Genomic DNA, 57671 nt, shown 5'->3' on the forward strand with positions numbered 1-57671 from the left:
CAGCCAAAGCGAACCAGTTAAAACCATATGAATATTTAAAATATCTGCTGACAGAGATTCCAAAACACATGGAAGATAGAAATCTAGATTTTTTAGAAGAACTATTACCATGGTCAGAACACCTGCCAACAGAATGTAAAAAATAAGATCATTGGATAAAAATCCAGTGATCAAAAATTTATCGGTAACACTGATTTACCGTTTACGAAAAAACTTGCATTTTTTGATTCAATGTTGTATATTATAAATATTGATTGAGGTGTATGTTTTCGGACTGCACTGGGGGAGTCACTCAGTGGCTCTCTTTTTTGTTGTCTAGAATTCCTTTTCAATTTATTATTTTAAATAAAAAGACAGGTCCGAATCCCTTGATTTTCAAGGCTTTTCGTCCTGTCATTAATATAACATGTGCTCCTGTACTTGATAATAGTAAAGCTTTTTCTATTCCTTCTGCTCTCATCTTCATAAGGTTATTGATAAAAGCTAACTGCATCTTATTTGGTTTTAATTTATAGCTTGCAAAATCAACAAGTTGCTCTCTTGCTGCTTGTCTTTGTTGTTTTTTGATAATTTGATTTTGTAAATATTGCTCTTTGTAATCTTCATAATATTGACTATTTGGTGATATCCATAAGTTTTTGAATTCATTTAAAATTTCTTGTGCAACTTCGCCTTGTTCTGTAGAAATAATCTTCGTGTTCCATTCTCTATTTTTTGTAATTGCACTTGATGTCATATTAGAACTTCCGATAATGATTCGATATAATTCATCTTCACGGAATATATAGCCTTTTGTATGAAATCCTCCAACTTCAGAATTCGTTCGAAACATTTTTAATTCAATGTTTTTCAGTTGAGCTAACCGATCTAATGCTTTTGGCTGACTAAATGTTAAATAGTCTGTCGTAAGAATTTTCCCTGGAACTCCTTTTTGTTCTAGTTCTTTTAAAATCATAGATAGAGATTCAAATCCACTATCAGTGATAAATGCTACACTGATAAAGAATTCATCACATCGTTTTAATTCTTGTTCCAAAGACACAAGAACTTTCTTTCCTTGTTTATAATCGTTATATATAAATTCTGGCCGGTACACCAAATTTGAGTTATTGGATCCATCTATAAATGCAGTGGTTAAACCCATTACTAATTCTTCAGATTTTATATCTCCCATATTTTATCCTTTTAAATTTTTTACTCCTACAATTTCTCCAATATATTATATCATATTCCATATATACATTCTATAATTCGATCTCTTATCATGTATTTCACTCACTAAGATATCAAATTTGTTATTTATTCTACTTATCAATCTTGCTATCTAAAATGCAAAATTCTTCATTAATTTTATTAATCACAATTAACATTACTATTAATAATTTCATATAATCTTGTCTTTGTACATCTTCATCTCTTGAATATGTACTATGCATATATTTATTTCTTAAATCTAACCCATTACTGTATTCAGATTTATTTAAAACATAATTCATATATTTAATTTCTGGCTTACAAAAAAGACTATCATATACTACCAATTGATTTAACTTAACCATTGTTGCTATATCTTCTTTTAAATCTTCCAAATATTGTAAGCACAATGCTTCTTTATCATATAATTGTTTCAATAAATAAACCTTTGGTTGATACAATTTTATGATACTATCATTTTCGATTAAAACACATTTATTTTTTTCTAACCATTCAATTTCACCTTTATGACACTCATTAAAATCTTCAATACTCATATTTTCATGAATTAATAGTTGAACTAATGTTTTATATTTACTCTTAGTTTTCTCTGTATACCCTAGACCAGATTGATCTGAGAATAATAAATACATCATATTTTCAACTTCTTTATTTTTTGCATATCCATACTTATTTTTAATCAAACTTGGAATATCTGAAATTATCATATGTTCTGATGACATTTCATACAAGTCACGGTCAATATACTTATCTTTAACATACATTCGAAACTGCTTTAATATGCCTTCCATTTCTGAGGCTAAATTTCTACATTTTTCTACATAAGTCGAATCTTTCGAAGAAAGATTAAATAAAAAATCTTTCACACCAAATTCATCTTTTATATATGATTCAAAAAACCATTTAAAAATATCTTCCAAAAATATATTTTTACTTTTCAAAAAATCATAATACATAGACATTTGAGCAAGTGAAAGCATTTCTGATGTTTGAAATGCTACTCCTGTTTCATAAAATTTACGACCTTTGATCGAAAAAGCTCTTTCTAATGCACTTATCTGCGATTTTATTGAAACTAAAGTACTTCTACCATTAGCATCAAACATTTCAAAAAGATATGTAAAATTATTAAGAATTGTCGCATAGTCTAAATTTTCTTCTAACCATTTTTTATCGTAACTAATTTTAAATTTCATTCCTTCTCTTTTTACATCTTTTATTTTTTCTTGGTCTTTAAAATATATTTCAACCGCTTGCTCTAATGATACTCCAGTATTCATCTTCCAAAAATCATTATATACTTTTTGTGCACGTAATTTTAATTTGTCACTAATTGGACATTCTTTAGAACTTTGTGCCTGAAATATTAATTGTAAAATATTAATATTTGCATTATCAGAATCTATATATCGTTGGAAAATAGTTTCATATTCTTCTTTTTCCAATGATTTAGGCAAATAATAATTTTCTTTATTTTTTTCTAAAAATTTTCTAGCTAAAATTGGTGTTGTCTGTTCCGAAACTCTTAATATCTTACCCATAATATCATCATAATACTGAACAATTTCTTTATGTTTAATTATATAAGATAAAATTGTATTTTCATCACATAAAAACACATAAAATACTTCATTTGATATTTTTTTATATATTTTGTATTTACAAAATAATATCCAAAAATCATCATAATACATATTACTTACTTGCTTTTCAACTATAAAAAAATTATCATCACATATTTTATTAAAAAACTTTCCAATAATCGTTTTTATTTTTTTCTCTTTTATATAAAATTGGATTTTTTCTTTATATTCATCATTTAAAAATCTTAACACTAATTGTATATTATATAATTCAATTATCTCATTAATATCATCAAACTTCTTATCAAGATCTAATTCCTTTAATTTAGAAATTGCAAGATCTAAATTTCCTCCAAAACTAAGATCATTCGTGCTATAAAATTTCACACCATCAAAATATTCTGGTCGCATAATTCACCTCAATTATATTTTATAAATCAAAAAGGCACACACCACAAAAGTGATATGTGCCATAAATAAAATTCTAAAATCTTATTTTAACTGAGCAGCAACCTCAGCCGCAAAGTCTTCTTCTTTCTTTTCGATTCCTTCACCAGTTTCGAAACGAACGAATCCTTTGATTGTTACGTTAGCATTGTTTGCTTTTGCAACCTGCTCTACGTATTTACCAACTGCCTGTTTTCCATCTTCTGCTTTTACATAAGCCTGATCTAACAGACATACTTCTTTTAATTCTTTGTTCAGACGTCCAACGATCATCTTTTCGATGATGTTTTCTGGTTTGTCTGGGTTTTCGTTCATAGCCTGAACTTTTAAGATTTCTGTTTCATGTTCGATGTAATCTTTAGAAACTTCATCTCTGCTTGTGTATTTTGGAGAAATAGCTGCAACCTGCATTGCTACGTTTTTCGCCATTTCTTTGATTTCGTCGTTTACTACGTCTGTAGCAACTTCTACTAATACACCAATTTTTCCTCCAGCATGGATGTAAGATGCTACAAATCCATCTGCTGCGGATACTTTCTGGAATCTACGGATGTTTAAGTTTTCACCGATCACAGCGATTTTTCCGTCTAATGCTTCTTTTACAGTTTTTCCAGCTTCTGCTTTAGATTCTTCTGCTAAGAAAGCATCGATGTCTGTTGCTGTTGTTGTAAGAGCCTGGTCAGCTACTTCTGCAACATATGCTTTGAATGTATCGTTTTTAGCAACGAAGTCTGTTTCAGAGTTTACTTCAACGATTGCTGCTTCTTTTGCATCATCAGATAATGCTACTGCAACAAGTCCTTCTGCTGCGATACGTCCAGCTTTTTTTGCTGCCTTTGCAAGACCGTTTTCTCTTAAAAATTCTACCGCTGCGTCCATATCTCCGTCTGTATTTGTAAGAGCTTTCTTACAATCCATCATACCGGCACCGGTCATTTCTCTTAATTCTTTTACCATTGCTGCTGTGATAGCCATGATTTTTTCCTCCTAAAAAATAGATGTTAAATACGGATTATTCTTCTTCAGCTTCTTCTGCTTCAGCAGCGTCTGCGTCGATTCCCTGGTTTGCTTCGATAACAGCATCAGCCATTGCAGATGTGATCAGTTTTACGGCACGGATCGCATCATCGTTTCCTGGGATAATATAGTCTAATTCTTCTGGATCGCTGTTTGTATCTGCGATTCCAACAAGAGGAATTCCTAATGTGTGTGCTTCCTGTACACAGATGCTTTCTTTCTTAGGATCTACAACGAAGATCATGTCTGGAAGTCCACCCATTTCTTCGATTCCACCTAAGTTCTTCTGTAATTTGTCTTTTTCTTTGTTTAATTCTAAGACTTCTTTCTTTGGAAGTACATCAAAAGTTCCGTCTTCTTCCATTTCTTTGATTTTTTTCAGTCTTGCGATTCTGGATTCGATTGTCTTGAAGTTTGTCATCATTCCACCTAACCATCTCTGGTTTACGTAGAACATTCCACAACGTTCTGCTTCAGCCTGAATAGAATCCTGAGCCTGTTTTTTTGTTCCTACGAACAGGATCTTTCCGCCGTGTGCTACACAGTCTTTTACTGCATTGTATGCATCGTCAACCATTCCTACAGATTTCTGTAAGTCGATGATATGGATACCATTACGTTCTGTGTAGATGTATGGTGCCATTTTAGGGTTCCATCTTCTTGTCTGATGTCCGAAATGAACACCGGCTTCAAGTAACTGTTTCATTGAAATTACGCTCATTGTTAAATCTCCTTTAGTTTTTGCTTCCGCTATTTTCAACGTTCCGGCAAACCTTACGGCACTTACCAGAATTCCAATAGCGTGTTTATTTTTACCTATGACAGTATACCAAACCTTGTTTCTAATTGCAAGAAATTTTTACCTTTGATTTGTAATTTCATCAAAAATAAAATCGTTGGTTACTTTAATATAAGTTCCTTTCATTCCAGAGGATCTTGTTTCGATGACACCAGCGCTTTCTAATTTGCGAAGGGCATTGACAACAACCGATCTTGTGATTCCGAAACGATCTGCAATCTTACTTGCTACAAGAACTCCTTCATTTCCTTCTAATTCTTCTAAAATATGAATGACCGCTTTGTGCTCGGTAAAGGAAAGAGTTCCGATGGCCGAATCAACGACATGTTTTTTCCGGCGTTCCATTTCCATTTCTTCACTTACGGAACGAAGCATTTCAAGTCCAACAACGGTTGTTCCGTATTCCGCAAGAATAATATCATCAATAGAATACGGTTGTTTTTGACGATACATAAATAAGGTTCCAAAACGTTCTCCGGCAATATCAATTGGTGCAATAATCGCTGAATAATCATCCGCAACAGAATCAAAACCAAGAGTGGATAAGCTGACATTTTCATTTGTGGACAGAATGCTTAACAGTCTTTCATTCAGATAATGATCGACATAGTCTTTGACATTTCCGGAAACTAACTGATGAAGGACCGGAATATGCTCGGTTTCATTCTTTCCAAGAATTTTTCCTTTTTTGCTGACAACAATAACATTGGAATCCATTACTTCTGTTAATACTTTGCAGATATCGTTAAAAACAACTTTCTGTGAATTGTTATTGTGCAGCAGTTTATTGATTTTTCTTGTTTTATCTAATAACTGTATACTACTCATTTGACTTTATTCTCCCTTAGTCTGGGTCTCCTCCTGATCTAATTCTTCTGGACGACTGCATACATAACCACATTTCTTATTAGAACATACTAATTTTTTACCCTTTTCGATCATGTAACTTCCGCAGCGCTTGCATTTGATAGTGGACGGCTTCTGCCATGAAATAAATTCACATTCCGGATTATTTTCGCATCCGTAATATTTTCGTCCTTTTTTGGTTTTCTTAAGTACTACTTCTCCTCCGCACAGAGGGCATGGTACACCGACCTTTTCAAAGTGTGGTTTGGTGTTTCTGCATTCTGGGAATCCAGGGCATGCTAAGAATTTACCATATGGTCCATATTTGACTACCATGTTTCTTCCACACTGATCGCAGACGACATCGGTGACTTCGTCTTCAATTTTTACTTTTTCTAATTCTTTTTCTGCATTCTTAACTGCAATTTCAAAATCTGGATAGAAATTTTCAATGACAGATTTCCAATGAACTTTTCCTTCTTCTACCATATCAAGCAGTGCTTCCATCATTGCTGTGAAATTAACATCAACAATGGTTGCGAATGCCTTTTTCATCATGTTATTAACAGCTTCTCCAAGTTCTGTGACATAGAGATTTTTCTTTTCTTTTACAACATATCTTCTTGCCACAATGGTTGAAATCGTCGGCGCATACGTACTTGGACGGCCAATTCCTAATTCTTCCAGTGTTTTTACGAGAGAAGCTTCCGTATAATGTGCTGGTGGCTGTGTGAAATGCTGTTTACTTTCAAATTCATTGAGAGAGAGTTCCGTATCTTCATCAATGGATTTGATCATTACATTTCCTTCTGATTTTTCGTTATTGATGTTATACACAGATAAAAATCCATCAAATGCAATCTTTGATGCAGCTGCTGTGAAGCGATAGTCTCCTGCAATGATTTTTACGGATGTATTTTCATATCTGGCTGCTGCCATACGGCTGGCTATAAAACGATTCCAAATCAGCTGGTATAAACGGAACTGGTCTCTTGACAGCTGATCCTTAATGCTTGCCGGTGAATTTTCCATATACGTTGGACGGATTGCTTCATGAGCATCTTGCACTTTTTTATCACTCTTCTTTGCCGGTGTACTGGAAACTCCAACATATTCTTCTCCATAATGCTCGGCAATATATTCTTTCGCACTTGTATCTGCTTCTTCTGAAATACGTGTAGAATCCGTACGAAGATAAGTAATTAAACCAACGGTTCCTTTTCCTTTAATATCTACACCTTCATATAACTGCTGAGCGATTCTCATCGTCTTTTGTGTTGGGAAGTTTAACTTGCTAGATGCATCCTGCTGCAACGTACTCGTTGTAAACGGAAGCGGACACTTTTTCGTACGTTCACTTACTTTCACTCCCTCAACTTTAAACTCTTTTCCTTCCAGTTCTTTTAAAATCTGATCCATTTCTTCCTTATTATGAATCTCGACTTTTTCTTTTTTATCCTTATGTCCCACAAATTTCGCTTCTAGTGGTTTTTTACTTTCCTTTACATTTAAAAGGGCGGTTAATGACCAGTATTCTTTCGGAATAAAAAGATTAATTTCTTCTTCTCGGTCACAAATCAAACGCAATGCAACGGATTGTACACGTCCCGCACTTAACCCACGTTTGATTTTTGCCCATAAGATCGGGCTAATCTGATATCCTACGATTCGGTCAAGAACTCGTCTTGCCTGCTGAGCATCGACCAGATTCATATCAATTTCTCTGGCATGTTTGATCGAATCCTTTACCGCATTTTTTGTAATCTCATTAAATGTAATACGACTGCATTTTTTGTTTTCCAGCTTTAATGCGTGGTATAAATGCCATGAAATGGCTTCTCCCTCACGGTCCGGGTCAGTTGCAAGATATACTTTGTCTGCTTTCTTCACTGCCTTTCGAAGGGCCGCAAGTACTTCTCCTTTCCCTCGTATCGTAATATACTTTGGTTCGAAATCATTTTCGATATCAATCCCAAGTGTACTCTTTGGAAGGTCTCTTACATGACCATTTGATGCGATTACTTCATAATTCTTACCAAGAAATTTTTTAATTGTCTTTGCTTTCGCCGGTGATTCGACGATTACTAAATATTTTGGCATAATGAATAACTACCTCTTGTGAATATTTTTAATATATGTGTTATGACTTATCTGCTTTATGTATCCTTTTGCTTCTAAATGAAACAAAGCTTCTACAGTCTGCTGGAAGTTCAAACCAGTCTTTGTCATAATTTCATTTATATGCCTCGGATACAAATCTAAATTAGCATACACCTTTTTTTCCGGATTCGCAAGACATTTTTCGGATAATTGACTGATATTTTCTGAACTTTTCATGAAATTTGGAAATTCTGACAAAATATCATCTACAGATTCGACCAGTTTCGCGCCTTGTCGAATCAGCGCATGACACCCTGCGTGCTTACTGTTCCAAACCGGTCCTGGAACTGCAAAAATTTCCTTATTTTGGTCTAATCCACAATCTGCTGTAATGAGCGATCCACTTCTTTTTTCTGCCTGAACAATGACAATTCCATCACTCCATCCGCTGATTAAACGGTTGCGCTCTGGAAAACGCCATGCATCCGGACGCACATTCATAGGATATTCTGAGAAAACACTCTGTTTATCATACATTTCATAAAAAAGCTGATGATTATCTCTTGGATAAATTTGATCGATTCCACACCCAAGTATACCGGCAGTGCTTCCTTCCATTTTCAATGCTCCCCAATGGGCAGCCGCATCGATTCCTTTGGCCATTCCGCTGACAACGCCGATCCCTCTTTGTGCAAGATCTTGCGCAAAATTTCTAGCAATCTCCAATCCATAACGGTCTGGATGCCTGGAACCTACGATTGCGATAACCAAATCTTTCTCCTGCCATGGCTGTCCTTTTTGAAAGATTCCATAAGGATAATCATATATTTCCTTTAATTTCTGCGGATAGGCTGCCTCCTTTGATAAAAGAAATTCAATTTCCTCCTTTTTCATCTGATCATATTGTTTTTGGATCTTTGTCTCATCCTTACTTTCGATCCATCGTTTGCAAATGGTCTTTGAAAAAGTTGTTTCCATCACGGAAAAAGACAAGTTCCACAATTCTTTCGGATGCTGAAAAAGATTTAAAATTTCGTGTTGTTTTCTTGCATTCATTCCAAGCATCGTACAAAACCAATACCAATAAAGCTTATCTTCCATCGCCGCTAACCTCACTTATGAAACCGGTATTACGAAAAGAGAGCGCTTCCATTAAATGATGTTCTTGTATTTTTGTTTCTCCTTCCATCAATGCAATGGTCATCGCAAGTTTCTTTAGTTTCCATATTCCGCGTTTTGTTACCTTTTTCATACGATAGGCCATCTTTAAAACTTCGATACATTTTTTAGATAACGGACATAGATTTTCCATATCAGCCGGTCTTATTTCACTAAAAAAATGATAATCGGTTCCAGATAAAAGTTGGTGTTCTTTTTCCACATTTTGTATCACTCTTTCACGAATCATTTTTGAACTTTCCTCTAAAAGATTTGATGGCTCTTCTTCATTAACTACGGTAAGAATCATATCAAATCGATCCAGAATTGCTCCAGAAAGCTTTTTTAAATATTGTTTTTTCTGATGGTAGGTACAGCGGCATTTCCCGTCTTCGAGTGCATACCCGCATGGGCATGGATTCATCGCTGCAATCATTTGAAAATCTGATGGGAAAATCATAGGATGCCCTGCTCTATAAATGGAAATTTTCCGTTCTTCCAATGGTTGTCGTAAAGATTCCAGACACTCCGGCCGATATTCCATTAACTCATCCAATACAAGGATTCCATGATGTGCCAGCGTAATTTCTCCTGCTTTTGGAAGATGCCCTCCGCCGAGAAATGCCGCTTTTGAAATAGAAGTATGTGGTGTGCGAAAAGGCTGTCGATCATCCAATAGATTTCTTACAATGCCAGCAGCATCGTAAATGCTTTGTACCTCCATTCGTTCCTGCTTTGTTAGCGGATATAAAATAGAAGGAACTCGTTTAATTGCCATTGTTTTTCCGGATCCTGGAGATCCGACCAGAAGAATATGATGCCTTCCGGTAATTGCAATTTCTATGGCTCGTTTTAGATGTTGCTGTCCCTTCATATCCAAAAAGTCCTCTTCCATCGGCTTTTTCTTCCATTTTTTATTTTTTCTTCCTGATTTTTCCATCATTCCGTCAAAATAGTGAAAGATATCCGACAAACGACGCATAAAAATGATCTCGACATCTTCCATTTCTTCTACAGAATCAGAGTCTTCTTCTGCAATAAAAAATCGGTGAATTCCTTGTTTTTTTGCTTCCATTACGATCGGCAGGCAATACCCCACGCCATGAATCGTTCCATTCAAGCCAAGTTCTCCAAGAATACAAGTGCGGTTTAACTCTTTTGATGGAATTTTTCCAAGGCATGCCAAAAAAGCGACAGCGATTGGAAAATCAAAAGCTGTGCCGTTTTTTCGAATATTTGCTGGGGATAAATTGACAGTAATCTTCATCGCGGGAAGCGGATGCCCGACAGAACGCAGGGCAGATGCTACCCTTTCTTTTGCTTCCGTAGATTCTTTTGACAAATATCCTACCATAGTAAAATATGGCAATCCATTTCTCATCTCTACTTCTACTCGAATCAACTGACCAGTCACGCCATAAATGATCCCGCTAATTACTTCCTGATATAACATGATAAACTCCTTCATCTCGTGAAGGCCTCAAAATGATAGCTTCATCATATCATATTTGTAATTTTTTTACAATTATTTTAACAATTTCTTTAATTCACTCATAAAGGTGTTTACATCTTTAAATTCGCGGTAAATTGCTGCAAACCGAACATAGGCAACTTCATCCAAATCTTTTAATTTATCCATAACGATCTCGCCGATCACAGAACTTTCTACTTCTCGAAGACCAAGACTAAAAATCCTTGTCTCGATCTCATCGACTGCTTTATCAATTTGATTCATAGAAATCGGAAGCTTGTGACAGGACTGCACGATTCCATGACGGATCTTATTGCGATCATACATCTGTCTTGCCTTATCCTTTTTGATCACAGTCAGGGACTCTGTTTCTATTTTCTCGTAAGTTGTAAATCTTTTTCCGCAGTCATCACATTCTCTTCTTCGACGAATTGCATTGTTTTCCGCCGGTCTGGAATCAATGACTCTGGAACCTTCATTTCCACAGTATGGACATTTCATCTTTCGCTTCCTCCAATCTCTCTAAATACAGTGATTTGTTCGTAGTATAACATTTTTTTTTCATTACTTCAAACATTCTTTTTCATTTATATCTACAAGTATTGTATCTCTTCCTATCCGTACAATGCAGCGATACGGAATACGGTAAACTTGATTTTTTCCTAAACAGTTTACGATTTTTCTTGCTTTTGGAACAATTAAGAAATGAATCTGTCCGGTTTTAGGATCAAATTCTAAATCTAGTACAAATCCAATTCTTTCTCCTGTATTACAATTGATCACATCTTTTTGCCTCAGTTCCAGAAAATTCACAGAAATCTTTCCTTTTTTCTTATTGTATGAAAAAAATGCAGAAAACATTTTCGTTTTCTGCATTTTTGTGTTTCTTCTATTATATATAGATTCTTTTTAAGCTTCCTTTTTTTCTGGAGCTTTTGCAGGTGCTTTTTTAGGAGCTGGTTTTTTAGGGACCAGTTTCTTTCCTGTAATAATTCCTTTCGGACATTTACCGGCACATAATCCACAACCAACACACTTATCATAATCAATATGTGCAATATTGTTTTCTACTTTGATTGCTTCCAGACGACATACTTTTTCACATGCACGACATCCGATACATCCTGCCTTACATACAGACATTACGTTCTTTCCGAATTCTTTCGATGCACACTGTACTCTCGTCTTTTTGTTTTCTGGTACTAATTCAATCAGTCCTTTTGGACAGATATCTGCACATTTACCACATGCTACGCATAATTCTTCATCGACATGTGCGATTCCATTTATGATAGAGATGGCATTTTCAGGACATACGTTTGCACAGCTTCCAAATCCCATACATCCGTATTCACATCCTTTTGGTCCTCCTCCAGGAACATTAGCTGCATCAACACAGCTCTGAATTCCACTATACTGGAATTTATCAGATGCTTTTTCACATGTTCCGGCACATTTTACAAATGCGACTTTCTTTACGAATTCTCCTGCTTCTACTCCCATGATTGCACTGATTTTTTCAGCAGCAGGTGCTCCACCAACTGGGCAAGCATTGACTGGCGCTTCTCCGTTTGCAATTGCTTTTGCAAGAGAATCACAACCTGCATATCCACAACCACCACAGTTGTTTCCTGGAAGTTCTGCACGAATTGCTACTTCTTTTTCGTCTACAGGAACTTTAAATTTTTCTGAGGCAATTCCCAGTAAAACTGCAATGAGCAGACCGGTTCCTCCGACGACAACCATTGCAAGTAAAATTGCTGATATATTCATCTTCCTTACCTCCTATATAAGTCCTGAGAATCCAAAGAAGGCGATGGCCATTAATCCTGCTGTTACAAGAGTAATTGGCATTCCCTGGAAAGATTTTGGTATGTTGTTATGTTCCATTCTCTCACGAATACCAGCCAGGATAACGATAGCGATGGTGAAACCAACAGAGATACCGATACCATTGATAACGCTGGCTGCAAAGCCATAGCTGTTCTGTACATTTGTAAGAGCTGTACCTAAAACGGCACAGTTTGTTGTGATCAGTGGAAGATAAACTCCCAATGATTCATATAATGCTGGCATAGATTTCTTTAATACCATTTCTACGAACTGTACTAAAGCTGCAATAACCAGGATAAATACGATTGTATTTAAGTAAGTTAAGTTCGTTGGCACTAAAAGGAATGTATAAATTAAGTTTGTGACTGCTGACGCGATGGTAATAACGAAGATTACGGCTGCGCCCATTCCTCCGGCTGTCTCTACCTTCTTTGAAACTCCAAGGAAAGGACATAAACCAAGGAACTGGCTTAATACGACGTTATTTACCAGGGCAGAGCCGATGGCAATTAACAATAAACTTTTCATAATAATCCTCCTTATTTATCATCCACAGTTGTATCAAAAAAGCTTCTGGAACCGCATGCACTGTTTCCACAATGTGCACAGTCTCCACATCCACCGCTTGTCTGTGGCTGTCCTGGTTTCTTAGGCTTTTTGCTTCTTACTTTATTCTGAATTGCTACCAGACAAGAAAGCACGAAGAATGCTCCTGGTGCCAGAATAAAGATTGTGATTGGTTCATAAGAAGATGGCATTACCTGCATTCCAAAGATCTGTCCTGCTCCAAGAAGTTCACGGAATGCACCTAAAATTGTTAACGCGATCGTAAATCCAAGTCCCATACCAAGACCATCAAAGAATGAATTGACTGGTCCATTTTTTGCTGCGAAAGATTCCGCACGTCCAAGGATAATACAGTTAACAACGATCAAAGGAATATATAATCCCAATGCATCATTAAGTGCTGGTACATATCCCTGTAAAAGGAACTGTACGATCGTAACCAGAGATGCGATAACTACGATATATCCCGGAATACGAACTCTGTCAGGAATGACATTTCGAAGTGCGGAAATAATCATATTGGAAAACATTAATACAACAGTTGTTGAAAGTCCCATTCCTGCACCGTTGATTGCGGATGTTGTAACCGCCAGTGTAGGACACATACCTAACATTAAGACGAAGGTAGGATTTTCTTTTACGATACCATTAATCAATCGTTCCATTGGATTTGGTTTCATGTTTAATTACCTCCCTTCAGGCTCTTTGAATATGCAACACAGCTGTTAACTGCACTTGTGACAGCACGGCTTGTAATAGTTGCACCACTGATGGCATCAACTTTAGAATCATCATTCTTTCCAGATCCATCTTTTACTACTTCAAATTTGTCTGCTTTTTTATTTTTAAAGTTGCTCTTAAATTTGTCTTCTTTTGCTTTCATACCAAGACCAGCTGTCTCGCTGATGGATAATGTTTCATATCCATTGACTGTTCCGTCATCTCTGATACCAACAGATAATGTGATATCTCCACCATATCCATCAGGGTTTGTTACAGAAAATACAAATCCAAGTTCTTTTCCGCTGTTATCAACTGCTTTTACAGCTTCAGAAATGGTGTTCTGTCCAAGATCATTTTTCTTTAAGACAGCACTTACTTCTTTCTGATTTAATTTTATTTCTTCAAATTTTGCTGCATTTGTAAATACTGCTTTGTAAGCTTCCTGTTTTGTTTTTTCTTCCTGCGCTGCAATTGGCGCTTTTGTTACGTTATAAACAATACCTAAAAGGAGACCTGCAATTAAAGTGATGACGCATAATTTTATGCAATCCATAACCAAATTTTTATTCATTGCTCTTACCTCCTTTTTTCTTTACAATTCCAAATGGAGTTGGAACAGTAACTCTTTCAATCAATGGAACTAATAAGTTCGCGATAATGATAGAGTAAGATACACCTTCTGCCATTGGTCCAAATAAACGAATAACTCCTGTTAAGATACCAAGGACAATCGCATAAATAACTTTTCCACTTGTTGTGATTGGAGATGTTACATAGTCTGTTGCCATAAAGATAGCACCTAACATTAAACCTCCACTAAAGATCTGTGCTGCCATATAAGATAGATCAAATCCGTGGCCGCCAAAGATCAGTACAAAGATTGCAACAACTGCAACATAAATACAAGGGATCAGAGGAGAAATTACTTTTTTAATAACAAGATAAACTCCACCGATAATCAGTAACAGAGCGGATGTTTCACCAATAGTTCCTGGAATAAATCCAAGGAAAGATTTCATAACATCAACAGATTTTCCCTGTTCCATAACAGCCAGTGGTGTTGCTGTTGTCACACCATCGTATGTAAAGCTTGTCATTCTTGCTGCAAATGAAATCATTAAGAAACATCTTGCTGCAAGCGCTGGGTTCATAAAGTTTTGTCCAAGTCCTCCAAAAAGCTGTTTTACAACGATGATTGCAAAAATTCCTCCAAGGATTGGCATCCAGAATGGGACTCCAGATGGAAGGTTTAATGCAAGTAACAGTCCGGTCAGTGCCGCACTCAAATCATTGACTGTAATTGGTTGTTTCATAAGTTTCTGGTAAATATATTCAACTACAACGCATGTAATAACAGAAATTGCGATTGTTATTGCCGCAGATGCACCAAAGATATAGATACCAAAGATTGTAGCGGGTAATAATGCGATTATGACGTCTAACATAATCTTCTGTGTGGAGCCATTATCTCTTACATGAGGGTTGGCTGACACATGATATAATGATTCGCTCATATGTATCTTCTCCTTTATTTCTTCTTTCTACGGTTTGCTAATACCTGTTTACGTCCTGTCTTCATGGACTGGGCAAGATTTCGTTTTGCAGGGCAAATATAAGAACAGCTTCCGCATTCTACACATTCCGCTCCATGCAATTTTTCAAATGCCTCAAATTCCTGATGATCCGCAAGAACAGATAATTTTGCAGGCATCAGCTTCTGTGGACAGACTCTGACACATCTTCCACATCGGATACAGTTGCTTGGTTTATTCGCTGCAACTTCATCTTTTGTAAACGCAAGGAATGAAGAAAATGTTTTTACAGCAGGAACGTCTGTTGTATACATTGCCATTCCCATCATAGGACCACCGGAAATTACTTTTTCTGGTTTTGTTTTGAATCCACCGGCTGCCTCAATCAATTCATTTACGTTTGTACCAGTACGTACAAGGAAGTTTCCAGGATTTGCAATTGCATCACCTGTAACTGTTACGACACGCTGGAATAAAGGTTTTCCATCTTTGACTGCTTCTTTGATTGCAACAATCGTTGCAACGTTATCCACAATACATCCTGCATCTGCCGGAAGCATGCTGGAATTAATCATTCTTCCAGTGGTTGCGTAGATCAAAGAACGTTCTGCTCCCTGTGGGTACTTTGTTTTTAAAGTTGCAACGCTAATTCTCTGATCACCTTTTACGATAGCTTCAAGTTTTGCGATTGCATCTTTTTTATTATCCTCAACACCAATAATTCCTTTTGCTTTTGGGAACATATCAAGAACAATATTTAATCCTTCTACAAGTAACTCCGGTGTTTCCATCATAATACGATAGTCTCCCGTAATATATGGTTCACACTCTGCTCCGTTTACGATGATATATTCAATCGCATCCGGATCTTTTGGAGCAAGTTTTACATGAGTTGGGAATCCAGCACCTCCCAGTCCGACAATGCCGGCCTCTTTAATTGCTTCCAGTTTTTCTTCTTTTGACATAGATTCGTAAGGTTTCGCCTGGAATTCTACCTCATTAAATTCTCCATCATTTTCAATGACGATGGAGTTTACTTTTGCACCTGCCGGTGTCACTCTTGGTTCAATTGCCTTGACTGTTCCAGAAACAGAACTAAAGATATTCGCAGATACAAATCCTCCAGCTTCTGCTACTTTCTGGCCTGCAAGTACTTTGTCTCCCTTTTTTACAATTGGGTTTGCAGGAGCACCAATATGCTGGCCAACAGGTAAAACAACATCTCCCTTTGGCAGATATTCTTTAATAGGCGAATTTTTCGCATATCTTTTTCCATCATCTGGATGAACTCCACCGCTAAATGTAAACAATGCCATTTTAAGCCTTCCTTTCTTTTCTTTATATTTTCTTAACATCTATCATAAGTTGTTTTTACACGAAAATCAATGATGTACTGGATTTCGAACAATTTCCGTTTTTCCACCCTATGAAAAGATTATATTTTTGTGTTTCTGCATTTATTTTTCTGCATTGTACACAAAAAAAGAGTTTTCACCTATTTACATGAAAACTCCTTCGAAACAATTGTTATTTTAGCATAATCTTTTTTTAATTTCAATCTTTTTTTATTTTTTCTTATGCAAATTTTAATTTTTTCCTTTTGGTCTTAATGGAGTGATAGATCCATCTTCGTTCTGAATACTAATATTATTCAACTGACCTCTTAGATTTGCACGGACTGCTTTGACATATTCTGCACGTAGTTTTTTCTGCTCTTTTTTCTGTGCTTCTGTCAGTCCCACTGATTTTTGTAAGTGATATAATTCATTAATTCTTTGTACTTTTTTTGCATCCATGATCTTTTTATCCTTTTCTAAAATATGGTCTTTCTGTTAAATATTGTTTAAAATCAAAATTTTCTCTTTTGTGTGCAAGAAACAACGTTCCGATGTCTTCTCCTGAAACGACTCGATTGATATTGAAAAGATCATCGCTATTTACGATGACCATATCAGCGCCTGCATCGGTAACGATATTCGCTGCTGCAATTTTTGTTGACATTCCGCCGGTTCCAACTGCTGTTACAGCCCCTTTTGCCATTCCTTCAATTTTTTCATCGATAACACGAACTTCTGAAATTAACTTTGCCTGTGGATTTTTATGCGGATCATCTGTATATAGTCCATCGATATCTGTCAGCAGGATTAACAAATCTCCTCCAACAACCGAAGTTACAACTGCTGAAAGTGTATCATTATCTCCAAATTCAATTTCTTCTGTTGATACCGTATCATTTTCATTTACAATCGGTATTACTCCAAGTTTTAATAATTCGTCAAAGGTATTTTTTGCATTATATCTTCGCTCATCGTTTAACATTGTCTCTTTTGTGATCAGGATCTGCGCAGATCCTTGGTTGTATTCTGAAAATAGTTTTTGATAAATCATCATGAGCTGTCCCTGCCCAACAGCAGAACATGCCTGTTTCATTGGCAGCGATTGCGGACGTTTTGGAAGTCCCAGTGCCTTAAATCCAACACCGATCGCCCCGGAAGAAACAAGAATGACATCTTTTCCGCTGTTATGAAGATCCGTCAGAGAACGAACCAATTTCTCCAGGCGGAATAAATTAATATTTCCAGTTTTTTTATGAATTAAGGATGATGTTCCGACTTTTACGACGATTCTTTTTTTATCTTTTAGTTTTTCACGCGCACTCATGCTGTTTTTCCTCCCATATGTTTTTTCTATATGTCTTATACAGACTCTTTTACCATTGCTTCTGCAACTTTGATTCCATCCATTGCTGCGGATGTGATGCCGCCGGCATACCCAGCACCTTCCCCACATGGATAAATACCGCTAAAATTACTTTCCATCTGATGATTTCTTTCTAGCCGCACCGGTGAGGAAGTTCTTGCTTCAATTCCACATAAAACAGTATCATCTCGGTTGAACCCTTTGATTTTCCTTTCAAAAGCTTCCATTCCTTCGCAAATCGAATCTGAAACAACCTGCGGAAGACAAGTTCTTAAATTAGCAAAATCATATGCTCCTTTTGTATTTGGCTGAATCTCTCCATAACTTTTTGATACATTTCCCTCCCGGAAATCTTTTAACAATTGTACTGGTATTTTTCCTCCTGCTGCTTCAAATGCTTTTTCTTCCCATTTTCTCTGAAAACGAATTCCTGCCAAAGCATCGTCTCCTTCAAAATCTTTTGGTGTAACATTGACGATGATCGCACTATTTGAATTTCTTTCCATACGATCATGATTGCTCATTCCGTTAACGGTCAGCCTTCCAGGTTCTGAGGAAGCATTGACAACAAAACCTCCAGGACACATACAAAAAGAATAAACGCTTCGTCCATTTTTTGCATGATAGGTAAGTTTATAGGAAGCTGTCGGAAGATGGTATTTTTTGCTTTCCGTACCATATTGAGATTCATTAATCATTTCTCTTGGATGTTCTACGCGAAGTCCAATAGCAAAGGCCTTCGCATTCATTTCCATTCCATGTCCCGAAAGCATTTCAAATGTATCTCTAGCACTATGTCCAAGTGCAAGAATCAATTGATCGCAATCAATGGTTTCCTGATCATTTACAAGAATTCCTTTTAATACATGATCTTCCAAAATCAGATCCGTTACTTTCGCACCAAAGCGTACCGTTGCACCAAGACGTATCATCTCTTTCCTCATATTAGCAACGACTTTACATAAATGATCGGTACCAATATGAGGCTTGCTTTCATATAAGATTTCTTCTGGTGCACCAAAAGAAACGAATGTTTCTAGTACAAACCGATTTCTTAAAAATTTATCTTTGACTGCTGTATTTAATTTTCCATCGGAAAATGTACCGGCACCGCCCTCTCCAAACTGGACATTGGATTCCGGATTTAATGTTCCAGTTTCCCAAAAATTTTCTACATCTTTTTTCCGTTCTTCCACAGCATAGCCACGTTCTAAAACGATCGGGCAAAGACCTGCTCGGGAAAGCATCAGTGCTGCAAAAAGACCTGCCGGTCCCATTCCTACAACCACTGGACGATGTTGAAATGTCTTTTCTACTTTTGGAAAGACATAATGCTTTTTGGAAATCTGCATAATATTTTTATTATGATTTCTTTTTAAAAATTTTTCTTCTTCCTCTTTTGGAAGTTCTACATTCACCGCATATACATACATGATCGCATCTTTTTTTCTCGCATCAATAGAACGCTTAAAAATAGACCATGACTGATATGGTGTTTTATGTAAATAATGTTTTATTTTTTTCTCCAGCTGCTCTTTTGTATGATCTACGGGCAGCTTGATCTGTTGAATTCGAATCATTTTTTTCCTATCTGTTTTCCTGCAATATATCCAGATGTAAATGCCCACTGAAGATTATAGCCTCCACAAGTACCATCAACATCTAGTAATTCTCCTGTTATATAGAGGCCTCCCAAAATCTTTGATTCCAAGGTGCCTTGTACGACTTCTTTGGTTGATACACCACCAGCCGTTACTTGGGCCATATCATATCCTTTATGTCCGCAAATCTCTACCGGAAATTCTTTTATCATATGTAAAATTTTAAGAAATTCCTCTTCTTTTAACTTTCGGATGGATTTTTCTGGTGGAATGTTCAATCTTTTTAAGATAGCGAACACCAGTTTCTTATTTAGAAATCCCTGAAAAAATGTTTCCACCGTTTTATATCCACAAGTCTTTTGAAATGCTCTTGCTGTCTCTTCTAGCGTAAACATATTCGGCATTAAATCTAAAAGAACAGTTACTTTTTTCTTCCTTCTTAATGCATCAATTGCAAAACGACTGATTTGAAAAACTGGGATTCCGGAAATTCCGTATTTTGTAAACTGAACTTCTCCCTTTTCCTCTGCAATCAAATCTTGATTTGCATAAACTTTCATAGAACTTACATTTCGAACTCCCGAAATAAGAGAAAAATACTTTCCCTTTCCTTCTAATGCTACAAGGGCGGGAAACGGTTCCATAACTTTATGATGAAAACTTTTTGCAAGCTTATATCCACTTCCGTTACTTCCTAAATTTTCTTGTGCACATCCACCAGCTGCTAAAATCAAATGTTTGGCCTCAAAAATTTTTCCATTTCCAAAGACTCGAAAGGTATCTTTTTTCTTTTGTGCTTTTTCCACATAAAATCCCGTTAGAATATCAACTTTTAATGCTCGCAATTTTTCTGTTAGTACATCAAGTACCGTAGAAGCCTGCATGGACGCTGGATAATAATATCCATTTTGCTCCGTGACAAGCATTCCAAGGGATTCAAAAAAAGCAATCAATTCTGACAAACCGAATTGTTCAATCATCGGATATGGAAAATGGGGCTGTCCGCCCCTGTAACACGTCTCATCAAGATAACTGTTTGAGAGATTACATCTTCCATTTCCTGTTGCCAGGATTTTTTTTCCTGGTTTATCCATTCTCTCCAAAAGGAGAACCTTATTTTTATTCTGTGCCGCGGTAATGGCTGCCATCATTCCAGATGGCCCAGCCCCCACGATAATCACATCATACTTCATTCTTTTTTCTCCAAATTTATCATTGTCTGCCTTTAACTGCTGTAAGATTCCAAAAACTGGTAAACTTCCTGCCGATTTTCAAACACTTTTTTTTGCTTCATCATCTGACGAATCTCTTTTGGAAGTTTTTCTTCTTTCATATCTGTATATTCAAAAATTTCCTTTGTTCTGTTATTAACAATTACAAGATTTCCATTTAAAAAAGCAAGACCGTAGGTTGTCTTTTGTCCAAGCGCTGCCGCTTTTTTCTTTTCCTGTTTTTGTATTGTTGACTGAACCTGATGAATCAATTGATCTTTTGCATGATCTTTTTTATAAAAGGCAACATAATACATGTAGCCACACAGTACAGTCAAAATCATAATGTACACTAATAAAAAACGATTGATTTTTTTCATAAGAAACACTCCTTTGGCTAAGAGTGTTCCCCATTTTTCTGAAAATATACCAATGGTTTCCGCGTATCTTTCTTACAATAATCTTAATTTCTTTGCCATTTTTATAATCAGATGTCCTTTTGGTACATTTTTAAGTTCTTCTTCTGTGAAAACCTGGAATTTAATAATTCCAGCAAAATAAACAAGAACTCCAGCCGGAATCGCAATTACCAAACAAATGGCAAATCCAATTCTTCCAAATGGAAGGACTTTTAACAATACGAACTGAATGACTCCAATAACAACGCCCATAAGAATCGCACTAACGGCTGGTTTAACAAATGTTTTCACCACTTCCTGACGATATCCACTATATTTTCTAATGGAATTTGCATTTAAAATACTCATAACAACAGAAAATCCTGTAGTTGCCCAAACCAAGCTGTAAGTATTTAAATTCGTAAAATTCAGTGTAAGCAAAAGAACAATTACATTTGCACAAACGGAAATTGCAGAATGCCAAATTGGCACTCTCATCTTGTCCATTCCCTGTAAAATACCATTAGAAACGGTAGACATACAAGTAAATACAACAGAAATCGCACCAACACGAAGCAATCCTGCCCCAAGTCCGACACCATTCTTTACACCAAAGATTAATCCATTAATCGGTGTGTTTAAAACAGCAAGTCCAACTGCACAAGGAATTGCAATCATCATCGTAATCTTCAGGACCATCTCAATATTCTCATTCATCTTTTTCTTATCACCAAGTGCATAGGCACCAGAAATATTCGGAATGACTGCATTGGTAAGTGCAGAAGCCATTGCCAACGGAATATTAATCAATACATTGTACTGTCCAGAGAAAACACCATATAATTCCGATACATGGAATGCCTTCATTCCTTTTCCTACAAGAATGGAACTAAATAATGTCATATCGATCGTTGGGCAGCAATTATAAATTGCTGTACTTAAAATTACAGGTGTAATTGTCATCAATAAAATTTTTAAAATATTTCCATAGGATTCGATATACTTCGTCTTATCATGGCGCATCTGAATTTTTGATTTCGGATGATAAACCTTGTAAATAAAAAGACAAAAGATCAATCCAGTAATTACTCCGACTTCAGTACCGATTGCACTTCCTGCCGCTCCATGTCTGGCGATTTCATAGGTAATGGAATCAGATGGAAGAAATGGCTGAATCAAAACATAAGCCATTAAAATACTAAAAATTGCATTTAAAATCTGCTCAATAATCTGTGAAACCGATGTTGGAATCATCGTATTATGACCTTGAAAATATCCTCTTAGCACACCGAGAATTGCTGAGAAAAAGATGGTTGGTGAAATACAACGAAGTGCAAGAACCGCTCCCTGCTGTTTTCCTACAAAAACTGGTGCTCCGTACCATGCAACCAATGCTGCCACCCCACCAACAACTGCTGCATAAACAAGCGCTCCATAAAAAATCCTCTGCGCATTGATATATTCCTTCTTTGCAAGCCTTGCCGAAATTGATTTTGACACAGCAAGTGGAATACTAAAGGAAGAAATCAGCAAAATAATATTATAGATATTATACGCTACGCTGTAATAACCCATTCCGGCTTTTCCAATAATGTCAAACAGCGGGCTTCGATATAACAGTCCGATAATTCTACAAACGATCGATGCCGCTGCAAGAATCATTCCCTGTACCAAAAATGAATTTTTCTTTCCTGTATTCATGACAACCCTCTCTCATCTCTTGTATATCTGGTTTTTGTAAGAATCTCTTCTTGTTTTTCTTCCATTTCTTTTCGCTCTTCTTCTTCCATATGATCATAACCAAATAGATGAAGCATACTATGCGCAATCAAAAAAGCATACTCTCTTTCATAACTATGTCCATAAGCTTTGGCTTGTTCCCATACTTTATCCATGGAAATCACAATATCTCCAAGAAGAAATTCTCCGCTTTCTGGATCAAATGCCATCGGATCTTCTTCAATTTTTGAAAAATCTGCCGGTGTCTCATATTCTGCCATCGGAAAAGAAAGAACGTCTGTCGGACGATCAATATCTCTTTGCTCTTTGTTGATCTGATGAATCGTCTCATTATCTGTTAGTAATAAATTAACTTCACATTCATAAGGGCAGCTTACATAATCAATGGCTGCCCCGATCACATCGTGTGCTATTTTTTCATAAGGAATCGAAATCTCATCCTCATATTCATTTTCGATTACTATATTCATATTATTCCTATCTCTTATTTTTTCTATTGTTTCTTTGTTTCCTTGAAGCTTTCACTTCTTCATATTTGTCATAGGCGGCTACAATCTGCTGAACCAGTGGATGACGTACCACATCCTTGTTCGTCAGTTGTGAAATTCCAATATCTTTGACCTTTCCAAGCACTTTCAATGCCTCATCAAGTCCTGAAATGCTATCAAATGGAAGATCCTTTTGGGTCAAATCACCTGTGATAATCGCTTTTGAGCCAAACCCAATTCGTGTTAAAAACATTTTCATCTGCGCTGGCGTTGTATTCTGCGCCTCATCCAAAATGATATAAGCATTATCAAGTGTACGTCCACGCATATAGGCCAAAGGTGCAACCTCGATTAACCCTTTTTCCATATTTTTCATAAAAGCGTCTGCACCAAGAATTTCATATAAAGCATCGTATAGTGGACGTAAATATGGATCTACCTTACTTTGCAGATCTCCTGGAAGAAATCCAAGCTTTTCTCCGGCTTCAATCGCAGGTCTTGTTAAGATAATGCGATTCACCTCATCATTCTTAAAGGCAGTGATTGCCATCGCCATGGCAAGATAAGTTTTACCAGTTCCCGCTGGTCCAACACCAAAGGTAATCATCTTATTTTTAATTTGTTCTACATATTTTTTCTGTCCAAGTGTTTTCGGTTTTACTGCTTTCCCCTGAATCGTGTGGCAAATCACATCCTGATCAAGTTCTACCAGATTCGCAGGCTGATCATCCATCGATAAAGAAAGTGCATAATTTACGTTTTGTTCTGTAATCACATTTCCTCTTTTTGAAAGTTCCAGCAATTCTTCTACAACAGAAAGTGCGCTTTCCACTGCCTGCTGCGTTCCTATGCATTTTAATCGGTCATCCCTTAAAATCAAGCTAACATGCAATGTTTTTTCTATCTTTTTCATAAAGGCATCAAACTGCCCAAAAACATTTCCTCCATGTTCTGCTGGGAATTCCATTTCTATTTCCATCGGCTTCATTAATCTTCTGTCGCTCCTTTTTTTCAAGATTCTATGTTATTTTAACATCAGACCCCTTTTTTTTCAACTATTGTAGTGCAGTCGTTGGTGCGATTTTCTCTTCCTGCTTTTTGGTAAGCGGTTTGATATTTCGGATTTTTCCGGTTCTTTCTTCTTTTATGATTCTCCCAAATGCCTCATAATCATTTCCCTTTTTCTTAAAATTCAAATCACTATGCAAAATTTGAATTCCTTTTTTACGTTGTTTTTCTAAATATGTCTGCCAACGTTCTTTTAACTTTCTTTCTGCCTCATTTTCCTTATAAACCTTGCGAACCGCCTGGTAATTTCGAAATGTTTTGATATAGACACCCACTGGAAGATAAAAACTTTTTCCGATCTTTAAAGGATGCTTCCTTTCTATAACATCGGTATGTTTTTCCTTTTTCCTATCTGGAAGTTTCCACTCAAACTTTCCTATATAAATACTTTTCAACCATTTTTTGCTTTTTTTAAATTTCTTTTCATAGTAAGCTTCTGGAATTTCATCCTTATAATCTTCTTTTGTGCGAATCGTAATATCTCCATCTGCTTTGATCCGGTCGGTCTCGGTCACTTGAAAGTCATCACTATAATAATAAATCAAACCAGAAATTAAAGTCATCCCTTTCTTCACACGATCTCCAACAGATATCAAAGGCGTTCCGCTTTTTACGGAAAGTTTCGTAACAATTCCATTTTTCCCAGCAATAATATCACACGGTTTTTTCGGATTTTGTCTCGTTTTGCGATCTAAGGTCTCTTTCATTTCAATATGAAGCCTTGTTCCTTGAATAGAGCATGACACCCAAGCAATTTCATCATAATCTTCTCTTAAATGTTCTTCCAGTTCGTCGCAATCGATTTGCTTTTTATAAGTTCCAATTCGATAAAAATTGGTTGTTACATATTTTAGCAAACCACTTTTTGAATACATTTCATTTCCTGAAATCGTGATTTCCCACAAAAACTGACTCAGTAGAAATAAGGTTAGTACAGAAAAAACAACTGCAAACAATAATATCTTTCTTTTTCTATGTTCCCGGAAAAAATATGGAAGTCCGTATTCTCCTGTAAGTTTTAACTCTACATTTGTTTTTTGTGCCATCAGGGATAACATTTTATAAGAGCTTTTCCTTATAAAAAAAGAATAGCCTCCATTTTGAGACTTTAAATTCCATAAAACAAGATGATTTCTAGCACATAAATTTAAAAACCGCTCTACATTCTGCCCATAAATTTCAAAACAAAGGCGGCCAAACAGAAAATGTAAGATTCTTACCAATCATTTCTCCTTTATAGATATTCTAACCGTTCAATTTTTCCAAGGATTTTCATTGCTTCCTGCGAATAATAATCTACCGTAAGATTATCTCCACAAATTTTTAGTGTAACATGATTTCCTTGAATGCAGATTTTGTGATCATCATAAGATAAAATTCCCCTATAATTTTCAATAAAAACTTCCTGGTTCCCTGTTAAAGTGATGATAAAATCTCCAAAAATGACATCTCTTGGAAGAGAGAGTCCCTTAACGATGGCTTCTTTCGGCTTTCTTTTCATACGGAAATCTCTCCCCACGGCTTTTGGTTCAATATATGCAGAAAAAAAGCATCTTATACCTGCAAAGGTATAGGATGCTTCGTGTTTCATTATTTTGATTTTCTTTTACGAGCAGCTTCAGACTTTTTCTTACGTCTTACACTTGGCTTTTCGTAATGTTCTCTCTTGCGGATTTCCTGCTGAATTCCTGCTTTTGCACAATTTCTCTTAAATCTGCGAAGAGCGCTATCTAATGATTCATTTTCTTTAACGATTACGTTAGACATTGTTTTTCCTGACCTCCCCTCCAGTCTTGTACTTGTGCATAGGACTGTTTGGGTATTAATTTATTGCACTAGATTATTATACCACATTTTTCTGGTTCGTCAACTAAGAAATTTGATTTTTTAAAACTTCTTTTGCTTTTTCTACTGCATCTGGGATACCAGCTGGATTTTTACCACCTGCCTGTGCCATATTTGGACGACCGCCTCCGCCGCCACCGACACATCCGGCAATCTCTTTGATCAGATTTCCTGCATGGGCTCCTGCCTTCTGGGCTCCATCCGTTACCATTGCTACGAGGAATACTTTGCCGCCTTTTTCAGACGCAAGAACGATGACACCTTCCCCAAGTTTTTCTTTCAAATTATCTCCTAGTTCACGAAGTCCATTCATATCAACATCCTCTACCGATGTTGCAAGAAGTTTGATTCCATTAACTTCTTCTACTTGATCCATAACGTCTCCAAGGGCATCTTTTGCAAGTTTGCTCTTTAAGGATTCGTTTTCACTCTTTAATTCTTTTACTTCAGCAAGAAGAGATTCGATTCTTGAAAGTAATCCTGCAGGTGTAGATTTTAATGCCTTTGCTGCTTCTTTCAATTCTTCTTCCTGTTTGTGATAGTATTCAAAAACTCCCTGATCTGTAACTGCTTCAATTCTTCGTACACCTGATGCTACTCCGGATTCAGAAAGAATCTTAAATGCTGTAATTGCTCCTGTATTTTTTACATGAGTACCTCCGCAAAGTTCTACAGAGAAATCTCCCATGGATACTACACGAACTTCATCTCCATATTTTTCTCCAAATAAAGCCATTGCTCCTGTTTTTTTTGCATCTTCCATGGACATTACTTTTGTTACCACTGGAAGATTTTCTGAAATTTTCTCATTGACAATCTTTTCAACTCTCTGAATTTCATCTTCACTCATTGGTGAAAAATGAGAAAAGTCAAAACGTAAATGACTTGCATTATTCAAAGATCCAGCCTGTTCTACATGAGTTCCAAGCACTTCTCTTAATGCTCTTTGTAATAAATGCGTTGCACTATGGTTTTTCTCAGCAAGGCTTCTGTTCTTTTCATTGACATGGAAGACTACTTTCTCCCCTAATGTAAAGGTTCCTTCCGTTACATGTCCAACATGTCCAATCTTTCCTCCAGACAATTTAATCACATCTTCTACTTCAAAAGCTGCCTTGTCACTTAAGATTACACCTTTATCTGCTTCCTGACCACCACTTGTTGCGTAAAATGTTGTCTGATCCGCAATGATCGTTCCCTTGCTTCCTTCTGTAAGTTCTTTTACTACTTCTGTCTCTGTTGTCATAGCAGTGATCGTTCCATCACATGTCAGAGCATCATATCCAAGGAATTTTGATGTCATCGCAGGATCTAACTGTTCATAAACGGTTGCATCTGCTCCCATATAGTTTGTTGTTTTTCTTGCAGCTCTTGCAGTTTCTCTTTGTACCTGCATTTCTTTCTCAAATCCATCCTGATCTACACGGAATCCTTTTTCTTCCAGAATTTCGATTGTCAGATCCAGAGGGAATCCATAAGTATCATAAAGCTTAAATGCATCTTTTCCTGGAAGTTCTTTGACTCCTTTTTCTTTCATGGATTGTTCCATCTCAGAAAGAATAGAAAGTCCCTGGTCAATTGTTTTATTAAACTGTTTTTCTTCCTGTGACAGATGATTGAAGATAAATTCTGCTTTTTCTTCTAATTCTGGATAACCATCTTTAGATTCATGAATGGCTACTTTACTAATATCTGTAAGGAACAGATGATCAATTCCAAGCAGTCTTCCATGTCTTGCCGCACGACGAATCAGGCGGCGAAGTACATATCCACGGCCTTCATTTGATGGCAAAATACCATCCGATAACATAAATGTTGCAGAACGAATATGGTCTGTGATTACTCGGATAGATACGTCTGTATCATGATTTTCTCCATATTTTACTCCGGCAACTTCACAAATTTTATCGCGAATCGCTTTAATAGAGTCAACATCAAAGATAGAATCCACTTCCTGTACAATGACAGCAAGTCTTTCAAGACCCATTCCTGTATCAATATTTTTCTGTTTTAATTCTGTATAATGATTATGTCCGTCATTTTCAAACTGTGTAAATACGTTGTTCCATACTTCCATATAACGGTCGCAATCACATCCTACTGTACAGTCTGGACTTCCGCATCCATATTTTTCTCCACGGTCATAATAAATTTCAGAACATGGTCCGCAAGGTCCAGCCCCATGCTCCCAGAAGTTATCTTCTTTTCCAAAACGGAAGATACGTTCTGGTGCAATTCCGATTTCCTTTTCCCAAATTTCAAATGCTTCGTCATCATCCTGGTATACAGAAGGATAAAGTCGGTCAGGATCCAATCCAATCACTTTTGTTAAAAATTCCCAGGACCACGCAATTGCTTCATGTTTGAAATAATCTCCAAAAGAGAAGTTTCCAAGCATTTCAAAAAATGTACCATGTCTGGCAGTTTTTCCTACATTTTCAATATCTCCTGTACGGATACATTTCTGGCAGGTTGTCACTCTTGTTCTTGGTGGCACTTCCTGTCCTGTAAAATATGGCTTTAACGGTGCCATTCCCGCATTGATCAACAACAGACTGTTGTCATTTTTCGGCACAAGAGAAAAACTTTTTAATGCCAAATGTCCTTTACTTTCAAAGAACTCAAGATACATTTTCCTGAGCTCGTTGACTCCATATGCTCTCAATTCTTCATCCTCCTAATGTAATGTTTGTCTATTTTTCCATAACACAAAAGAAAACCTTGAAAAAGGTCTTCTTTTGTATTGGCTATGCCTGTTCTTTATTTTTCTTCTGTGACAGATGACTTCCGATCAGTGTTCCACCACCGGCGACTGCAAGTAAAAAAATAAATTTAATCAAATATGAGACTAGTTCTGATACAAATGCTGTCATATCTTGCCTCCTTTATCTTATAGAACTGATTATATCAAATAAGAAAGAGAATGACAATTCTTTGTTATAAGTTTTTCCATTTCCAAGATTACTTATTCTTCCTCATTGTTCATAATCTCTGTAAAAAAGCAAGAATAATGACCGGTATGACAGGCTGCTCCAACCTGACGTACCTTTGCAAGCAACGTATCCTTGTCACAGTCAATCGTTAAGGATTTTACATATTGATAATGCCCTGATGTCTCTCCTTTGATCCAAAGTTCCTGACGACTTCTGCTATAGTATGTCATAATACCGGTTTCTACGGTCTTTTCAAACGCTTCTTTTGTCATATAAGCAACCATCAAGACTTCTAGCGTTTTATCATCCTGTGTTACGACTGTCAGCATTCCATCACTGTTTAATTTAAAATCTTCAAAAGAAAGTGTACTTTTCCCCATTTTAAAGTGCTCCTTTCGTTGATAAAACATCTGTAATCCTTGGATCCATTCCCGTTGCTTCATCCAAAGACTTTGCAAATGCCTTAAATGCTGCTTCTATGATATGATGATTATTTTCTCCATCCAACTTTTTCAGATGCAGATTCATGGCTGCTCCATAAGAAATCGCATAGAAAAATTCATTTACCATTTCTGTATCAAATTCTCCAACACGATCCACGGTAAAGGTAAGATTGGATGAATAATAAGGTCTTCCACAAAGATCGATTCCGCAAAGAACCAGTGTTTCATCCATCGGAAGAATAAAAGAACCATATCTGCGGATTCCTTTTTTATCTCCAACTGCCTGTTTGATTGCTTCTCCAAGAACAATTCCGACATCCTCAATCGTATGATGGCAATCTACATAAAGATCTCCCTCGACTTCAACATCAAGATCAAAAAAGCCATGTTTTGCAAAGCTGTTTAACATATGATCGAAAAAACCAATCCCTGTATGAATATTTCCTTTTCCACTTCCATCCAGATCAAGTGTCATTTTAATCTTTGTCTCACTTGTATTTCGTTCTATCGAAACGCTTCTGCTCATAAATCAACCGATCCTTTCTATTTGTCTTCTTCAAATCGTACTTTCATAGAATTTGCATGTGCTGTTAATTTTTCCTGATTTGCAAAGAACTCAATATCTTTATGCACAGGTTCTAATGCTTCTCTAGAATAATAGATCACACTTGATTTTTTAATAAAGTCATCCACACTTAATGGTGAGAAGAATTTTGCAGTTCCATTTGTTGGCAATACATGGTTTGGTCCTGCGAAATAATCACCCAATGGCTCACAGCTGTGAGAACCAAGGAAAATAGCTCCTGCATTTTTAATTCTTGTCATAGTATCAAATGGATTTGCCGTCATAATTTCCATATGTTCAGATGCAATCGAATTTGCTACATCCACCGCTTCTTTCATATCTTTGGCAATTAAAATATAACCAAATGATTCTAATGATTTTTCAATAATTTCTTTTCTTGAAAGAACCTTTAAGAATCCATCAATTTCTTTGGATACCTGCTGTGCAAGCTCTTCGCTGGTTGTTACAAGGATTGCACTCGCCATTTCATCATGTTCTGCCTGAGACAATAAATCTGCTGCCACATAACGTGGATTTGCTATTTCATCGGCAAGAACAAGAATTTCACTTGGTCCTGCAATAGAATCAATGCTTACATTTCCATATACTGCTTTCTTTGCAAGTGCTACAAAAATATTTCCAGGTCCTACAATTTTATCTACTTTTGGGACAGATTCCGTTCCAAAGGCTAATGCTGCAATTGCCTGAGCCCCTCCGACTTTATAAATTTTGGAAGCACCGGCTTCTTTTGCTGCTACCAATGTATTCGCTGTGACCTTTCCATCTTTTCCAGGAGGTGTTGTCATAATGATATTTTTTACACCAGCAACATGAGCAGGAACAATGTTCATCAATACAGAAGAAGGATATACCGCTTTTCCTCCAGGTACATAAACGCCACAACTTTCCATTGGTGTTACTTTCTGTCCAAGCATTACCCCATCTTCTCTTGTCTCAAACCAACTTTTCTGCAGCTGTTTTTCATGGAAATCACGAATATTTTTAATTGCTTTTCGAATCACTTCGATCAGCTGATCATCGACTTCTTCATAAGCTTCTTTTATTTCTTCTTCCGTAACAAGAATATTTTCTGGTGTAATCGTTGCTCCATCAAACTGGCGTGTATAATCAAAAACTGCCTGATCTCCGTTTTCTTTTACATTTGCAATAATTGCATCTACTTTTTCCTGATACCCATCATAGTGATTTGGACTTCTCTTTAATAAATCCGATAAAATATTTTCAATTGAATCTTCATTTACTTTTACAATTCTCATTTTTATTCCCTCTATTTCTTTTCATCTAGTAATTTCTTTAATGCAGTTACAATCTGACTGATTCGTTCCTGTTCCATCTTCTGACTAACCTGGTTTACAACCATACGAGCAGATAACGGACAAACTTCTTCCAATACCTCCAGCCCGTTTTCTCGTAACGTTGTACCCGTTTCTACAATATCGACAATGACTTCTGACAATCCAACAATTGGTGCAAGCTCTACGGATCCATTTAATTTTACAATCTCTACCGTCTGAAGCTTTTGATTATTAAAATATTCTTTTGCAATATGCGGATATTTGGAAGCAACACGAATAATTTCATTTCCTGTCAAATATTTTTTTGCTTCTTTCGGTCCACAAACGCACATCTTGCATGCTCCAAATTTCAGATCCAGCACTTCATAAAGATTTCTTCCTTCTTCCAAAATCGTATCTTTCCCTACGACCCCGATATCTGCCGCACCATATTCTACATACGTTGGTACATCACTGGCTTTTGACAGGAAAAATTTTAATTTTAAATCTTCATTTGTAAAAATCAGTTTCCTTGTCTTTTCATCTTTCATCTCTTCACAGGTAATTCCAATCTGTTCCAGCAATGATAACGTTTTCTTTGCCAGGCGCCCTTTTGCCAGTGCAAATGTAATATATCTCATGGTTCTTTTTTCCTTTCTGCTCTTTATAATTTAATTAAAAAAGTAAAGTACTTCACCAAAACGATGTTTTTCCCCGAACTTTTCATAATCTTCTTTCGTACATTCTGAATTTTTTCGCTCCAAAATTACTTTCTGTCCTTTCGAACGCAGTTCATTTGCTTTTGCAACAGCATCTTTCATTAGATCTTCACTGTAAACAATCATCGTATCGGTTGAATCTGCTTCCATTGCAATTCCCTGTCTTGATAAAGCCATCATAAGTTCATCTAATACAATTGCAAAACCAACAGATGGCGCTTTCTTTCCAAATTGTTCTATCAGATTATCGTAACGTCCACCTTTTAAAATTGCATCTCCCGTTCCATAAGTATATCCTTTAAAAATAATTCCAGTATAATAATTATGTTTGTTTAACATTCCAAGATCAAAACTTACATATTTTTCTTTTCCATATAATTTTAAGATATCATAAACTTTACGAAGTCTCTCGATTGCTTTCTTTGACAGCGAATTTTCTACCATAGCTTCTGCCTGATCCAAAATGGCAACATCTCCATTTAGTTCATTAAAGCGAAGGAATACTTCTTTTATTTTTTCTGGAATTTCAAGATTTTCTACATATTCCATCAAGCCAAAATAATTTTTATTTAAAATAAATTCTCTTAATTCTAAATGAATATTTTCATCCTCAATTGTATTGGTAAGTCCCTCAAAAAACTCTACCTCTCCAATCGAAATTCGAAAATCTGTAAGTCCAGCTGTAAGGAAACAATCGATTGCCATAGCAATCACTTCACTGTCTGCCTGTGCAGAATCATCATTCACAAGTTCGGCTCCAAGCTGACATGTTTCTTTTAATTTCAGCTGATAGCTTGAGTTATTCAAAAATACATTTCCTGCATAGCAAAGACGAATTCCCATTTTTTCATCACTGAAATATTTTGCAACGCAGCGTGCAATTGATGGTGTCACATCCGGACGAAGCACAAGTGTATTTCCTTCTCGATCAAAAAACTTATACATTTCTCTGGAAGATACGGTTCCTTTTTCACTATTAAAGACATCAAAAAATTCAAACCCCGGCGTACGAATGCCTTCATAACCATAAGAGGCAAAAACTTTTTCTAATTTTTCTTTTAACTTGCTTCGTTGTCTACATTCTATTCCATAAACATCACGAACACCTTCCGGTGTATGAACTCTTTTCTTATTCATTCTTTTTTACTCCTTGTTACTTTATCGAATTAAAGTGATAATTCGTTAATACGTGAAACACTCTAGTATTGTATCAATACCAGAGTGCTTTGTCAACTACACGACCTTTTCTCTTTATAAACTTTTTTTACAGATCAAACATTTCCTGCTCTATATTTTCTGCAATCTCCAACGGATCCTGCAAAAGAGGAATGTCACAATATTGACAGATATCATCCAAAGCTCCAAAAATCCAAGGATTTCTTGCTTTAATTGCTTTCATCTTTCCATGCTGTTCTACAAAGGCTACAAAGAAATTTAATGCCATATCGATTTCGCTTTCATCTGGATTTAAGACTTCTGCAGTAATGATCTCCTCATTGGTAGCATCGACTGCCAAAAATAACAGTGGATGAACCGGACGATCATATGCTTCATCTTCTACCACGGTATTGGTATAATTAAAATCAAGCAAAACTTCGATATCCACTGGTGGTCTTTCATTTAACCGTTCTCTTAATGCATCATCATCGATCTGAATCGATGGAAAGGCTTTTTCTGCATCTGGAAGCATTTGTGCAAACATTTTCCATGTTTTACTTTCATGATCATAAGCGCGGCATAAACACTCTCCTTCTTCAAAATGGACTTCGATTGTTCCATCAAGAAGAGCACGAACTGCCATAATCACATTTTTATAAACATTGACCATTAGCGTAGCTTCTCTTTCATCCAAAATACATGGACGGAACCGATTATTATGAGATAAGAAGAAAATCCATTCTCCATCCCCACAAAATTCAACTCCGATCTGTTTTAAAATTTCAGCACTTTCTGGCGGAAGATCTTCTTTATTTCCCCAGTATGTGTAAAGGCACGTCTGTTCATATGCTACATACTCTGGCGGAAGATTTAATTCTTCTCCAGAAATAACCATGGCAAAATCTCCAAGTCCATCCAATCCTTCATAAACTGCGATCCCTTTCAAGGGATCTCCATCTCCTGTAAAACTTACAAATACTGGCTCATCATCATCTTCTAAACCAATACTTAAAAGATCTGTATCTCCTAAAAATTTCCACGGATTTAATGCATTAAGCTCCTTGGCAAGTTCATATAATTCTTTCCATAACTCTAACGATGCTTTCTTTCTCAAAATGATTTTCCCCCTGCAGTTATACCATTGTCTTATAATGTTTTTGCTCTATCTGCTACATTTTTCTGAAAATCCATCACATGATGCTGATATTCTTCATCCATATATTTCGATGTAATCATAAAATCTGCAGTTGCTTTGTTATTTGCAATTGGAATGTCATAAAGCTGTGCAATTCGAAGCAATGCTTTTACATCCGGATCATGCGGCTGTGCAGTCAGTGGATCAGAAAAGAAAATGACAAAATCAATATTTCCTTCTACAATCTGTGCACCGATTTGCTGATCACCTCCAAGAGGGCCGCTGTGATATCCTTTTACCGGAAGTCCTGTTGCCTCAGCAACCATTTTTGCCGTTGTTCCGGTACCACACAGAAAATGTTTTTTTAGTATGTCTTTATTGTCATCACACCATTGAATCAGCTCTTTTTTCATCCCATCATGTGCAATCAGTGCAATTTTTTTCTGTTTTTCGATGGTTACGGTAATATAGTCCTTTGCCATATTTTTTCTCCTTTATGCTTCCTTTCTAAAAGAAATGATAAGTTTATGATTTTCTTTTTCATTATAGCAAGTTTATATTTAATACGCTAGTACTTCATATCCATCTTCTGTAACAAGAACTTGAATCTCCCACTGCGCTGATGGTTTTCCATCTTCTGTATAAATTGTCCATCCATTTTCATCGTCTACAAAAATCTGATCCGTTCCCATATTTACCATCGGTTCAATCGTAAACATCATTCCAGGTGCAAGTACGATTCCTGTTCCAGGCTGTGCAACATAGCTTACATATGGATCTTCATGGAATTCAATTCCAACTCCATGTCCCCCAATCTCTCTTACGACCGTATATCCATTTTCCAAAGCATGCTGATGAACCGCATCACTCATATCACCCATGAATGCCCATGGTTTTACCTGTTTTAATCCAAGTTCTACACATTCTTTTGTTACTTGCACAAGTTTCTTCTTTTCTTCCGATACTTCTCCAATACAAAACATTCTGGAAGAATCCGAAAAATATCCATGATAAATTGTTGAGACATCGACATTAATGATATCACCTTCTTTTAATACAACTTTCTCGGATGGGATTCCATGGCATACTTCATGATTGATTGAAGTACAAACACTTTTTGGAAATCCTTCATAATTTAAAGGGGCTGGAATCGCTCCTCTGGATGTTGTCTGTTCATATACCCAATCATCAATCTGTTGTGTTGTCACACCAGCTTTAATATGTTCTGCTACATAATCAAGCACTGCAATATTAATTTTTCCACTTTCTCTAATTTTTTCAATCTGTTCTGGTGTCTTGATCATGTTATGGGATGGTACAAGATGTCCTTCCTGTTTTAATTCTCTTAATTTTTCATCGAACTGATAATGGCATTTTTTATACTTTTTCCCGCTTCCACACCAGCATTCACTATTTCTTCCGATTGTTTCCATTCTTCGCACTTCCTTTTTCTTTCATTCAATCATTTTCCTGATGTGCTTCTTTTGCATATCAAGTTATGACAATTTTACTATAACATAGCTCAAATAGCAATGCAGCGGGATTGACTTTATTCCTCACTTATGGTATTTTGAGAATAAAAGAAACGGTATGCTCTGGCTGTTTTGTCAGATCATGCCTTTTTGTTTGCTATGAATGAAAAAAATCATATGAACATGGAGGTTATTACTATGGCATTCGATGGATTTGTCATTTCCAATATTGTATCAGAATTAAATCATCAGATCATCGGTGGAAGAATTTATAAAATTTATCAACCAGAAGCAGATGAAATCACACTCGTTATAAAAAAAGACCGTAAAACAATGCGTCTTCACTTATCGGCAAGTGCATCTCTTCCTCTGGTCTATTTATCACAGGAATCAAAAACGAACCCAATGCAGGCACCAAATTTTTGCATGCTTTTAAGAAAACATATTAGCAATGGAAGAATTTTATCGATCCGGCAGCCAAACTTTGAACGTATCATTGAATTTACAATCGAACATTTAAATGAGCTCGGAGATTTATGTCAAAAGCGTTTGATCGTTGAAATCATGGGAAAACACAGCAACTTAATTTTTGTTGATTCTGAAAATATGATTCTTGATAGTATCAAACATATCTCTGCAAATATTAGTTCTGTAAGAGAAGTCCTTCCTGGAAGAACCTATACGTTTCCACCATCCAAAGGAAAACACCCTTTATCTGAACTTTGTGTAAAAGATTTTTCTGAAAAAATTATAAAGAAACCTTCCAATCTTTGCAAAGCTCTTTATACGTCGATCACCGGCATGAGCCCTTTAATCGCTAATGAACTTTGCTATCGTGCTGGACTTGACGGAAATGCATCTACTGATTCCTTAACGGAAGAAAGCGCAGCTGGACTTTACGGACAACTCATAAAATTAAAAGAGGAAATTGAGGATCAACACTATACGCCAAATATTTTATATAGTGGAGAGGAGCCAAAAGAATTTTCCTGTATTCCTTTAACTTCTTTTCCTGATTATACCGTAAAAACATATGATTCTATTTTCGAAGTACTTACCGGGTATTATTCAGAAAAAGAAAAATATACAAGAATGAAGCAAAAAACTTCTGATCTTAGAAAAATTGTTCAAACAGCATTGGAGCGTACAAGCAAAAAATATGATCTCCAAATTAAGCAGCTAAAAGATACGCAAAAACGTGAAAAATATAAAGTTTACGGTGAATTAATTCAAGCTTATGGATATAACTTAGAACCAGAAGCGAAATCACTCACTTGCATGAACTATTACACAAATGAAGAAATTACAATTCCACTGGATCCTTCTAAAACACCACTAGAAAACTCTAAAAAATATTTTGCACGATATAATAAATTAAAACGTACTTATGAAGCTCTTTCAGAACTTACTGTGGAGACAAAAGCAGATCTCGATCACTTGGATTCTATTGCTACCTCTCTTGCTCTTTCCGACCAGGAAAAAGACTTAGCAAGCATCAAACAAGAACTCAGTGATTATGGCTATATTAAAAGTCATGGAAAAAAAGGAAGCCGCAGACCAGCAAAATCAAAACCACTTCATTTTCTTTCTTCTGATGGATTTCATATATATGTTGGAAAAAACAACTATCAAAATGATGAACTAACTTTTAAATTTGCCAATGGTGGAGACTGGTGGTTCCATGCAAAAAATATGCCTGGATCCCATGTAATTGTCCGCAAGGAACAAGCAGATACCCTTCCAGATGCTACCTTTGAAGAAGCCGGCCGCTTGGCTGCTTATTATTCAAAAGGACGCCAGGACCCGAAAGTGGAAATTGACTATATTCAACGAAAGGAGCTGAAAAAACCGCCAAAAGCAAAGCCTGGTTTCGTTATTTACCATACGAATTATTCCATGATGTGTACACCAAATATTGATGGAATTGAAGAATTATCCTAAAGAATAAAGGCAGGTCTTTGCCAGTAAGACCTGCCTTTTTTTTAGGATGCGTGCATCCGATAATCCAATCTTAATTTATCTGCAATTAATGCAATAAATTCTGAATTGGTTGGTTTTCCTTTGCCTGCACTGATGGTATAGCCAAACATTTCCTCAAGCAATTCTACTTTCCCCCTATTCCACGCAACCTCAATGGCATGTCGAATTGCTCTTTCTACACTACTTGATGTCGTCCGGTATTTTTTTGCAATGGATGGATACAATAGTTTCGTAATATAATTCATCATATTGATATCTTCAATTGCCATGATAATTCCTTCTCTTATGTACTGATACCCCTTAATATGAGCTGGAATTCCAAGATCCCGGATAATTTTTGTTACATCCTGACGAATGTCATAGGATGTTGATGGAAATGCTTTTTGTTCTTCTTTTGACTTTTTCCCATAATACTGAACTTTCTGATTCATATATTTTAGGCGTGTGATCTGCTCGATTCGATGAAATAATATTTCTGTCTGAAATGGTTTCATAATGCAATAATCAATATCCATATGATTAATGCATTCAATCAACTTTTGTGTTCCGATGAATGTCGTCATAATAAAAGAAGGAATCTCATCCTCTGTCAGGCGCTCTCGACATTTCTCAACAACACCAAGTCCATCGATCATCGGCATCATAATATCCAGAACTACAACATCCGGCTTATATTCTGTGATTGCTTCCAAAGCTCTAATCCCATCGGATACAACCTCTACAATCTCCATCTTTAAAGCCAGCTCTTTTGCAAGTTTTTTTGCTTCCACCAGGTTGCTGTCTGCAATTAAAACCCTCTGATTTTTGTCCATACTTGTTTCATCCCCCTTAAGCTGCTGTTTATACCATTTTCTTTCCTAGCCACTTTACATGTTTTCATATCCCTTTAAAGGATATTATACCATTTTTTTACAAGATTGTATCAAATTTTTCTTTAAGAATTGATTTTGTCTTCATATTCTAAGCGAATTTTGTCTGCAATCAACGCAATAAATTCTGAATTTGTCGGTTTGCCTTTTCCTGCATGTACAGTGTATCCAAATAATGCATCTATCGTATCCATCTTTCCTCTTCCCCACGCCACTTCTATCGCATGACGAATTGCACGTTCTACACGGCTGGATGTTGTCTGAAATTTTTCTGCGATTGCTGGATACAATTGTTTTGTAACTGAATTTAAAATATCCATATCATAAACTGCCATCATAATAGAATCCCTTAAATACTGATATCCTTTGATGTGAGCCGGTACTCCAATTTCATGAATCATATTCGTAATAATAATTTCTAGTTGATTTTTTGTAAGCTTTTCATTTTTTTCGCGAAATGGAACCAATGAGGAAGCCATGCCGCTTTGAGATTTTGCCTGCTTAATTTTTCGAATTACCATATGTGAATCAAATGGCTTTAAAATAAAATAAGAAGCACCTAGCTCCATAGCTTCCTCACAGACGCTTTCCTGTCCCATGGCAGAAAGCATAATCACTGCTGGCTTTTTTTCGGCTGGTACTTCTTTGATACGCTCTAAAACTCCAATTCCATCTAATTTTGGCATAATGATATCTAATAAAACGACATCTGGATGACTTTCCTTTATAATTTCAACTGCCGCTTCCCCATTGTCTGCACTGGCAACTACTTCTATGTCATCATCCTGACTTAACAGCTTTGTTATCATATCAACCATTCTTTGGTTGTCATCTGCGATTGCTACATGAATCTTGCTCATATTATGTCCTCCAATTCTGTTTTAATTTACAAGATTATTATATATTCTGTTGAAGTTTCGATACAAGACGCTATCCTTCGCAAGTTTTTTCCAAAAGAGAAATTTTTCTACAGTTTTAGAGATCTTTCTTCTTCTTTAAAAAGAAATCTGTCGAAACATGTTCCTTTTCTTAATACTAAAAGAAGAGGAATATCTCTTCTTGGATATTCCCCTTCTCTATTTTTTTATTTATTTTTTTAGAAAAGAAAACAGACCCTTTTTTTCATATGGCTGTTTTTTGATATCGGTTACGCTATAACCAGTTTCATCGATTTTTTCTCTTAATTTCTTTTCATCAATATCTTCTTCTGTGATAATAACTGTGCGTCCTTTAGAATGAGAGGATGTCACTTTTTTTACATTAAAATTGTTTCGAATAACATTGTTTACATGACTTTCACACATTCCGCACATCATTCCATCAATACTTACAACAACTTCCTGCATGATAAATTCCCCCTTATTTGTCTGCTGCTTTTAAAAACTGGTTAATTTCTTCTACCAATTCATCTGGATTGATTCCATGCACACCTGCTGCCTGTTCAATTGTTTCCATCTGAGACGCCGGGCATCCAAGGCAGTGCATTCCAATATCCATTAGAATTGGAGCTACATCTGCATTAATCTGTAATAATTCACCAATCATTGTATCCTTTGTTACCTGTGCCATATTGTTACCTCCTTCGCCTTTTCGGCTGTTTCATTAATAATTTTATATTTAGTGGTAAACCACTTTTTTATGAAATTGATAAAACTTTATATTCTTCTTTTTCGACGGCCTCTTTCATAACCTGATTGCTGACTGGTTCTGAAAGTTTTACGATCGCTGTTCCTTTTTTATGACTTACCGTCGCAGATTCAACACCTTTGATTCCTTCCAGTGCCTTTTTTACTCTAGCTTCACAATGTTCACACATCATACCTTTAATCTTTAAAGTTTTTATTTCTCCTTTTTCTTCCTCTATAAGCAGCGGTTCACTTCCAAGAGCATCTTTTCTTCTTTTATCTTTTGATGCATTATTTACCTTAAATAGATTGAGTCTTAATGCATTACTTACTACACAAAAGCTTGAAAGACTCATAGCGGCTGCTCCAAACATTGGATTTAATGTCCATCCAAAGATTGGAATCCATACGCCAGCTGCAAGTGGAATTCCAATAACGTTATAGAAAAATGCCCAAAACAGATTTTCATGAATATTACGAAGCGTTGCACGGCTTAAACGTACCGCAGCCGGAACATCTGATAAACGACTCTTCATTAAAACAACATCTGCTGCATCAATGGCAATATCAGTACCTGCTCCGATGGCAATTCCAATATCAGCTCTTGTCAATGCCGGTGCATCGTTAATACCATCTCCAACCATGGCTACTTTTCCTTTTTTCTTCAATCTGCTAATAACCGCTTCTTTTCCATCTGGAAGTACTCCGGCTACCACTTCATCTACTCCAGCCTGTTTTCCAATAGCTTTTGCCGTACGCTCATTGTCTCCAGTCAACATAACAACATGAATTCCCATATTCTGAAGTTCTTTCACCGCCTGTGGACTATCTTCTTTGATGACATCTGCAACTGCAATGATACCAATTAAAATCTTATCTTCGCTGAAGAAAAGAGGCGTTTTCCCTTCCTCTGCATATTTTTCTGCCTGTTTTCTGATCTCTTGCGTTACCTTGGCTTTTTGTTCAATAAATTTCAGATTTCCACCGGCCAGTTCTTTTCCATTTAAAAAGCCGGTCAACCCATTCCCAGGAACAGCTTGAAAATTTTTAAGTTCTACCGATTTCATTCCATTTTCCTGCGCTGCTGAAAGAATAGCCCTCGCCAATGGATGCTCACTTTTTTGCTCTAAAGCATAGGCAGTTTTTAAAAGTTCCTCTTTGGAAACTCCTACCGAAGGATAAAAATCTGTAACCTGCGGTTCTCCTTTTGTAATTGTTCCTGTCTTATCAAGAGCGACAATCTGAATTTTTCCAGCTTCTTCCAAAGATACGGCTGTTTTGAACATTGTGCCATTTTTGGCTCCCATTCCATTTCCTACCATAACCGCAACTGGTGTCGCAAGACCAAGAGCACATGGACAACTAATTACAAGAACAGAAATTCCTCTTGCCAAAGCAAATCCAACATCTTTTCCAGCAATCAACCATACAATCATCGTAACAATGGCAATGCTAATAACTGCCGGAACAAAGACACCAGAAACACGGTCTGCAATCTTAGCAATTGGTGCTTTTGTTGCAGCTGCATCACTTACCATCTGTATAATCTGAGATAGTGTTGTATCTTCTCCGACTCTTTCTGCTTTACATACAAGAAAGCCAGACTGATTTAACGTTGCTGCAGAAACTTTATCGCCACAATCTTTATCCACCGGGATACTTTCTCCGGTCAGTGCAGATTCATTAACCGCACTGGTTCCTTCCATAACAATTCCATCTACCGGGATGTTCTCTCCTGGTTTTACAACAAACAAATCTCCTTTTTGCACTTGTTCAATCGGAACTTCAACTTCTTTTCCATCTCTTCTCACAACAGCGGTTTTTGGTGCAAGCTTCATAAGCCCTTTTAATGCATCTGTTGTCTTTCCTTTCGAACGCGCCTCCAGCATTTTTCCAACGGTAATTAAAGTCAGGATCATTGCTGCCGACTCAAAATAGAATTCATGCATGTAATGCATGACCATGTCTGCATTTCCCTTTAGTTGCGCATCTGTCATTGCAAACAATACATAGGTACTATATACAAATGATGCTGTAGATCCAAGCGCCACAAGGGTATCCATATTAGGAGCTCTATGCCAAAGACTTTTAAATCCACTAACAAAGAATTTTTGATTAACTACCATAACTGCGATGGTTAAAAGCATCTGATAAAGTCCCATGCCGATATGGTTTCCCTGAGCAAATTTTGGCAATGGCCAGTTCCACATCATATGTCCCATAGAAACGTACATCAGCGGGATCAAAAGGCACACAGAAACGATTAAACGACGTTTCATTATCGGGGTTTCCTTATCTTCCAGCATCTCTTCATATTCAGATACTGCTCCATTTGTTGAGGTTTCCCCTCCTTTCTGTGAAGCTCCATATCCGGCATCTACAACTGCTTTTATAATATCCTGCGGTGATGCACTTCCTTCTACTCCCATAGAATTTGTCAAAAGACTAACTGAACAAGATATTACTCCTGGAACTTTGGATACTGCTTTTTCCACACGGGCACTACAGGCAGCACAACTCATGCCTGTTACATGATATTGTTCCATTTTATCTCCTTTCCGCGACAAATTCTATCGCATTAATTTTTGTAATAAATTGACAAGTTCATCAATCACTTCATCATTTCCCTTTCTGATATTTTCTGCAACACAAGTTCTGACGTGGTTGGCAAGTAAGACTTTATTAAAACTATTTAAGGCTGCATTGACAGCAGCCACTTGCACCATAACATCTGTACAGTAGGCATCTTTTTCTAACATGTTTTGGATTCCTCTTACTTGTCCCTCAATTCGTTTTAAACGATTCATCAGATCTCTGTATTCTTTATCAGAACGTTCCTTTGTTCTGCCATGCTCTGCTTTTTCCTGGCAACATGGACATTTCTTTTCTCCTGCCATAAAACATCCTCCACTTTTTTTTAAAAATACCTTCAGGGGGTATCCTTACTAGAAAAATAATATACCCTTAAGGGGTATATTGCAAGTATTTTTTTCTGTGCAGCATCTTTTTACCAAACAGAACATAAAATCATATAAGCAACAGTTCCAGCAATAATGCTAAGAAATGTATGATTCTTCCATAAATGAACTGCAATACAAATTGCTGATGCAAGAAGTTTTTCCATTCCAACGCCTTTAAAATCAGACGGAACATCTTTTAAACAATAAACAATTAAAACTGCCATAATTGCTGGTGGTAAAATTTTTCCTAAATACTGAATTTTCTGCGGTATTTCTCGTTTTCCGCCAAGGATTGTAAAAGGAAGTACTCTCATAAAAAGCGTACAAGCAGCAGAAATTAAAATAATTACAAAAATAGCTGTGTTTTTCATAGGCTTTCTTCCTCTCTCTTTACTTTTTCTTCCATAATTAATAATACTCCAGAAACCAGGATCAATGATGGTAACATAAAACGATTCGCTCCAAAACAAAGCAAACATAAAACACCAACAAACAATCCACAAAGTGCCGGAAAATGATGTTTGGCTGCTTTCCATTGATCGATAAAAATTGTAAGAAACAATGCTGTCATACAAAAATCAATGCCAGTAAGCTGTGCTGGAATTAACTGTCCAAGAACCCCTCCGCCAACTGCACCAATCATCCAGGAAATACGGCTAAACAATGCAACATAAAACATAATTCTTCTTCGTTTTTTGTCATCCTTTAAAAAATCGTTTTCCTTCTCATCCTTCTTTTCAAGCATTGCACAATTGACTGCATATGTTTCATCTGTCATAGTATGTACCATATAGGGATAAAATTTTCCCATTTTTTTAAAATCTTCTACAAAAGTCAGCCCATAAAAAAATTGTCGACTATTCATAAATAACGCAGTCATCGCAATCGTGAGAATGGAAGCTCCACTACTTAAAAAAGTAACAAGCAGAAATTGAAATGCTCCGGTATAAACGGTAAGACTTGTAAGAAGAGACCATCCCCAAAAAAATCCAGCTTTTTCCATGGTCATGCCATATGCCATACTAACAAAAAGATAGCTGCATGTAATCGGCAGTGCCTGTTGGAATCCATACCATACTAATTTTTTTTCTGACATCTTTCTTCTTTCTCCTATTTCATAGTTTTTCTGTATGTTTTATATGATTCTATCATAGACTTCTTTGATTTTCAAGAAAAAAAGAAGGAAGAGAGCCAATATGACTCTCTTCCAGATGTATCATTTTTTCTATAGTTCTTCTCCACAAGAAGCAATTACTTTTTTGTACCAATCAAATGATTTTTTCTTTTTTCGTTTCATTGTTCCGTTTCCCTCGTTGTCACGATCTACATAAATCATACCATAACGTTTCTTCATTTCTCCGGTTGTAAATGATACAAGATCGATAATTCCCCATGGTGTATAGCCAATTAATTCTACACCATCATGATTCACTGCTTCTTTTACTGCCTCAATATGATTTTTTAAATACTCAATCCTTGGCTGATCATCAATCGTACCATCTTCCTGAATTTCATCAATTGCCCCAAATCCGTTTTCTACCACAAACAACGGTTTATCATAACGTTCTTGTAAAACGTTTAAAGAATATCTTAAACCTTCCGGATCGATCTGCCATCCCCAGTCACTTGCGCCAACGTAAGGATTTGGTACAGAATTTGCAAGTCCCCCAGAAACATCTTTTCCAAGATCTTCATTGACCGCATCGGCCTTTACAACCGTAGACATATAATAACTTAATGCGAGAAAGTCTGCCGTTCCTTCTTTCAAGATTTTATCATCTCCATCTTCAAAAACAATATGATACCCTTCCCGCTTAAATTCATTTAATGCATACGTTGGGTATTTCCCTCTCATGAACACATCTGGAAAGAAAAATCTCTGGTGCATTGCTTCCTGCGCTGCCATAACATCGGCAGGTTTACAAGAATAAGGATAAATCGGAACACAAGAAATCATACATCCAATCTGTGCTTTTGGACAAATTTCATGGCATTTTTTTATCGCAAGTGCATTCGCAATCAGCTCATGATGTCCTGTCTGAAACATCACTTCTCTTGGATTATCATCCTCTGTTAGTAACACTCCGGAATTTGTCCATAAAAACAGAGGATTTGCTGTATCCATTTGATTATTGATTTCATTAAATGTAATCCAATATTTTACTTTATCTTTATACCGTTCAAAACATATTTGAGCAAATTTCACAAAGAAATCAATCACTTTGCGATTTCTGAATCCTCCATAATGTCTTGCTAAATGAAGAGGCATTTCGAAATGAGATAATGTAATCACTGGCTCAATTCCATACTTCAATAATTCATCAAACATATCATCATAAAACTGTAGTCCTTCTTCACAAGGCTGTTCATCATCTCCATTTGGGAAAATACGACTCCATCCAATGGATGTGCGGAAACATTTCAGTCCCATTTCTGCAAATAACTTGATATCTTCTTTATAATGATGATAAAAATCAATTGCTTCATGGTTTGGATAAAATTCATTTTCTTCAATTTTATCTGTTATTCTTCTTGGAACTCCATGTGTTGAGACTACTTTCGGAATACAATGCCTCCAGCTTGTCACTCACATTGGAACACATTTTATCGACGGATGCACCAAGTTTCTCCATGGCATCTTTAGCCGTCTTTCGCTTTCCAAACTGCTTTTTTGCATTGTCAAATTCATCCTTGAAACCTGTTTTGTATATAAAAGTTATTTTATAGGGAACAGCATTTCCATCTTTATCATAACCACCTATAATAACCTTTTCAATAACACTTTCAAAAACAGCTCGATCAAACGCCTCTAAAACACCATTGTTTTTGAGAGATTTTCTAAATTCATTTAATCGTCTTCGAAGGTTACATTCTTCTTCAGACTGTTTCTCATAATAATTTAGCTTTGCCCGATTTTGGGTTAACTCTTTTTCATAAGAAATCTCTGCCTCTTCGTAAATATCCTGTGCAATCATACCACTCAAATATTTATCCAGCAAATTCTTACGCTTATTTGTTATATTATTTATCTTCTTTTCCAGACGATGCATCATTTCTTGTGAATCATCTTCCTTCAAAGTTTTCTCAACTCTTCGTAGAAATTCCTCCAATACATCCTTGTGATCCGTGCATATCATGCGGTATGATTCCACAAATGCCTTTTCAATAACTTCCTCCGGCATACCTTTACACTTCGGACAATATTGCTTTCCATTCCTAACAAAATTATCACATTGCCATATATATTTCTTATACTTTGATCCACTATGCCATGCCCGCCTGCATAATGTAGTATCACAAAAACCACATTTCAACATGCAACTAAAGGCATATTGTCTACTAAATTTTTCTCGTTTTCCCACAACTACTTCTTTTTTTCTACCACTGGTTCTCCTTGCACGAATTTCCTGTGCTTTTTCAAAAGTCTCTCTTGAAATAATTGGAATATGGTGATCTTTTATATAGAATCTATCCTCTTCCCCTCGATTTTCCAATCTTCTTTTGGAAATTGGATCTACGGTAAAACTTTTACCAAGAAGAATATCTCCCATATATTTTTCATTATTCACCACTCCCATAACACTAGAGCTGCACCATGGATTACCACGTATCGTATGACTCCCCTGTTGATTCAACTCCTTCGCTATCATAGTGCTTCCAGCTCCGGCAACATATCTGTCAAATATATATCTAACAGTTTCTGCCCCCTCTTCATTTATGGATAATGTCTTAGTCACCAAATCGTAATCATATCCAATGCATCCCTGGAAGCCAACCAACTCCCCTCTCTGCATTTTCATTTTCAAGCCCTTTTTCACATATGCGGAAGTATTCTCCACTTCCTGCTGTGCAACAGAACTCAAAATCGTCATTAAAAACTCGCCATCTTTCAAGGTGTTGATTTTCTCTACCTCAAAATATACAGCTATGTTTCGCTCCCTCAGCATACGCACATATTTTAATGTATCTAATGTGTTACGAGCAAATCGTGGCAAGCTTTTGGCAAGTACCATGTCAATCTTTCCATCTTTGCAATCTTGAATGAGTTTCTGAAACTGCTCTCGATTATCCTTAGTTCCTGTCATCGCTTTATCCGCATACACTCCAGCATATACCCAATCCTTATTATTCTTAATCATGTCCGTATAATACCGAACCATAGAGTCATAACTCTTTATCTGATCCTCATCATCCGTACTGACACGACAATAGGCTGCCACACGCATACGCTCTATTTTTCGCGGATTTGCTAAATTCTTATTATTCTCTTGTGCCTTTATCACTTCGACTTTCAATGTCTCACCTCGTTTTTTGTGTTCCATTCGTAGTGTATATAGCCATAACACAATAGTACATTTATTCTGTCAAGGTGAAATATCAGATATAACCTGATAATCTTTTCTTATTGCACGCAGTATCTTTTCATACTCTTCCTCCGTAATCATATTCTTTGACTTTAGTTGCTTGAGCATTGCCAACTGCATACTATATCTTATGATTTTGTTCACATTCATTCGCATATCATTCCTTTTCTATATCTGCTAATAGCAAACAACAACATAACTTATTACCTGCTATTAGCAGATACTCCATATAATCTCCAGTTGAAATCACCGGTCACTGTGGTCAGCAGCACACTCTGGACTCGCACCATCTCTTATAGACCATAAAGGGAGTATCATTATCATAGAACAGTCGCAACCACGGAATCACCACAATTCCTCTTTTGCATGGATGTTATCGCTCCCGGCATCTCACATCAGGCAGATGGATCAAATGTATATTTCCTCTCCATCACTTCAGCCTTACTGATCCTGGCGCATCTGCGGCACGGCGCAATGCGTAACTGTTCCTTATGTCCGATGAAATCATCATATTTAATTGTCGTTGTGTTCACGAAAATCATTTTTTCTTGTGGACACATCTAAATTATAAATGTCTGCTTTACCCTTGCAAAGAACACATATTTCGGTTATCCTCCACGATTTATCGGTGTATCATTCAAAAGAAAAAAGGTATTTTGATTATTTTTCAAAATACCCTCTACTCGGATTGAAAATCATTTCTTCCTGTTTCATCTAGTAATGCTTTTATGTAACCTTCTATACGCCCTTTCTGTCTCTCAGATAATCGTCTATAATTCTTTATAATCCAAACCTCACTCCTTTCTTCAAGACAAATTGTATTTTCATTATCATTAAAAAGATCTGAAGCCGGAACACCCATGCCCTGTGCTATTTTTCGTATATTACTTTCCCGCACATCATAATCTTTCTTCTGTCCCAAACTCCATAATGTGCTTTCCGGAATACCACTTCGTTTTGAAAATTCGTAGCGTGTCATACCTGTTTCCGCTAAAAATTCAAGATACTGGTTTCTAACAGATTTACTAATGGCAGACACCCCCTTTTTCCTCTGAGACAAGTATAACCTGACATAAGAAAAAGATATAGAACACATATTTCGATGTATTTCCACGATTTATCGGCGTATTTTTTGTAAAGTTCTTTGTTTTGTTCAACAAATATTTTTCAAAATAAAAAAAGAAAAGATGATAATTACAGTTTCGATAACCATTACTCATCTTTTCTCTCAGTTTTCCGCCAATCCCACCAAGTAAGGTCGGTTTAACCATACCTAAAATAGTACAATGCACCAATTTAATAAATTGTGTTTTTTTAACTGTTTATCACATTTTCCCATCATTTTTTACTCCAATCTGTCATTAGTGCTGTCATACCATATCTATAAAGTATCTTTTTACCATTTTTACATTTTATAAGTATGGCTATAACATACTTATAGGAGGTGGTGCTATGGCTCTCAACCCAAAACAGTTTGGTACTGTTATGAAAAATGCCCGTATGGATAAAAAACTCACACAAGCTGAATTGGCTGAAATTCTTGATCTTTCATTATCATATTTGAAAGACTTGGAGCGCTTTAAGAATACTCCCAGCCTTGAGGTTTTTGCCAAAACCATACAATATTTTAATTTATCTGCTGATACTGTAATTTATCCAGATAAAAATCTGAACAACAGTACATACCAAAAATTACAAAGACATCTACTTCAATGCGATGAGACACAGCTTAAAACTCTCCTCGCAATCACAGAAGCTGTCCTATCAGTCGATGACACTCGCACAGACAATTCTGATATTTAATTTTTGCTCTAATATTCAAGGTTCGTTTTGTCATAAAATGAACCTTTTCTATTATTTATTCAACTGTTCAAAAATATCATTTGCCACACTATCTTTTTCAATAATTCCCATACCACACAATAAGAACAGACAATCTATATATCCCTGACAATAAGCCTGTTGAGCCTCTAGTGATGCATTATCTTCCAAGCATTCTATCCATTTCTGAATAATTCTTTGTTCGGTTTCCTTCATATGCTTCATCCGCTCTTTTCCAATCGCCTGTATCTTTTCCAATTCATTTTTAGCATTTTTCTGTCCTGGTATCTGAATTATTGATTTTTTCGATAAATTTTCGCCACGCAATTGCTGCATAAATTTTGCCACTTGATTCCATATCTGATCACTTCCCATATTTTCGCCTCCATTCTTGTATGTAGTATTTACATATTTGAAATTGTTACACCACACAGTTAAAAACGGATTTTAATTACAAAATATTTATCTTACATTTGTAATATTTTAATTATTACACGCGTAAGATAAATAGTCAAGTTTTTATTTGACTTTGTATATAGTGGGATTTATAATAAAATATGTATATTACACTCGTAAGAATTAGGAGGTGTCTACATGAGTGCATTACCACAAATATCAGAAGCTGAATATGAAGTGATGAAAATTGTTTGGAAGTATGCTCCTATTAACACAAATGAGATTACTGAAAAACTTTTAGCAACATCTTCATGGAGTGCAAAAACTATACAAACTTTAATCAAACGCTTGGTCAATAAAGGCGTTCTGACCTATGAAAAAGACAGCCGGGTATTCGTTTATTCACCTTTAGTAAAAGAATCTGATTATATTGATCAAAAAAGCAAATCTTTTTTAGATCGATATTTTCACGGGGATATCACCGCCATGTTATCCACATATATAGAAAATGACCACTTATCCGAAACAGAACTAGAAGATTTACGCTCTCTTCTTTCCAAAAAAGATCCTACAGGAGGTTCCACGCATGGCTGAATTCATAACCCACTTTTTATTATGCAATATTGTTATCAGTATTATTATTGGCATTTTTTTAGTATCCAAGTGGATCTTTAAAAACACTCTGACAAGCCGGATGCAGTATAATTTATGGTATTTTTTACTTGTTCTGCTTTTAACACCATTTTTCCCAGTACAAAGTAAACAGTTTCCTGACCTTTTTTCCTGGCTCAATCATGTAATTATATCACCGGCATTTCAAACAGATCAAAATAAAACCGTAGTCTCCCCTGCAACCCTCTCCAATTCTTCTGACTGGATGAACGAATTTACTATCTCTGTAAATTCCAGCACTCCGACAATTATCAGAAGCATTTTGTTATGTGTATGGATTGCCGGTATGTTTGTAGTGCTCGTGTTGGTACTAAAGTCCTCACTGCAATTGCGTTCTTTAAAACGATCCGCACTTCCTCTTCAAAATGCCACTATATACAAATTGTATAAACAATGTTTATCCGAGATGAAACTCACAAGGACTAATATCCCCATTTATAGCACTGCTTTCCTAAAAACACCTATTATTACAGGCATTTTTAAACCCGGAATTTATATGCCAATTCATCTGATATCGGATTATCATGAAACGGATGTGCGTTATATCTTGCTGCACGAATTACAACATTATAAACATAAAGACTCTCTTGCCAATTATCTAATGATCCTTACGGCAATACTATATTGGTTTAATCCTATCATCTGGTATGCGTTAAAAGAAATGCGTAATGATCGTGAGATTGCCTGCGATACTTCCGTTTTAAAAATGCTCGATGAATGCGATTATGAAAAATATGGAAATACACTGATTAATTTTGCTGAGAAGATTTCCTCTTCTCCTTTTCCTTTCGCTGCAGGTCTTGGTGGAAATATCAAACAGATAAGACGACGTATCATCAGCATTGCTTCCTATAAAAATCCCTCTTTTCATAAGAAGGCAATTGGAATTATCACATTTATGCTGATTGCTGCTGGAATTATAAGTTTTACTCCTTTTATTTCATCCTATGCTGCTATCAACAATCAATATAACTGGAATTATTCTTCAGAAAATATAACTCAGACCGATCTTTCTTCATACTTTAAAAATTATGAAGGCAGCTTTGTTTTATTTGATTCCAATCGTGATAGCTGGATTGTGTATGACATGGAACATGCCACTCATCGTATATCTCCAGACTCCACTTATAAAATATACGATGCGCTTTGGGGATTAGAGGAAAATATTATTACGCCACAAAACTCCTTACTTATGTGGGATGGAAAAGACTATCCTTTTGAAGCATGGAATACTGATCTGACACTAGATTCTGCTATGGCAGCCTCTGCTAACTGGTATTTCCATACAATAGATGAACGACTTTCCCTTACTCGTATTCAAAATTATCTAAACAAAATTGAATACGGAAATAAGGATATAACGGGTGGATTATCTTCCTATTGGCTTGAATCCACCTTAAAAATTTCTCCTGTAGAACAAGTGGAACTTCTGAAAAAATTACAAGCCAACAATTTAGAATTCCATTCCAACAACCTTCAGGCAGTAAAGAATTCCATTCTTCTTTCATCTGTCAATGATAAGAAACTTTACGGAAAAACCGGTACCGGACGCATAGATGACAAAGATGTGAACGGCTGGTTCGTAGGTTATATCGAAACAACAGATAATACCTGCTTTTTTGCCACCAATATCAGTGCAAATAGTGATGCTACTGGAAATAGCGCAGCACAAATCACCATGTCTATCTTATCTGACATGAATATCTGGAGACAATAAAATTTTACATATCTTTTAATTATCAAAGAGATTGGATAAACATACATTATATAATTCTTTACCCAATCTCTTTATTTTTTATCTTTTCGATTTCTCCTTCAATATTCTATATTGATACTCTGGTATTTCCTTGATACCACCGTTTAAGATCTTATTTCCCAAATAACGGAAACTACCATCTTTATTAAATTTTACAGTTAGCTCATGAGTAATGACCGCCTCATTGCATAACACCATTTCACAAACCGCATCCACTGTAAGAGTAACTGTTCCATTGGAATTATGTTTAATCTTTGTAACTTCCGGGATAGAAGTTCCAAAAAAATTAGGTGCATAATTAAAACATCCCAACCGCATCCAATCATATGTCTTTTTCTTTTCATTATAACTTGCATACTTTTCAATCTCTTCTCTGGAAACAGGTAAATATTCCATTATCAATTGCTCAAATTGATCTTTTGGTATTCCACTTGGATATTTTTTCCCATTAAATTTCTTTTTATATTTCATAGCATATAAATATTCATATAAACCATTATAATCTATCTTTTGCATATGTTCCTGATCCCAATTAGAACATAAAATATTATTGCCCTGATACGCTAAACCACGAACGCATTTTCTTGATAATTTCCGCTTATTATCACTCATTGGCTTAATTCTGATCAGACAGCTTCCATCTACCATTTCCGTCACTTCAGGATATTCAGGCACACACAATTCATAGCAGAACCATCCTTTTCTCGAATATCTCCATTTCTTTATCCTTGTGTAGGAAACAAATGTAATAATTGGCTTACCATTATCATCCCACGATGCATTTGAAGCCAATAGAAACATATCCTTTCCGTCATAAATAAATTTTTCTCTTCCAATGCTGCCATCGGAATGAACTTCATAAATAACACCCAACCCTTTCTGTTTCTCCTGTACTTTTGCAAGAAATGAAGAAAATCTTTTATAATTCTCCATATTAGAATAATCTTCAGAAGCTGTAACAGAATAACCCTGTTGTTTTATCTTTTTAATCATTTTACATATCGATTTGTTATCTAAAACAACATTTAACGAATCTCCTTTATCCGCATTTCTATATATATGTTCAAGTCCCGACATTATCTGCATAGAATCTCTTGTAGCCTCTTCATTCTCTTGAGCGGATACCGGCAAGTCATATCCTTTTTCCAGATCTTCTTCCGATATAACATCTTTTTTTGTATTATTATTTGGGACACTTTTTAGCTTTTTCTCATGCTGACTTGATGTCTTTTTCACATCATTTGTCTTTTGACTGCACGAACAGCAAAAAACACAAAGAGTCATTACAAAAAGGATTAAATATAAAAATTTTCTCATAATTCTGCACACTCCTTCCTGTTTTCAATTTTTACCAAACCATTTATCCAAAACAGCCTTATCTTTTTTTACCACATAACCACTTCCTCCTATTCCCTTTACATCTTCAACCATACTGACAATAAGAATAGGTTTTTTGTTTTTCTTATCTGGTGTCATAACAGCAAACCACCCTAATTCAGTTCCTGTCGTATCACTCTGCGACTCTTTAATTTCAGCAGTTCCTGTTTTTCCTGCTAAAATCATATCTTTACGATGTATGGCATATCCCGTCCCGTGTGAATCATTTACTACACTTTTTATACCCTCTAACACTTCTTGGGATACGGATTGGGAAAAGGCTTCTGAAATCCACTGCTCTGCTTTGGCATTTTCTTTATACAATAAATACGGTTTCAACACATTTCCGTCATTGCAAAAACTTGTGTAAATACAAGCCAAATGAAGTGGATTGACAAGTACCTGTCCCTGACCATATCCCGTATCCGCTAACCCTACCTCACTTTGAATATGCTTATTATTGGAGAACTTTGACTCCGCCATCATTATTTCAAATGGAATAGATGAATGAAACCCCAACATAGATAGTGACCTCTCCATCTCTTCTGTTCCGATTTTAAGTGCTGCTTTGGCAAAATATATGTTATCTGAATATATCAATGCATTTTTCAGTATAACGGGGCTATATGTATGAAGTGTCGTAACATGATATGTCCCCCATGTTTTATCTTTTTGCCAGCTATGTCCTTCATTTCCAAAATTATCTGTTCCGGTAAATGCTTCAGACTGTAAACCAATTGCCGCAATAACAGGCTTGAATGTGGATCCCGGACACCATACTTGTCTAAAACGGTTATACAATGGTTGTTTCTTATCTTTATTTAATCTATCCCATTGCTTTTTACTCATTCCCATTATAAATGCATTCGTATCATAGGAAGGTGTACTAACCATTGCCAGCACTTCCCCAGTAAATGGATTCATGGCAATGGAACAACTTTTGTCACTTTTAAAATTTTTATATAATTGCGCCTGTAAATCCGCATCTATCGTTAATTTAATGTCTTTTCCATCTTTCGCTATTTTATATGCCAGCTGCTCTTTCTCTTTTCCTTCTGAATCAGCAATATATATTTTGCATCCATTTTCCCCCTTCAATTTCTTTTCATATACCCCCTCTAACCCCGTTTTTCCAATGACACTGGCATTTGTATATCCTTCTCCTGCATGCTTTTCTAAATCTTCTGCAGTTACATTTTGTACATACCCCACTAAATGTGCAGCCTCATCCTTTAATGGGTATTCTCTGACTTCTACATCCGAAATCATTACACCAGATATTTTTAATAATTTTTCCTGTCGTTTTTGTTCCTCAACAATTGTTTCATCCGGATCCAGTGCGAGTAAATCAAGTTCTTTTACTTTTGCAATTTTTTTAATCGGGACAAATGAATCTTCTTTTACCCATTTTGCCGTTAATTCCTTTTCTATATCTTCTGGTTTTATTCCCAACAATTTCGCAATTCTGACAATGGATTTTTTCCTATTTTCTAACTTTCCAGGTATAATTCCAACAGATGAAGCAACACCCTTTCCCGCAAGCATTCTTCCATTCCTATCCAAAATTTGACCTCTCTGCGCCCGTATTACGGACACACGCACTTTGTCATCCTCTGTAAGCCCTGGATAGATTACTGAATTACTCCATACCATTTTGTACTGTTCATCTTGTTCTAAAAAAGCAACTTCGTTTTTAAAATCCACTTTTCCGGCTACTGTGTCAAAAGCTGTATTATATTTAACTGTTAAACTTTCTTCTTCATAACCTATAATTTTTATATTGATGTTTTTTGCTTCAATCCCCTCATAAATAGCAGAATTGCGCTTCACAAAGTCCTCTTTTTCAATGGTTTCTTTACTCTCATTTGTTATCATTTCATACATTTCGCCATATTTTTTCTGACAAATACAATTCATATATGACTTCAAAACCTGTTCAGGACTTTTGACAACCTCTTTCTTAGTTATCCCTTTTATAGTAAACAGGACTACACTTGCTATAAAAATTATACTTATCACAAAAAAGCCAACACGGATCATTCTTCTTTTTCTATTATGTCTATCTTTCATAATTACTCATTTTCCTTTCATTTTTCTTTCATCCAATCTATGCAACCTAACACCTTTTTTCCTGTATGACCGGATTAACTTTTGATCTACAGGAATAATACACATACGAACACTTTCGCCGTATGCGAAATAAGGATAAATTCCTACTCCATCTCTATAATACAAATCGCTTGGTAGATTATAGCTATGAAATCCTTTTTCTGTCTGAAATATATGATGATATGCCTTTTTATTTAATTTTTTATACAAACTTGTTATCTTATTCTTCTCCATATTCGGAAAAAGCATTTTCAAACAATAAAAGCATAATTTCTCATATTTCTTATACATTTTTTCTGTATAACTATGATCATCAAAATTAACAGTAATAGCTTCTATGTTTTTTGTATGTTTTATAGTGTACACAGCAACAGTGGGTAGTGTCAGTATTTTCTTATTTTCCGTATATTCATAACACATATCTCCTTTCAGCCTTCCAAAATCTTGTTTATATGAATACCATGTTACAAGCGACTGAATATATTTCTTTCCATAATCTTGGTAATAGCAATAGTTGTAAGCATCTATAAAATCTTTAATCTCTATTGCAAAGTATAATTTCTCATTTTTCCTGGCAACACTATTATTCCAATCAATATAACTCTGCTCACAAGGTAAAGCCGTGCTTTCTGATGTTTTAGTATCCTTTCGTTTATCTTCAATCACTTTTTCGTTTTTGCAGGCAGTCAAAACAAATATACATATCGTCATATATAAAGCCCATTGTGCTATATGTTTATTCTGAAACATCTTTTACTCCCTTCTTATAATTCTTACATTTGTAAGAATTAAGATTAAAAAATATATGTTTTTTGTTTTTATATTACACCTGTAAGATTTAAGTGTCAAGATACAATATTTTTATAATCTCTTATTTTGGTTGCCATAATCTTTTCCTTTCTCTTCTAAAGTTTTCCTTTTGCAACTAATATTTTCCATGGCGCCAAGAAAATAAAGGAAAGCATTTCTATACGATAAAAGCAAAATTTTATTGTATAAAAAAACCTGAGTTTTATAAAGAAAACACTTGCATTTCTGCCGTGCAATTCTTTATAAAACTCAGGTATCGCCTTCTTCATAAGTAACAATCCTGATTTAGAAACAATTCCCATTGTTTCCAGTTATTACCTTTTCTTTTTTTATATTATCATTTTTATTCTATATTGTCAAGCTTTTTTTATTTTTCTACAGAAGCTGTAATTCTCTGAATATGAATTGCTAAATAAATAATTTCATTCATTGTTACTTTCTTTTTATATTGTTCTTGAACAAGCACCCCTATTTTTTGTGCACACTCATACGCTTTCGTATATTGTTTTTTAATCATCTCACAAAAAACCGGATCATCATCATTTAACATGTTTCCATCAAAAACTCGCCCAATAAAATATTTCATATGTACAACAAAGCGATTATAATTTAATGATTCTTTGTCTAACTCATATGCATAATGGAATGTGATAATTTTTAATGCAGAACTAATAATTTTCGCTGTTGCTTCAATTTCCTCAATTTCACGATCAGATCTTGCATTGACAATATGGAGTGCGATAAACCCTGCTTCATCAGGAGGGAGTTCTACTCCTGTTATTTTTTTAATAAAAGCAATCGCATGTTTTCCTATCTCATATTCCTGTGCATAAAATTGCTTGATCTCCCATAACAATGCATTTGAAATAT

General features: G+C 35.9%; 57 protein-coding genes and 2 pseudogenes (1 of these 59 running past the window's edge). 5 read left to right on the plus strand and 54 right to left on the minus strand.

Features of this window, described 5'->3' with window-relative positions:
- On the plus strand, nucleotides 1–146 hold a 146-nt coding region (locus tag KQI71_RS08810), incomplete at its 5' end, for a transposase domain-containing protein (protein ID WP_216435601.1).
- Nucleotides 147–328: 182 nt separating this feature from the next.
- Here the strand turns inward: KQI71_RS08810 and KQI71_RS08815 are convergent.
- From KQI71_RS08815 to KQI71_RS08990, 37 genes and pseudogenes are all read right to left on the minus strand, one after another.
- Nucleotides 329–1174, minus strand: a complete 846-nt coding sequence (locus KQI71_RS08815; protein ID WP_216435541.1) for a phospholipase D-like domain-containing protein — start codon at nucleotides 1172–1174, stop codon at nucleotides 329–331.
- Nucleotides 1175–1304: 130 nt separating this feature from the next.
- Nucleotides 1305–3209, minus strand: a complete 1905-nt coding sequence (locus KQI71_RS08820; RefSeq protein WP_216435542.1) for a hypothetical protein — start codon at nucleotides 3207–3209, stop codon at nucleotides 1305–1307.
- Nucleotides 3210–3290: 81 nt separating this feature from the next.
- Nucleotides 3291–4220, minus strand: a complete 930-nt coding sequence (tsf, locus tag KQI71_RS08825; RefSeq protein WP_216435543.1) for a translation elongation factor Ts — start codon at nucleotides 4218–4220, stop codon at nucleotides 3291–3293.
- 37 nt (nucleotides 4221–4257) lie between these two features.
- Nucleotides 4258–4983, minus strand: coding sequence for a 30S ribosomal protein S2 (rpsB, locus tag KQI71_RS08830; RefSeq protein ID WP_216435544.1), 726 nt, complete (start codon nucleotides 4981–4983; stop codon nucleotides 4258–4260).
- A gap of 138 nt (nucleotides 4984–5121) precedes the next feature.
- Nucleotides 5122–5889, minus strand: coding sequence for a GTP-sensing pleiotropic transcriptional regulator CodY (codY, locus tag KQI71_RS08835; protein ID WP_216435545.1), 768 nt, complete (start codon nucleotides 5887–5889; stop codon nucleotides 5122–5124).
- Nucleotides 5890–5895: 6 nt separating this feature from the next.
- Nucleotides 5896–8007, minus strand: a complete 2112-nt coding sequence (topA, locus tag KQI71_RS08840; RefSeq protein ID WP_216435546.1) for a type I DNA topoisomerase — start codon at nucleotides 8005–8007, stop codon at nucleotides 5896–5898.
- Nucleotides 8008–8016: 9 nt separating this feature from the next.
- Nucleotides 8017–9108 carry a DNA-processing protein DprA gene (gene dprA, locus KQI71_RS08845; protein ID WP_216435547.1) on the minus strand — a complete coding sequence of 364 codons (1092 nt, stop codon included), beginning with the start codon at nucleotides 9106–9108 and terminating at the stop codon, nucleotides 8017–8019.
- Nucleotides 9098–10618, minus strand: coding sequence for a YifB family Mg chelatase-like AAA ATPase (locus KQI71_RS08850; protein WP_216435548.1), 1521 nt, complete (start codon nucleotides 10616–10618; stop codon nucleotides 9098–9100). The genes dprA and KQI71_RS08850 overlap by 11 nt, the downstream gene beginning before the upstream one ends.
- 72 nt (nucleotides 10619–10690) lie before the next feature.
- On the minus strand, nucleotides 10691–11137 hold the full coding sequence (gene nrdR / locus KQI71_RS08855) for a transcriptional regulator NrdR (protein ID WP_216435549.1): 447 nt from the start codon (nucleotides 11135–11137) through the stop codon (nucleotides 10691–10693).
- Nucleotides 11138–11200: 63 nt separating this feature from the next.
- Nucleotides 11201–11512 (minus strand): YlmC/YmxH family sporulation protein, encoded by a 312-nt coding sequence (locus KQI71_RS08860; RefSeq protein ID WP_253288008.1) that lies wholly within the window; start codon nucleotides 11510–11512, stop codon nucleotides 11201–11203.
- Between the two features lie 33 nt (nucleotides 11513–11545).
- Nucleotides 11546–12409 carry an RnfABCDGE type electron transport complex subunit B gene (locus tag KQI71_RS08865; protein ID WP_216435550.1) on the minus strand — a complete coding sequence of 288 codons (864 nt, stop codon included), beginning with the start codon at nucleotides 12407–12409 and terminating at the stop codon, nucleotides 11546–11548.
- Nucleotides 12410–12421: 12 nt separating this feature from the next.
- Entirely contained in the window at nucleotides 12422–12997 is a 576-nt protein-coding gene (gene rsxA / locus KQI71_RS08870) for an electron transport complex subunit RsxA (RefSeq protein ID WP_216435551.1), read from the minus strand.
- Nucleotides 12998–13008: 11 nt separating this feature from the next.
- A complete protein-coding gene (gene rsxE, locus KQI71_RS08875; protein WP_216435552.1) occupies nucleotides 13009–13716 on the minus strand; it encodes an electron transport complex subunit RsxE in 708 nt (235 codons plus the stop codon).
- Between the two features lie 2 nt (nucleotides 13717–13718).
- A complete protein-coding gene (locus tag KQI71_RS08880; protein ID WP_216435553.1) occupies nucleotides 13719–14330 on the minus strand; it encodes an RnfABCDGE type electron transport complex subunit G in 612 nt (203 codons plus the stop codon).
- Nucleotides 14323–15273, minus strand: coding sequence for an RnfABCDGE type electron transport complex subunit D (locus tag KQI71_RS08885; protein ID WP_216435554.1), 951 nt, complete (start codon nucleotides 15271–15273; stop codon nucleotides 14323–14325). Before KQI71_RS08885 ends, KQI71_RS08880 begins: the two co-directional genes overlap by 8 nt.
- Nucleotides 15274–15287: 14 nt before the next feature.
- Nucleotides 15288–16607, minus strand: a complete 1320-nt coding sequence (gene rsxC, locus KQI71_RS08890) for an electron transport complex subunit RsxC (RefSeq protein WP_216435555.1) — start codon at nucleotides 16605–16607, stop codon at nucleotides 15288–15290.
- A 270-nt stretch (nucleotides 16608–16877) separates the two neighbouring features.
- The gene (locus tag KQI71_RS08895; RefSeq protein WP_216435556.1) at nucleotides 16878–17087 is read right to left on the minus strand and encodes a DUF896 domain-containing protein; all 210 of its coding nucleotides are present in this window, start codon (nucleotides 17085–17087) and stop codon (nucleotides 16878–16880) included.
- Nucleotides 17088–17094: 7 nt separating this feature from the next.
- Nucleotides 17095–17952 (minus strand): glutamate 5-kinase, encoded by an 858-nt coding sequence (proB, locus tag KQI71_RS08900; RefSeq protein WP_216435557.1) that lies wholly within the window; start codon nucleotides 17950–17952, stop codon nucleotides 17095–17097.
- A 35-nt stretch (nucleotides 17953–17987) separates the two neighbouring features.
- Nucleotides 17988–19571 (minus strand): NAD(P)/FAD-dependent oxidoreductase, encoded by a 1584-nt coding sequence (locus KQI71_RS08905; RefSeq protein WP_216435558.1) that lies wholly within the window; start codon nucleotides 19569–19571, stop codon nucleotides 17988–17990.
- Complete coding sequence (locus KQI71_RS08910; RefSeq protein WP_216435559.1) at nucleotides 19568–20785, minus strand: NAD(P)/FAD-dependent oxidoreductase; 1218 nt, start codon at nucleotides 20783–20785, stop codon at nucleotides 19568–19570. The genes KQI71_RS08905 and KQI71_RS08910 overlap by 4 nt, the downstream gene beginning before the upstream one ends.
- A gap of 32 nt (nucleotides 20786–20817) precedes the next feature.
- Nucleotides 20818–21183 carry a hypothetical protein gene (locus tag KQI71_RS08915; protein WP_216435560.1) on the minus strand — a complete coding sequence of 122 codons (366 nt, stop codon included), beginning with the start codon at nucleotides 21181–21183 and terminating at the stop codon, nucleotides 20818–20820.
- A 72-nt stretch (nucleotides 21184–21255) separates the two neighbouring features.
- On the minus strand, nucleotides 21256–22902 hold the full coding sequence (locus KQI71_RS08920; RefSeq protein ID WP_216435561.1) for a putative polysaccharide biosynthesis protein: 1647 nt from the start codon (nucleotides 22900–22902) through the stop codon (nucleotides 21256–21258).
- A complete protein-coding gene (gene ybeY / locus KQI71_RS08925; protein ID WP_216435562.1) occupies nucleotides 22899–23411 on the minus strand; it encodes an rRNA maturation RNase YbeY in 513 nt (170 codons plus the stop codon). The genes KQI71_RS08920 and ybeY overlap by 4 nt, the downstream gene beginning before the upstream one ends.
- Before the next feature lie 7 nt (nucleotides 23412–23418).
- A complete protein-coding gene (locus KQI71_RS08930; RefSeq protein ID WP_216435563.1) occupies nucleotides 23419–24417 on the minus strand; it encodes a PhoH family protein in 999 nt (332 codons plus the stop codon).
- Between the two features lie 67 nt (nucleotides 24418–24484).
- Nucleotides 24485–25720, minus strand: coding sequence for a sporulation protein YqfD (locus KQI71_RS08935; protein ID WP_216435564.1), 1236 nt, complete (start codon nucleotides 25718–25720; stop codon nucleotides 24485–24487).
- Between the two features lie 11 nt (nucleotides 25721–25731).
- Nucleotides 25732–25998, minus strand: a complete 267-nt coding sequence (locus tag KQI71_RS08940; protein WP_216435565.1) for a YabP/YqfC family sporulation protein — start codon at nucleotides 25996–25998, stop codon at nucleotides 25732–25734.
- An 89-nt stretch (nucleotides 25999–26087) separates the two neighbouring features.
- Nucleotides 26088–26264 carry a 30S ribosomal protein S21 gene (rpsU, locus tag KQI71_RS08945; RefSeq protein WP_015530429.1) on the minus strand — a complete coding sequence of 59 codons (177 nt, stop codon included), beginning with the start codon at nucleotides 26262–26264 and terminating at the stop codon, nucleotides 26088–26090.
- Nucleotides 26265–26367: 103 nt separating this feature from the next.
- The gene (gene alaS / locus KQI71_RS08950) at nucleotides 26368–29007 is read right to left on the minus strand and encodes an alanine--tRNA ligase (protein ID WP_305853261.1); all 2640 of its coding nucleotides are present in this window, start codon (nucleotides 29005–29007) and stop codon (nucleotides 26368–26370) included.
- An 82-nt stretch (nucleotides 29008–29089) separates the two neighbouring features.
- Nucleotides 29090–29215, minus strand: a complete 126-nt coding sequence (locus tag KQI71_RS12715; RefSeq protein ID WP_256442148.1) for a hypothetical protein — start codon at nucleotides 29213–29215, stop codon at nucleotides 29090–29092.
- 101 nt (nucleotides 29216–29316) lie between these two features.
- Nucleotides 29317–29649 (minus strand): annotated as a pseudogene (hisI, locus tag KQI71_RS08955) (phosphoribosyl-AMP cyclohydrolase); the annotation flags it as partial.
- 7 nt (nucleotides 29650–29656) lie between these two features.
- The gene (gene hisB / locus KQI71_RS08960) at nucleotides 29657–30244 is read right to left on the minus strand and encodes an imidazoleglycerol-phosphate dehydratase HisB (protein WP_216435567.1); all 588 of its coding nucleotides are present in this window, start codon (nucleotides 30242–30244) and stop codon (nucleotides 29657–29659) included.
- A gap of 17 nt (nucleotides 30245–30261) precedes the next feature.
- Entirely contained in the window at nucleotides 30262–31560 is a 1299-nt protein-coding gene (gene hisD / locus KQI71_RS08965; RefSeq protein ID WP_216435568.1) for a histidinol dehydrogenase, read from the minus strand.
- Between the two features lie 11 nt (nucleotides 31561–31571).
- Nucleotides 31572–32219 carry an ATP phosphoribosyltransferase gene (gene hisG, locus KQI71_RS08970; protein ID WP_216435569.1) on the minus strand — a complete coding sequence of 216 codons (648 nt, stop codon included), beginning with the start codon at nucleotides 32217–32219 and terminating at the stop codon, nucleotides 31572–31574.
- A 30-nt stretch (nucleotides 32220–32249) separates the two neighbouring features.
- Complete coding sequence (hisZ, locus tag KQI71_RS08975; protein WP_216435570.1) at nucleotides 32250–33434, minus strand: ATP phosphoribosyltransferase regulatory subunit; 1185 nt, start codon at nucleotides 33432–33434, stop codon at nucleotides 32250–32252.
- Nucleotides 33435–33561: 127 nt separating this feature from the next.
- Nucleotides 33562–34569 (minus strand): DUF7309 domain-containing protein, encoded by a 1008-nt coding sequence (locus KQI71_RS08980; protein ID WP_216435571.1) that lies wholly within the window; start codon nucleotides 34567–34569, stop codon nucleotides 33562–33564.
- 32 nt (nucleotides 34570–34601) lie between these two features.
- The gene (locus tag KQI71_RS08985; RefSeq protein ID WP_216435572.1) at nucleotides 34602–35072 is read right to left on the minus strand and encodes a methylglyoxal synthase; all 471 of its coding nucleotides are present in this window, start codon (nucleotides 35070–35072) and stop codon (nucleotides 34602–34604) included.
- Nucleotides 35073–35150: 78 nt separating this feature from the next.
- On the minus strand, nucleotides 35151–36023 hold the full coding sequence (locus KQI71_RS08990; RefSeq protein ID WP_216435573.1) for a methionyl aminopeptidase: 873 nt from the start codon (nucleotides 36021–36023) through the stop codon (nucleotides 35151–35153).
- Between the two features lie 237 nt (nucleotides 36024–36260).
- Between KQI71_RS08990 and KQI71_RS08995 the strand changes: the two genes are divergently transcribed.
- Nucleotides 36261–38003, plus strand: coding sequence for an Rqc2 family fibronectin-binding protein (locus tag KQI71_RS08995; protein WP_216435574.1), 1743 nt, complete (start codon nucleotides 36261–36263; stop codon nucleotides 38001–38003).
- Between the two features lie 41 nt (nucleotides 38004–38044).
- Here the strand turns inward: KQI71_RS08995 and spo0A (KQI71_RS09000) are convergent, their stop codons facing one another.
- From spo0A (KQI71_RS09000) to KQI71_RS09050, 12 genes and pseudogenes are all read right to left on the minus strand, one after another.
- On the minus strand, nucleotides 38045–38854 hold the full coding sequence (gene spo0A, locus KQI71_RS09000; protein ID WP_216435575.1) for a sporulation transcription factor Spo0A: 810 nt from the start codon (nucleotides 38852–38854) through the stop codon (nucleotides 38045–38047).
- Between the two features lie 122 nt (nucleotides 38855–38976).
- Nucleotides 38977–39771, minus strand: a complete 795-nt coding sequence (gene spo0A, locus KQI71_RS09005) for a sporulation transcription factor Spo0A (protein ID WP_216435576.1) — start codon at nucleotides 39769–39771, stop codon at nucleotides 38977–38979.
- A 228-nt stretch (nucleotides 39772–39999) separates the two neighbouring features.
- A complete protein-coding gene (locus KQI71_RS09010) occupies nucleotides 40000–40257 on the minus strand; it encodes a heavy-metal-associated domain-containing protein (protein ID WP_216435577.1) in 258 nt (85 codons plus the stop codon).
- Nucleotides 40258–40270: 13 nt separating this feature from the next.
- Nucleotides 40271–40480, minus strand: a complete 210-nt coding sequence (locus KQI71_RS09015; protein ID WP_216435578.1) for a DUF1858 domain-containing protein — start codon at nucleotides 40478–40480, stop codon at nucleotides 40271–40273.
- 67 nt (nucleotides 40481–40547) lie between these two features.
- Nucleotides 40548–43082 (minus strand): heavy metal translocating P-type ATPase, encoded by a 2535-nt coding sequence (locus tag KQI71_RS09020; protein WP_216435579.1) that lies wholly within the window; start codon nucleotides 43080–43082, stop codon nucleotides 40548–40550.
- 24 nt (nucleotides 43083–43106) lie between these two features.
- Nucleotides 43107–43433 carry a metal-sensing transcriptional repressor gene (locus tag KQI71_RS09025; RefSeq protein ID WP_216435580.1) on the minus strand — a complete coding sequence of 109 codons (327 nt, stop codon included), beginning with the start codon at nucleotides 43431–43433 and terminating at the stop codon, nucleotides 43107–43109.
- A 110-nt stretch (nucleotides 43434–43543) separates the two neighbouring features.
- Nucleotides 43544–43867 (minus strand): branched-chain amino acid transporter permease, encoded by a 324-nt coding sequence (locus KQI71_RS09030; RefSeq protein WP_216435581.1) that lies wholly within the window; start codon nucleotides 43865–43867, stop codon nucleotides 43544–43546.
- Nucleotides 43864–44592 carry an AzlC family ABC transporter permease gene (locus tag KQI71_RS09035; RefSeq protein ID WP_216435582.1) on the minus strand — a complete coding sequence of 243 codons (729 nt, stop codon included), beginning with the start codon at nucleotides 44590–44592 and terminating at the stop codon, nucleotides 43864–43866. The genes KQI71_RS09030 and KQI71_RS09035 overlap by 4 nt, the downstream gene beginning before the upstream one ends.
- Before the next feature lie 129 nt (nucleotides 44593–44721).
- Nucleotides 44722–46041: pseudogene (locus tag KQI71_RS09040) on the minus strand (6-phospho-beta-glucosidase); the annotation flags it as partial.
- Nucleotides 46013–47791, minus strand: a complete 1779-nt coding sequence (locus KQI71_RS09045) for a recombinase family protein (protein WP_253288009.1) — start codon at nucleotides 47789–47791, stop codon at nucleotides 46013–46015. The pseudogene KQI71_RS09040 and the gene KQI71_RS09045, both read right to left, overlap by 29 nt.
- Before the next feature lie 69 nt (nucleotides 47792–47860).
- Nucleotides 47861–48016 (minus strand): SHOCT domain-containing protein, encoded by a 156-nt coding sequence (locus KQI71_RS12520; protein WP_330655385.1) that lies wholly within the window; start codon nucleotides 48014–48016, stop codon nucleotides 47861–47863.
- Between the two features lie 523 nt (nucleotides 48017–48539).
- Nucleotides 48540–48956 carry a helix-turn-helix domain-containing protein gene (locus tag KQI71_RS09050; RefSeq protein ID WP_330655386.1) on the minus strand — a complete coding sequence of 139 codons (417 nt, stop codon included), beginning with the start codon at nucleotides 48954–48956 and terminating at the stop codon, nucleotides 48540–48542.
- 356 nt (nucleotides 48957–49312) lie between these two features.
- Between KQI71_RS09050 and KQI71_RS09055 the strand changes: the two genes are divergently transcribed.
- The gene (locus KQI71_RS09055) at nucleotides 49313–49663 is read left to right on the plus strand and encodes a helix-turn-helix domain-containing protein (protein ID WP_216435586.1); all 351 of its coding nucleotides are present in this window, start codon (nucleotides 49313–49315) and stop codon (nucleotides 49661–49663) included.
- A 51-nt stretch (nucleotides 49664–49714) separates the two neighbouring features.
- Here KQI71_RS09055 and KQI71_RS09060 read toward each other — a convergent pair whose 3' ends face one another.
- A complete protein-coding gene (locus KQI71_RS09060; RefSeq protein ID WP_216435587.1) occupies nucleotides 49715–50056 on the minus strand; it encodes a hypothetical protein in 342 nt (113 codons plus the stop codon).
- A 219-nt stretch (nucleotides 50057–50275) separates the two neighbouring features.
- Between KQI71_RS09060 and KQI71_RS09065 the strand changes: the two genes are divergently transcribed.
- Nucleotides 50276–50671 carry a BlaI/MecI/CopY family transcriptional regulator gene (locus tag KQI71_RS09065; RefSeq protein ID WP_216435588.1) on the plus strand — a complete coding sequence of 132 codons (396 nt, stop codon included), beginning with the start codon at nucleotides 50276–50278 and terminating at the stop codon, nucleotides 50669–50671.
- Nucleotides 50664–52466, plus strand: a complete 1803-nt coding sequence (locus tag KQI71_RS09070; RefSeq protein ID WP_216435589.1) for a BlaR1 family beta-lactam sensor/signal transducer — start codon at nucleotides 50664–50666, stop codon at nucleotides 52464–52466. The genes KQI71_RS09065 and KQI71_RS09070 overlap by 8 nt, the downstream gene beginning before the upstream one ends.
- 78 nt (nucleotides 52467–52544) lie before the next feature.
- Here KQI71_RS09070 and KQI71_RS09075 read toward each other — a convergent pair whose 3' ends face one another.
- The 4 genes from KQI71_RS09075 to licT all read right to left on the minus strand — a co-directional run.
- The gene (locus KQI71_RS09075; RefSeq protein WP_253288010.1) at nucleotides 52545–53822 is read right to left on the minus strand and encodes a DUF6070 family protein; all 1278 of its coding nucleotides are present in this window, start codon (nucleotides 53820–53822) and stop codon (nucleotides 52545–52547) included.
- A 24-nt stretch (nucleotides 53823–53846) separates the two neighbouring features.
- Nucleotides 53847–55952 carry a penicillin-binding transpeptidase domain-containing protein gene (locus KQI71_RS09080; RefSeq protein WP_216435590.1) on the minus strand — a complete coding sequence of 702 codons (2106 nt, stop codon included), beginning with the start codon at nucleotides 55950–55952 and terminating at the stop codon, nucleotides 53847–53849.
- Between the two features lie 6 nt (nucleotides 55953–55958).
- Nucleotides 55959–56741: a hypothetical protein gene (locus tag KQI71_RS09085; protein ID WP_216435591.1), complete on the minus strand. Its 783-nt coding sequence runs from the start codon at nucleotides 56739–56741 to the stop codon at nucleotides 55959–55961.
- Between the two features lie 427 nt (nucleotides 56742–57168).
- Nucleotides 57169–57671 carry the 3' portion of a BglG family transcription antiterminator LicT gene (gene licT / locus KQI71_RS09090; RefSeq protein WP_216435592.1) on the minus strand. 337 nt of this gene lie beyond the right edge of the window, so only the last 503 of its 840 coding nucleotides appear in the window; the start codon falls outside the window, past its right edge; its stop codon occupies nucleotides 57169–57171.

It is taken from the genome of Anaerostipes sp. MSJ-23 (assembly GCF_018918155.1).
In the GTDB taxonomy this organism is placed as follows: Bacteria; Bacillota; Clostridia; order Lachnospirales; family Lachnospiraceae; genus Anaerostipes.

Bases quoted from the DNA above. Each gene is read 5' to 3' on its own strand.
- KQI71_RS08815 (WP_216435541.1), bottom strand. From the start codon at position 1,174: ATGGGAGATATAAAATCTGAAGAATTAGTAATGGGTTTAACCACTGCA.
- KQI71_RS08820 (WP_216435542.1), bottom strand. From the start codon at position 3,209: ATGCGACCAGAATATTTTGATGGTGTGAAATTTTATAGCACGAATGAT.
- tsf (WP_216435543.1), bottom strand. From the start codon at position 4,220: ATGGCTATCACAGCAGCAATGGTAAAAGAATTAAGAGAAATGACCGGT.
- rpsB (WP_216435544.1), bottom strand. From the start codon at position 4,983: ATGAGCGTAATTTCAATGAAACAGTTACTTGAAGCCGGTGTTCATTTC.
- codY (WP_216435545.1), bottom strand. From the start codon at position 5,889: ATGAGTAGTATACAGTTATTAGATAAAACAAGAAAAATCAATAAACTG.
- topA (WP_216435546.1), bottom strand. From the start codon at position 8,007: ATGCCAAAATATTTAGTAATCGTCGAATCACCGGCGAAAGCAAAGACA.
- dprA (WP_216435547.1), bottom strand. From the start codon at position 9,108: ATGGAAGATAAGCTTTATTGGTATTGGTTTTGTACGATGCTTGGAATG.
- KQI71_RS08850 (WP_216435548.1), bottom strand. From the start codon at position 10,618: ATGTTATATCAGGAAGTAATTAGCGGGATCATTTATGGCGTGACTGGT.
- nrdR (WP_216435549.1), bottom strand. From the start codon at position 11,137: ATGAAATGTCCATACTGTGGAAATGAAGGTTCCAGAGTCATTGATTCC.
- KQI71_RS08860 (WP_253288008.1), bottom strand. From the start codon at position 11,512: ATGCAGAAAACGAAAATGTTTTCTGCATTTTTTTCATACAATAAGAAA.
- KQI71_RS08865 (WP_216435550.1), bottom strand. From the start codon at position 12,409: ATGAATATATCAGCAATTTTACTTGCAATGGTTGTCGTCGGAGGAACC.
- rsxA (WP_216435551.1), bottom strand. From the start codon at position 12,997: ATGAAAAGTTTATTGTTAATTGCCATCGGCTCTGCCCTGGTAAATAAC.
- rsxE (WP_216435552.1), bottom strand. From the start codon at position 13,716: ATGAAACCAAATCCAATGGAACGATTGATTAATGGTATCGTAAAAGAA.
- KQI71_RS08880 (WP_216435553.1), bottom strand. From the start codon at position 14,330: ATGAATAAAAATTTGGTTATGGATTGCATAAAATTATGCGTCATCACT.
- KQI71_RS08885 (WP_216435554.1), bottom strand. From the start codon at position 15,273: ATGAGCGAATCATTATATCATGTGTCAGCCAACCCTCATGTAAGAGAT.
- rsxC (WP_216435555.1), bottom strand. From the start codon at position 16,607: ATGGCATTGTTTACATTTAGCGGTGGAGTTCATCCAGATGATGGAAAA.
- KQI71_RS08895 (WP_216435556.1), bottom strand. From the start codon at position 17,087: ATGGATGCAAAAAAAGTACAAAGAATTAATGAATTATATCACTTACAA.
- proB (WP_216435557.1), bottom strand. From the start codon at position 17,952: ATGAGTGCGCGTGAAAAACTAAAAGATAAAAAAAGAATCGTCGTAAAA.
- KQI71_RS08905 (WP_216435558.1), bottom strand. From the start codon at position 19,571: ATGATTCGAATTCAACAGATCAAGCTGCCCGTAGATCATACAAAAGAG.
- KQI71_RS08910 (WP_216435559.1), bottom strand. From the start codon at position 20,785: ATGAAGTATGATGTGATTATCGTGGGGGCTGGGCCATCTGGAATGATG.
- KQI71_RS08915 (WP_216435560.1), bottom strand. From the start codon at position 21,183: ATGAAAAAAATCAATCGTTTTTTATTAGTGTACATTATGATTTTGACT.
- KQI71_RS08920 (WP_216435561.1), bottom strand. From the start codon at position 22,902: ATGAATACAGGAAAGAAAAATTCATTTTTGGTACAGGGAATGATTCTT.
- ybeY (WP_216435562.1), bottom strand. From the start codon at position 23,411: ATGAATATAGTAATCGAAAATGAATATGAGGATGAGATTTCGATTCCT.
- KQI71_RS08930 (WP_216435563.1), bottom strand. From the start codon at position 24,417: ATGAAGCCGATGGAAATAGAAATGGAATTCCCAGCAGAACATGGAGGA.
- KQI71_RS08940 (WP_216435565.1), bottom strand. From the start codon at position 25,998: ATGAAAAGAAAGCCGAAAGAAGCCATCGTTAAGGGACTCTCTCTTCCA.
- rpsU (WP_015530429.1), bottom strand. From the start codon at position 26,264: ATGTCTAACGTAATCGTTAAAGAAAATGAATCATTAGATAGCGCTCTT.
- KQI71_RS12715 (WP_256442148.1), bottom strand. From the start codon at position 29,215: ATGACAGCATTTGTATCAGAACTAGTCTCATATTTGATTAAATTTATT.
- hisB (WP_216435567.1), bottom strand. From the start codon at position 30,244: ATGAGCAGAAGCGTTTCGATAGAACGAAATACAAGTGAGACAAAGATT.
- hisD (WP_216435568.1), bottom strand. From the start codon at position 31,560: ATGAGAATTGTAAAAGTAAATGAAGATTCAATTGAAAATATTTTATCG.
- hisG (WP_216435569.1), bottom strand. From the start codon at position 32,219: ATGAGATATATTACATTTGCACTGGCAAAAGGGCGCCTGGCAAAGAAA.
- hisZ (WP_216435570.1), bottom strand. From the start codon at position 33,434: ATGAATAAGAAAAGAGTTCATACACCGGAAGGTGTTCGTGATGTTTAT.
- KQI71_RS08985 (WP_216435572.1), bottom strand. From the start codon at position 35,072: ATGGCAAAGGACTATATTACCGTAACCATCGAAAAACAGAAAAAAATT.
- KQI71_RS08990 (WP_216435573.1), bottom strand. From the start codon at position 36,023: ATGGAAACAATCGGAAGAAATAGTGAATGCTGGTGTGGAAGCGGGAAA.
- KQI71_RS08995 (WP_216435574.1), top strand. From the start codon at position 36,261: ATGGCATTCGATGGATTTGTCATTTCCAATATTGTATCAGAATTAAAT.
- spo0A (WP_216435575.1), bottom strand. From the start codon at position 38,854: ATGGACAAAAATCAGAGGGTTTTAATTGCAGACAGCAACCTGGTGGAA.
- spo0A (WP_216435576.1), bottom strand. From the start codon at position 39,771: ATGAGCAAGATTCATGTAGCAATCGCAGATGACAACCAAAGAATGGTT.
- KQI71_RS09010 (WP_216435577.1), bottom strand. From the start codon at position 40,257: ATGCAGGAAGTTGTTGTAAGTATTGATGGAATGATGTGCGGAATGTGT.
- KQI71_RS09015 (WP_216435578.1), bottom strand. From the start codon at position 40,480: ATGGCACAGGTAACAAAGGATACAATGATTGGTGAATTATTACAGATT.
- KQI71_RS09020 (WP_216435579.1), bottom strand. From the start codon at position 43,082: ATGGAACAATATCATGTAACAGGCATGAGTTGTGCTGCCTGTAGTGCC.
- KQI71_RS09025 (WP_216435580.1), bottom strand. From the start codon at position 43,433: ATGGCAGGAGAAAAGAAATGTCCATGTTGCCAGGAAAAAGCAGAGCAT.
- KQI71_RS09030 (WP_216435581.1), bottom strand. From the start codon at position 43,867: ATGAAAAACACAGCTATTTTTGTAATTATTTTAATTTCTGCTGCTTGT.
- KQI71_RS09035 (WP_216435582.1), bottom strand. From the start codon at position 44,592: ATGTCAGAAAAAAAATTAGTATGGTATGGATTCCAACAGGCACTGCCG.
- KQI71_RS12520 (WP_330655385.1), bottom strand. From the start codon at position 48,016: ATGCGAATGAATGTGAACAAAATCATAAGATATAGTATGCAGTTGGCA.
- KQI71_RS09050 (WP_330655386.1), bottom strand. From the start codon at position 48,956: ATGTGTTCTATATCTTTTTCTTATGTCAGGTTATACTTGTCTCAGAGG.
- KQI71_RS09055 (WP_216435586.1), top strand. From the start codon at position 49,313: ATGGCTCTCAACCCAAAACAGTTTGGTACTGTTATGAAAAATGCCCGT.
- KQI71_RS09060 (WP_216435587.1), bottom strand. From the start codon at position 50,056: ATGGGAAGTGATCAGATATGGAATCAAGTGGCAAAATTTATGCAGCAA.
- KQI71_RS09065 (WP_216435588.1), top strand. From the start codon at position 50,276: ATGAGTGCATTACCACAAATATCAGAAGCTGAATATGAAGTGATGAAA.
- KQI71_RS09070 (WP_216435589.1), top strand. From the start codon at position 50,664: ATGGCTGAATTCATAACCCACTTTTTATTATGCAATATTGTTATCAGT.
- KQI71_RS09075 (WP_253288010.1), bottom strand. From the start codon at position 53,822: ATGAGAAAATTTTTATATTTAATCCTTTTTGTAATGACTCTTTGTGTT.
- KQI71_RS09080 (WP_216435590.1), bottom strand. From the start codon at position 55,952: ATGAAAGATAGACATAATAGAAAAAGAAGAATGATCCGTGTTGGCTTT.
- KQI71_RS09085 (WP_216435591.1), bottom strand. From the start codon at position 56,741: ATGTTTCAGAATAAACATATAGCACAATGGGCTTTATATATGACGATA.